The 57,671-nt window shown below is 40.6% G+C and carries 49 protein-coding genes and 1 other annotated feature (2 of these 50 cut by a window edge); of the genes, 12 read left to right on the plus strand and 37 right to left on the minus strand.

The features are described from left to right. The 6 genes from MKY48_RS16235 to MKY48_RS16260 all read right to left on the minus strand — a co-directional run. A protein-coding gene (locus MKY48_RS16235) for a glycosyltransferase family 4 protein (protein WP_339293431.1) crosses the window boundary here: on the minus strand, nucleotides 1-361 show its beginning. The gene continues 1,274 nt to the left of window position 1, outside the view; only the first 361 of its 1,635 coding nucleotides appear in the window; its start codon is at nucleotides 359-361; its stop codon lies off the left edge, out of view. A 424-nt stretch (nucleotides 362-785) separates the two neighbouring features. Further along, nucleotides 786-2,270: a competence protein CoiA family protein gene (locus MKY48_RS16240; protein ID WP_339293432.1), complete on the minus strand. Its 1,485-nt coding sequence runs from the start codon at nucleotides 2,268-2,270 to the stop codon at nucleotides 786-788. A gap of 370 nt (nucleotides 2,271-2,640) precedes the next feature. Then, nucleotides 2,641-3,099, minus strand: coding sequence for a hypothetical protein (locus MKY48_RS16245; protein WP_154959256.1), 459 nt, complete (start codon nucleotides 3,097-3,099; stop codon nucleotides 2,641-2,643). Then, complete coding sequence (locus tag MKY48_RS16250) at nucleotides 3,071-5,158, minus strand: site-specific integrase (RefSeq protein WP_339293433.1); 2,088 nt, start codon at nucleotides 5,156-5,158, stop codon at nucleotides 3,071-3,073. Before MKY48_RS16250 ends, MKY48_RS16245 begins: the two co-directional genes overlap by 29 nt. A gap of 2 nt (nucleotides 5,159-5,160) precedes the next feature. After that, nucleotides 5,161-6,504, minus strand: coding sequence for a site-specific integrase (locus tag MKY48_RS16255; RefSeq protein ID WP_339293434.1), 1,344 nt, complete (start codon nucleotides 6,502-6,504; stop codon nucleotides 5,161-5,163). Nucleotides 6,505-6,637: 133 nt separating this feature from the next. Continuing rightward, nucleotides 6,638-7,627: a DGQHR domain-containing protein gene (locus MKY48_RS16260; protein WP_339293435.1), complete on the minus strand. Its 990-nt coding sequence runs from the start codon at nucleotides 7,625-7,627 to the stop codon at nucleotides 6,638-6,640. Between the two features lie 132 nt (nucleotides 7,628-7,759). Between MKY48_RS16260 and MKY48_RS16265 the strand changes: the two genes are divergently transcribed. Further along, nucleotides 7,760-8,098, plus strand: coding sequence for a helix-turn-helix transcriptional regulator (locus MKY48_RS16265; protein WP_339293436.1), 339 nt, complete (start codon nucleotides 7,760-7,762; stop codon nucleotides 8,096-8,098). Nucleotides 8,099-8,309: 211 nt separating this feature from the next. Here MKY48_RS16265 and MKY48_RS16270 read toward each other — a convergent pair whose 3' ends face one another. The 12 genes from MKY48_RS16270 to MKY48_RS16325 all read right to left on the minus strand — a co-directional run bounded on the left by MKY48_RS16270 (nucleotide 8,310) and on the right by MKY48_RS16325 (nucleotide 24,066). Further along, a complete protein-coding gene (locus tag MKY48_RS16270) occupies nucleotides 8,310-10,064 on the minus strand; it encodes an ATP-dependent helicase (protein WP_339293437.1) in 1,755 nt (584 codons plus the stop codon). Between the two features lies 1 nt (nucleotide 10,065). After that, the gene (locus tag MKY48_RS16275; protein ID WP_339293438.1) at nucleotides 10,066-12,165 is read right to left on the minus strand and encodes an AAA family ATPase; all 2,100 of its coding nucleotides are present in this window, start codon (nucleotides 12,163-12,165) and stop codon (nucleotides 10,066-10,068) included. Between the two features lie 393 nt (nucleotides 12,166-12,558). After that, on the minus strand, nucleotides 12,559-13,830 hold the full coding sequence (locus MKY48_RS16280; RefSeq protein WP_339273305.1) for a HAMP domain-containing sensor histidine kinase: 1,272 nt from the start codon (nucleotides 13,828-13,830) through the stop codon (nucleotides 12,559-12,561). A gap of 19 nt (nucleotides 13,831-13,849) precedes the next feature. Continuing rightward, nucleotides 13,850-15,595 (minus strand): DUF885 domain-containing protein, encoded by a 1,746-nt coding sequence (locus MKY48_RS16285; protein WP_339293439.1) that lies wholly within the window; start codon nucleotides 15,593-15,595, stop codon nucleotides 13,850-13,852. 69 nt (nucleotides 15,596-15,664) lie between these two features. Continuing rightward, entirely contained in the window at nucleotides 15,665-16,342 is a 678-nt protein-coding gene (locus tag MKY48_RS16290; RefSeq protein WP_339273308.1) for a response regulator transcription factor, read from the minus strand. A 583-nt stretch (nucleotides 16,343-16,925) separates the two neighbouring features. Continuing rightward, nucleotides 16,926-17,246, minus strand: coding sequence for a hypothetical protein (locus MKY48_RS16295; protein WP_339293440.1), 321 nt, complete (start codon nucleotides 17,244-17,246; stop codon nucleotides 16,926-16,928). After that, the gene (locus tag MKY48_RS16300; RefSeq protein WP_339293441.1) at nucleotides 17,243-18,205 is read right to left on the minus strand and encodes an AraC family transcriptional regulator; all 963 of its coding nucleotides are present in this window, start codon (nucleotides 18,203-18,205) and stop codon (nucleotides 17,243-17,245) included. Before MKY48_RS16300 ends, MKY48_RS16295 begins: the two co-directional genes overlap by 4 nt. 776 nt (nucleotides 18,206-18,981) lie before the next feature. Further along, nucleotides 18,982-20,472: an amidase family protein gene (locus tag MKY48_RS16305; protein WP_339293442.1), complete on the minus strand. Its 1,491-nt coding sequence runs from the start codon at nucleotides 20,470-20,472 to the stop codon at nucleotides 18,982-18,984. A gap of 262 nt (nucleotides 20,473-20,734) precedes the next feature. Then, nucleotides 20,735-21,175 (minus strand): hypothetical protein, encoded by a 441-nt coding sequence (locus MKY48_RS16310; RefSeq protein ID WP_339273312.1) that lies wholly within the window; start codon nucleotides 21,173-21,175, stop codon nucleotides 20,735-20,737. 716 nt (nucleotides 21,176-21,891) lie between these two features. Next, the gene (locus tag MKY48_RS16315; protein ID WP_339293443.1) at nucleotides 21,892-22,665 is read right to left on the minus strand and encodes a hypothetical protein; all 774 of its coding nucleotides are present in this window, start codon (nucleotides 22,663-22,665) and stop codon (nucleotides 21,892-21,894) included. Between the two features lie 504 nt (nucleotides 22,666-23,169). After that, complete coding sequence (locus tag MKY48_RS16320; RefSeq protein ID WP_339273314.1) at nucleotides 23,170-23,379, minus strand: DUF6366 family protein; 210 nt, start codon at nucleotides 23,377-23,379, stop codon at nucleotides 23,170-23,172. Nucleotides 23,380-23,574: 195 nt separating this feature from the next. Next, on the minus strand, nucleotides 23,575-24,066 hold the full coding sequence (locus tag MKY48_RS16325) for an NUDIX domain-containing protein (protein ID WP_339273323.1): 492 nt from the start codon (nucleotides 24,064-24,066) through the stop codon (nucleotides 23,575-23,577). Nucleotides 24,067-24,679: 613 nt separating this feature from the next. Here MKY48_RS16325 and MKY48_RS16330 point away from each other — a divergent pair. Then, on the plus strand, nucleotides 24,680-24,979 hold the full coding sequence (locus MKY48_RS16330) for a YmaF family protein (protein ID WP_339293444.1): 300 nt from the start codon (nucleotides 24,680-24,682) through the stop codon (nucleotides 24,977-24,979). Nucleotides 24,980-25,577: 598 nt separating this feature from the next. On the opposite strand, the gene MKY48_RS16335 is transcribed toward MKY48_RS16330, so the two are convergent. The 3 genes from MKY48_RS16335 to MKY48_RS16345 all read right to left on the minus strand — a co-directional run bounded on the left by MKY48_RS16335 (nucleotide 25,578) and on the right by MKY48_RS16345 (nucleotide 29,769). Then, nucleotides 25,578-26,201 carry a hypothetical protein gene (locus tag MKY48_RS16335; protein ID WP_339273326.1) on the minus strand — a complete coding sequence of 208 codons (624 nt, stop codon included), beginning with the start codon at nucleotides 26,199-26,201 and terminating at the stop codon, nucleotides 25,578-25,580. 1,336 nt (nucleotides 26,202-27,537) lie between these two features. Continuing rightward, nucleotides 27,538-28,542 (minus strand): phosphotransferase, encoded by a 1,005-nt coding sequence (locus MKY48_RS16340; RefSeq protein ID WP_339273327.1) that lies wholly within the window; start codon nucleotides 28,540-28,542, stop codon nucleotides 27,538-27,540. A gap of 936 nt (nucleotides 28,543-29,478) precedes the next feature. Beyond that, complete coding sequence (locus MKY48_RS16345) at nucleotides 29,479-29,769, minus strand: hypothetical protein (protein ID WP_339293445.1); 291 nt, start codon at nucleotides 29,767-29,769, stop codon at nucleotides 29,479-29,481. A 168-nt stretch (nucleotides 29,770-29,937) separates the two neighbouring features. Here MKY48_RS16345 and MKY48_RS16350 point away from each other — a divergent pair, with 168 nt between their 5' ends. The 5 genes from MKY48_RS16350 (at nucleotide 29,938) to MKY48_RS16370 (ending at nucleotide 34,976) form a co-directional block, all read left to right on the plus strand. Further along, on the plus strand, nucleotides 29,938-30,489 hold the full coding sequence (locus tag MKY48_RS16350; protein WP_339273330.1) for a hypothetical protein: 552 nt from the start codon (nucleotides 29,938-29,940) through the stop codon (nucleotides 30,487-30,489). Between the two features lie 662 nt (nucleotides 30,490-31,151). Next, the gene (locus MKY48_RS16355; protein ID WP_339273332.1) at nucleotides 31,152-31,922 is read left to right on the plus strand and encodes a nucleotidyltransferase domain-containing protein; all 771 of its coding nucleotides are present in this window, start codon (nucleotides 31,152-31,154) and stop codon (nucleotides 31,920-31,922) included. Between the two features lie 1,038 nt (nucleotides 31,923-32,960). After that, nucleotides 32,961-33,572 (plus strand): DUF2239 family protein, encoded by a 612-nt coding sequence (locus tag MKY48_RS16360; RefSeq protein ID WP_339273334.1) that lies wholly within the window; start codon nucleotides 32,961-32,963, stop codon nucleotides 33,570-33,572. 54 nt (nucleotides 33,573-33,626) lie between these two features. Beyond that, entirely contained in the window at nucleotides 33,627-34,067 is a 441-nt protein-coding gene (locus MKY48_RS16365; protein WP_339273336.1) for a DUF1330 domain-containing protein, read from the plus strand. Nucleotides 34,068-34,085: 18 nt separating this feature from the next. Next, nucleotides 34,086-34,976 carry an alpha/beta hydrolase gene (locus tag MKY48_RS16370; protein WP_339273338.1) on the plus strand — a complete coding sequence of 297 codons (891 nt, stop codon included), beginning with the start codon at nucleotides 34,086-34,088 and terminating at the stop codon, nucleotides 34,974-34,976. A gap of 449 nt (nucleotides 34,977-35,425) precedes the next feature. Here the strand turns inward: MKY48_RS16370 and MKY48_RS16375 are convergent, their stop codons facing one another. Both MKY48_RS16375 and MKY48_RS16380 read right to left on the minus strand, forming a co-directional pair. Beyond that, a complete protein-coding gene (locus MKY48_RS16375) occupies nucleotides 35,426-35,872 on the minus strand; it encodes a hypothetical protein (protein ID WP_339273339.1) in 447 nt (148 codons plus the stop codon). Between the two features lie 89 nt (nucleotides 35,873-35,961). Further along, on the minus strand, nucleotides 35,962-36,408 hold the full coding sequence (locus MKY48_RS16380; protein WP_339273341.1) for a nuclear transport factor 2 family protein: 447 nt from the start codon (nucleotides 36,406-36,408) through the stop codon (nucleotides 35,962-35,964). Nucleotides 36,409-36,600: 192 nt separating this feature from the next. Here MKY48_RS16380 and MKY48_RS16385 point away from each other — a divergent pair, with 192 nt between their 5' ends. Next, on the plus strand, nucleotides 36,601-37,206 hold the full coding sequence (locus MKY48_RS16385) for a TetR/AcrR family transcriptional regulator (protein WP_339264671.1): 606 nt from the start codon (nucleotides 36,601-36,603) through the stop codon (nucleotides 37,204-37,206). 894 nt (nucleotides 37,207-38,100) lie between these two features. On the opposite strand, the gene MKY48_RS16390 is transcribed toward MKY48_RS16385, so the two are convergent. From MKY48_RS16390 to MKY48_RS16400, 3 genes are all read right to left on the minus strand, one after another. Beyond that, nucleotides 38,101-39,324: a cytochrome P450 gene (locus MKY48_RS16390; protein ID WP_339264672.1), complete on the minus strand. Its 1,224-nt coding sequence runs from the start codon at nucleotides 39,322-39,324 to the stop codon at nucleotides 38,101-38,103. A 19-nt stretch (nucleotides 39,325-39,343) separates the two neighbouring features. Beyond that, a complete protein-coding gene (locus tag MKY48_RS16395; RefSeq protein ID WP_339264673.1) occupies nucleotides 39,344-39,961 on the minus strand; it encodes a TetR/AcrR family transcriptional regulator in 618 nt (205 codons plus the stop codon). Between the two features lie 406 nt (nucleotides 39,962-40,367). Next, nucleotides 40,368-41,351 carry a LacI family DNA-binding transcriptional regulator gene (locus MKY48_RS16400; protein ID WP_339264674.1) on the minus strand — a complete coding sequence of 328 codons (984 nt, stop codon included), beginning with the start codon at nucleotides 41,349-41,351 and terminating at the stop codon, nucleotides 40,368-40,370. Between the two features lie 85 nt (nucleotides 41,352-41,436). Here MKY48_RS16400 and MKY48_RS16405 point away from each other — a divergent pair, with 85 nt between their 5' ends. Further along, a complete protein-coding gene (locus tag MKY48_RS16405; protein ID WP_339264675.1) occupies nucleotides 41,437-42,264 on the plus strand; it encodes an HAD-IIB family hydrolase in 828 nt (275 codons plus the stop codon). Between the two features lie 6 nt (nucleotides 42,265-42,270). Here the strand turns inward: MKY48_RS16405 and MKY48_RS16410 are convergent, their stop codons facing one another. The 3 genes from MKY48_RS16410 to MKY48_RS16420 all read right to left on the minus strand — a co-directional run bounded on the left by MKY48_RS16410 (nucleotide 42,271) and on the right by MKY48_RS16420 (nucleotide 45,571). Beyond that, nucleotides 42,271-42,534 (minus strand): hypothetical protein, encoded by a 264-nt coding sequence (locus MKY48_RS16410; protein WP_339264676.1) that lies wholly within the window; start codon nucleotides 42,532-42,534, stop codon nucleotides 42,271-42,273. A gap of 633 nt (nucleotides 42,535-43,167) precedes the next feature. Next, nucleotides 43,168-43,381: a binding site (T-box leader), on the minus strand. Nucleotides 43,382-43,526: 145 nt separating this feature from the next. Continuing rightward, complete coding sequence (locus MKY48_RS16415) at nucleotides 43,527-43,694, minus strand: DUF6886 family protein (RefSeq protein WP_339264677.1); 168 nt, start codon at nucleotides 43,692-43,694, stop codon at nucleotides 43,527-43,529. Between the two features lie 950 nt (nucleotides 43,695-44,644). Then, a complete protein-coding gene (locus MKY48_RS16420; RefSeq protein ID WP_339264678.1) occupies nucleotides 44,645-45,571 on the minus strand; it encodes a 2-dehydropantoate 2-reductase N-terminal domain-containing protein in 927 nt (308 codons plus the stop codon). A 163-nt stretch (nucleotides 45,572-45,734) separates the two neighbouring features. Between MKY48_RS16420 and MKY48_RS16425 the strand changes: the two genes are divergently transcribed. Further along, complete coding sequence (locus MKY48_RS16425; protein ID WP_339264679.1) at nucleotides 45,735-46,286, plus strand: TetR/AcrR family transcriptional regulator; 552 nt, start codon at nucleotides 45,735-45,737, stop codon at nucleotides 46,284-46,286. Nucleotides 46,287-47,158: 872 nt separating this feature from the next. Here the strand turns inward: MKY48_RS16425 and MKY48_RS16430 are convergent. Both MKY48_RS16430 and MKY48_RS16435 read right to left on the minus strand, forming a co-directional pair. After that, the gene (locus MKY48_RS16430) at nucleotides 47,159-47,740 is read right to left on the minus strand and encodes a TetR/AcrR family transcriptional regulator (protein WP_076323511.1); all 582 of its coding nucleotides are present in this window, start codon (nucleotides 47,738-47,740) and stop codon (nucleotides 47,159-47,161) included. Between the two features lie 93 nt (nucleotides 47,741-47,833). Then, entirely contained in the window at nucleotides 47,834-48,844 is a 1,011-nt protein-coding gene (locus MKY48_RS16435) for a fumarylacetoacetate hydrolase family protein (RefSeq protein ID WP_339293446.1), read from the minus strand. A 163-nt stretch (nucleotides 48,845-49,007) separates the two neighbouring features. Between MKY48_RS16435 and MKY48_RS16440 the strand changes: the two genes are divergently transcribed. Continuing rightward, nucleotides 49,008-50,030: an MBL fold metallo-hydrolase gene (locus MKY48_RS16440; RefSeq protein WP_339264681.1), complete on the plus strand. Its 1,023-nt coding sequence runs from the start codon at nucleotides 49,008-49,010 to the stop codon at nucleotides 50,028-50,030. Nucleotides 50,031-50,671: 641 nt separating this feature from the next. Here the strand turns inward: MKY48_RS16440 and MKY48_RS16445 are convergent. From MKY48_RS16445 to MKY48_RS16455, 3 genes are all read right to left on the minus strand, one after another. Beyond that, nucleotides 50,672-51,421: a DUF3600 domain-containing protein gene (locus tag MKY48_RS16445; RefSeq protein WP_339264682.1), complete on the minus strand. Its 750-nt coding sequence runs from the start codon at nucleotides 51,419-51,421 to the stop codon at nucleotides 50,672-50,674. Nucleotide 51,422: 1 nt separating this feature from the next. Further along, a complete protein-coding gene (locus tag MKY48_RS16450) occupies nucleotides 51,423-51,995 on the minus strand; it encodes a sigma-70 family RNA polymerase sigma factor (RefSeq protein WP_339264684.1) in 573 nt (190 codons plus the stop codon). Between the two features lie 541 nt (nucleotides 51,996-52,536). Beyond that, nucleotides 52,537-54,276 (minus strand): ATP-binding cassette domain-containing protein, encoded by a 1,740-nt coding sequence (locus MKY48_RS16455; protein ID WP_339293447.1) that lies wholly within the window; start codon nucleotides 54,274-54,276, stop codon nucleotides 52,537-52,539. Nucleotides 54,277-54,560: 284 nt separating this feature from the next. Between MKY48_RS16455 and MKY48_RS16460 the strand changes: the two genes are divergently transcribed. Next, entirely contained in the window at nucleotides 54,561-54,863 is a 303-nt protein-coding gene (locus MKY48_RS16460) for a hypothetical protein (protein WP_339293448.1), read from the plus strand. 193 nt (nucleotides 54,864-55,056) lie between these two features. Here MKY48_RS16460 and MKY48_RS16465 read toward each other — a convergent pair whose 3' ends face one another. The 3 genes from MKY48_RS16465 to MKY48_RS16475 form a co-directional block, all read right to left on the minus strand. After that, complete coding sequence (locus tag MKY48_RS16465; protein ID WP_339293449.1) at nucleotides 55,057-55,932, minus strand: aldose 1-epimerase family protein; 876 nt, start codon at nucleotides 55,930-55,932, stop codon at nucleotides 55,057-55,059. 146 nt (nucleotides 55,933-56,078) lie between these two features. Continuing rightward, a complete protein-coding gene (locus MKY48_RS16470; RefSeq protein ID WP_339293450.1) occupies nucleotides 56,079-56,582 on the minus strand; it encodes a hypothetical protein in 504 nt (167 codons plus the stop codon). A 248-nt stretch (nucleotides 56,583-56,830) separates the two neighbouring features. After that, nucleotides 56,831-57,671, minus strand: partial view of an HD domain-containing protein gene (locus MKY48_RS16475; protein ID WP_339293451.1) — the 3' portion only. 47 nt of this gene lie beyond the right edge of the window; 841 of the gene's 888 nt are visible here — the last part of the coding sequence; its start codon lies beyond the right edge, outside the window — the gene reads right to left on this strand; it ends in the stop codon at nucleotides 56,831-56,833.

Below are 57,671 nucleotides of genomic sequence, written 5' to 3' on the forward strand. Positions count from 1 at the left end.
GTAGTGACTGCCAAGGAAACAACATTGCCTCTGCTCCTTTGGGCATGGCTCCTCCAGCAAACAAAATCGCTGGACAAGTTATGCCTAATACGTCACGGAGATTAAGTGCATAAGTACTGGATGGATATAAATCTGCCCAGAGGATATCTATGCTTTTAAGAAATGAAGTCATGTTTTCCCGCTGATTAGGTTCACCTTCTGATTGTGCATACGGGATAACCACCATGTTTTCACGCAATGCATGCGAAACATCTCTGGCTACCCTGCCCATACTCCACAATTTCCCCATTTTCTTTGGAGCCGTAGTCCATGGGTAATCCCCCCATAACATACCTATACGGGTTTGCCGGCTGAATACCAAAAAAACACCTCCAGACAATAGTTCACCATATATATTTACATATTAATATTCAAGGGATACTTTAAATTACCTGTTCATATCATTGTCTCGTTGCCTATTATGTTTATCTGCCAATTAGCTTAATGAAATTGCATGGAAACATAATTAGATACTTATCTAATCGGTAATCGGACCATGTTCTTGTCCTTTACGGCAATCGGTACAAGTTCTTGTCCCAAGCCAAGGACAAGAACTTGTACCGATAAAACAAAAAAGCCGCTAAAATAGCGACTTTCAATGGGACAATGTTTCTGTCCTCCGACAACAAACGAATGATTTATTTAGCTCTACTCTTTTATCATTTTAAATAAAAAACTGATCCCACTGATTTATTTAATCAGTGGGTTTTTAGATTTGAATTGATTTCCACAGGCTGCCGAAAATATCAGTCGGCCAACGGGTCTCGGACGTAGAATTTTTCTTTTATTTGAGCGATACAGTTCTCAACTTCATCAATAGATCCAAGATTTCTGTACTCAATTGCATAGTCCATAGCTGTATGTGAACTACCGTAGACAAGCAGCCCTCTGTTAATTTTCGACAGCATCTCGTTTATATAATCCTGATTACGTCTCTCTAACCTATTCAAAGTGTCTCTGTGCTTTGTATACACATATACCGATAACGATATCTTGTCCTTGTACTTTGACGACAGGTACTCCTGCAAGGTCATATCTCCTTGTTCCTTCAAAAACCCAACTAGTCGCAAATCAGAAAGATAAACATACTTGGTTAATACTCGCAACGAGATGTCATCACTGGCTTTAAAGACTCTATATTCCTCCCTATTGGAAACGGCTGCTTCGACGATTCTCTTATACTTGGAGAAAAATTGCTCGATGTTGAGATTGATCACATCTTCTCGCATCAACTCGAGCTCTTTATCGTATGAGTCATCATCTGGAGAAAATAATGTTTGGTAGTAATTAAGCTCACCGTCCGAGTCTGCGATAATATCTTTGAAACGATCTGCGAACTTATCTCCGTAAGTAATTCTAGCGTGGTTACCTTTTTCTAATAGCCTCTCCAAGTAGAGTGCTTCCTTTTTCTCCATAGCCTTTTGCTCGAGAATTCGAAGAACATAGCGTAGCCTGTCCTCCATATAAAACTCTAAACTATCTGTTACTAGCACAAAATAATCAAACGTTCTGCATTTTCTTACTCTAACACTGGATATTGGGATAGAGTTATCTCTTGGTTCATGATAAGTGAAGTATTGCGTTCTATCATACCCACCCACCATGATGGTTCTTGGTGTTTTAATGTAGTTAAATTCAATAGATAACTCGGACTTCTCCAAATCAAGAAAGTACAAAAGACCTGTTTTATCGTAAATATGCTCATCGAATTTAACTGTTCTTCTGGCATCTGTAAAATCCCTAGCTGACGAGAACTTCATAAACTTAGCCTTGTCAAAAATCCAGAAATCCTGTATGTCGACAGACTCATATAAGTTGTGGCGCTCTTCCCACTGTGCAATGGTCATTTGACTGTGTTGAAACTCGAAAGCCCACTTTACTCCTACATACACACCATCTATATGCTCTACATATACATCTGCTATTTGTCCAGTGGTGGGTATATGCATTTCATATTGCACAAATGCAGTAGGAAACATACCCCTTAGCCATTCGTACAGAATGGTCTTTCCTTTTATATGGCTTTTTGTTTCAGGCTCGTGACCAACATATTTACACTCTGCCACACGATGTGCAAAATGGGATATGTTAACGTTACCATTCTTGAATATTACATCTCCCCCACAGTTAGGGCAAAATATTTGATGATCCTTTACCAACTTAGCGACAGCTTCCGCATTACAGTTTGTTGAAATCAAGGTCTCTTTACCAGCTGTTATACATCTTAACAAATTAACTCCCCCATATCTTTATACCCATCGTAAGCACTTATTCCTCGTTGGTGTACTATTATGGGTATGTATCGATTAGTTCCAGCTCACGGCATTTCGCTTAGCCCCAATGCAATACTGTGGTGTTCTTAATTACATTTATAACATAATAAACCTGCAGATTAAATCTGCTACACTGAGATTTATATTGTGTCAAAAAGAGGAGTTTTGCTTGTTCTTCCGTTGTGTATTCTTCCTTATGCTAATAATAAAAAAGCCGCTCGAGCGAGCGACTTAACCTTGATTACAGTCCTATAAGTACAGATACGTAACTACAATTCTTGGAGATTGTTTTCTTTAGAGTCTCTGAGGTTTTTCCCATGTATAAGATTTATTTGAATGATTCAAACTGTGTTTTTATCCATATCTTATTCTGTTCAGCTATATACTGTTCAGCTTGAATTAGCAATTCTACTAGTTCCAGTTTTGACATCTTCATATATCTTCCCTTTACTCTTTGAACATCACGATCAATTTTGATATGAGTGTAATCAGTTTCACTAATTCGTATTTTTTTAGTTTTACTCTTTGCTGCCTTGAAATTTGAATATTTTTGATAATAAGCATAGAGTTTATCATTGTTTTTGACGCTATTAGGATGTATACCTTGGCCGGAAATATCTAATTGCTTGGATCTTGCGGCTATATTTCTGTATGAAATCGGCATGGAATCTTTTATGAGTGAATCGACTGCTTTCTTTCCTAGCCTATATATTCTTTCCTTAGCTTCTTTATTGTTATTTTCTAGCCAAGGTTTTTTATTAGTGTTTGATTCGAACTCTGGGTTCATAATGTTCATCCCTTTGATAACGTTCCATTAACTCAATTTCTTTGAGTTCATTCTTCGCTCTGTTTTTGGATATCTTCATTTTTTTAGCTTCTAGAAGCATGCCATTCTTGTTAAACATCGCTTCACTTTCTTCTGCCCATTGTAAGTAAGCTTTTATCTCTTGTTTGAACTCAGGTTGTGGGACTTTTGCTGCACATCCAACACAAGCTAACTTAGTGGGACAGACAGAGTCAGTGGTACATATCCCTCCCACAACCTTTGACAATGTTCCGACCTTCTCTTTGTAATCATCATAAATTTCTTGTAATTCATCTGGACCTCTAAGGATACCTTTTTGAATATCTACAAATGAAACCCAATTGTCGTGTAAAGAATCAATTGTGTCTGATATTTGTTGATGTGTAGGCGCTGAATAATACTCTGTAACCGAGAGATCCTTTTGATGTAAAAGGGATTTAACAATATCGATTGGAACTTTTTCAGTCTGAACAGCATGAGTAGCAAATGCATGTCTCAGTAAGTGGGATTTTAAGACAACTTGGTTTCCTTCACTCGTTTGAATAATAAGGCCATGAAGTATAAATCGAATAATTGCGTTAATCGTGGACTCATTTAAATGGCGATTCTGATATTGAAAGACATAACGTTTGTTAATCATGAGATGCTTACGAGTCGCTAGTGAATATTCTACTTCTGGAATAGAATCTGACTTATATGAATCCTTTAAGAACTTGATGATTTCATTCATATATTGGAACACTTGTTCAGGCATGTAGTAGTTCTCTTCTTCTTCTCGTCCCTTTGGTATCAATCTGAAAATGTAGTTTCTTCTTGAAGTATCATTATGATTATCCACCGTTACAATACAACATTTTTTATCATAACTTATTTGTAGAAGTTCATTCATCCGAGCACCTGATGATGTTATGATATCTAGAGCAAATCTTGCAAACATACAGGCTGCATAAATGGGTTCAAGATTTATTAGCTGTTTATCAAATTTTCTTGCGTTTCTGACAATATAGACACCTTGAGTCAATAATCCAGGATTTCTATGGAAGAACGGAGCTTGGCCACTTTCGGCATTCTCATATCCCCATTGTTTTAGATATTTGACAATTTCATCGCGTTCATCTTTACTAACATAATCATTCGACCAAATTCCTATTAAGCGACGCTTTAGTATATCTAAAAACCATAAGCCGTCACCTGGAGAACCATCTTCTAATTTTTCTGCTTTGATGAACTCCAAAAAAACTTCATTTTCAGTTGATGTTCCAACATCATGATATTCTCCAAAGCTGATTTTATCCCACAAGATGAAGTGCCAACGTTCATTCGTATATTCTGACTCTTCATAATTAAACTCTATGGGTAAAGTTTTATTACTTTGTTTTGCCTCTTCTAAGACGTCTTGTACAGCTTCTCGAAGTCTCTTGACCTGATTCCACCTAAAATGCGCTTCAGCTCTTATTTCGGGTAATAAAGGCGTCACAGCCGATGTTTCAATTTTTCTGTTTTCTTTGGCACTAACTATAGCTTTAGTACGTGCAGTAAAATCACGATTATCGAAAGGCAATTTTGGAAGAAGAAATTTTTGAAGTGTATTCTGTTGTTCTTTTGTGAACTTTGTTGTTATCCATTTAGACATATTAAAGAAAAAGCTGTTGTATGCAGTTAGAAAAGATTGACGTTGACGCTCAGTATGGTTATTTAAAAGTTCGCCTGTTAAATATTTTTCAATAATAGAATAATTGAATTCAGCCATAGTTGATATTTCAGCTGCTTCAAATAGATTTTTGAATCTTGCATTTAAGTTGCTCAACAAGTTATAAATGGACTGAGGTGTTAATCTCCTATCAGTTACACATAAAAGGCTGAGACCAAGATGATTCTGCCAAGGAGTTCCTAATACGTGCTTAATAAAATATTTCAGAGAAACTTCATCGACTTTGTTCCAATAATATTCTTCCTCATAATCCTGGAGTGCTAATAGCTCTCCGTCTATTTTGCCAAGCAACAAAGGGTACCATTTCTTCGATTCAATCTCAAGTGTCATTATTAGTCCATTCCTTCAAAAAGATCATTTAACCAGTCTTCTTTAAAGTCAACATCTTGAATGGTAGCTGTTTTATTGACTGGTGGTTCTTTTCTTCTTTTTTTATTTTGTAGATACTCTTTTTCTCTTATGGAGTATGTTCGGATTAAGCTCTCATGTAAATCACGATATTTTTCTTCATCATAAATATGCTCATAGACATCAATAGTCTCAGCATCTCTCCACTTCATATAACCAATAAGTTGCTTCTTTTTTTCTTCAATTTCAGCTTGTGAATTCGATGTTTCATAAATCCCCTTTAGTCGTGATGTTACAAACCAATGTCGCGCTTTATGGGGATTTAATTTTATGTCTGCATAACATATGATTTTTGACCAATTATTATAAAATGCCGAATATGTATATTTAGTTCCTCTTGTTGACAGAAATATGGGCTCTTCATCTGCTAATTTGTCAAACTTCAAGGTTGTATCAGCATGTTTTTTTCTATCCATATTCACATATCTGATAAGAAGCTTTAATGTATCTGAAGAAATACGTATGAATTTAATTCTTCTTTTAAAACTACCTTTATTAAAGGTTGAAAGTTCGAGTTTATCTAACCGGTTACGATAATCGCCGATCGTTAAATCGAGTATTTCTGAGATCCGTGCACCAGTTTCAAATAAAAAACGTATAATTACCTCGTCACGTAAAGACCAATTAGCTTTTTCTCCTGCGTTGTATATTCTAAAAGGTAAGTCCTTATCTCCAATAATTTCAGGAATCCATTCTGTATTAATTAACTTAAAGTATGAATCAGTGTGGGCTCTGTACTTAGTTGGTTCTTCAGTACCTGCTATTTGTGGCATACGCCGACGATCCCTTCTCTCTCCCTGCATATCAAATGAATCGCTTAGAAGTTCTACATTTACGAGTGGATTTGAGTGATTATACATTTCTAGACGAATCATAGCTTTATAAAAAGATTTAACTGCTGCTAGAAAATGATTCACCGTTTTCTTACTTTTATTGGTTAGGTACACTTGTTCATATTTATCTTGATCCCTGACTTTACAACCTAATTCCTTCTGGAGATATTGCTTTATAGCAGATTTTATTGCCAAGGGAGAACCATCCCACTTCACACGTTCACCCATGTAGAGACTTTTGAATTTCAGCCAATAAAAAAAAGGCTCCATGACGCACAGGTACGAAAGAGCTGTGCTCTCACTTACTCTGCCTAGTTGATAATGATAATATTCCGTCAAAGGAATGAATGGTTGTTTATCATCATCAAATACCAATAATGAATATTTGCTCTCAACTTCAGGTGGACACAAATAATGGTTGAACTTCTTGATCACCAGTGTTTCCCCCATTCAAATTAATTTTGTTTATATTGATTATAAATATAATTTTGTGAAGATCTTAGCGGTAATTAATACCAGTGCATCAGCAAAGAGGACATTACATTTAGATGTATTGTCCTCTTACTTGTCAGCTCATGAGTTCAGTGATTTCTAGTGATAATGTTTTTGAACCGCTTAAACCTTTTAAATAACGTAAAGGCCCATTTGATGACCAGTCAATTTGTTTAAGCTTGGATACAGATTTTATTAATACAGAGTAATCCACTCGTTTCTTAGATTTGGTGATTTGCTTACTTAATACATTGCATCCAGCAATAGAAAGAGCATCCATACAAACTATATGAGTCAATCGATGTCCCGAATAATCTAGCCATTCTGAAGGGAATGTTTCTTTAACAGTTGTGTAGTAAGTTAATGCAATATTCAACTTTTCTTCTTTTGTTAAAGAAGTTAAATGTGGATCTTTAAAAAACAAATGTAAGGTTCGGTACAAATTTTGCAGTGTAATATGTCTCCCTTTGACTCGTTTTCCAATAATACTGCCAATTAATGCGAAAGGACTTTCTTTTCTCATTAACAATTCTGTAGCAACCCAGCTCAAATCATCAGAATCCCTACGTAAATATTTACTTAACGAAGGGCCAATTCCTTTTGCTTTAGTATTAATTGTATCGAACAATTTGATTTCTTCATCATCATCAAGAGAATGGAAAGCCAAGAAAGGAATAGTAATATCCGAGTTCGTCTCACTAACATACTTTTCTATGCCACCTAATCTATGTTGTCCATCCATGAGAGATGCTTTTCCTTTACATATCAATCTTCCATAATTAGGTCTCTGTCTGTCATAACAAGAAAACTCCCATTTACCGGATGCATTCAATAATACAGGAGTAAATAGTGCATCTTCACCTTTAGACAAATAAACAGCAAAGTCATGACATCGTTTAGGATCAACGGGACGCTGATATCCTTTACCATTTGGATCGTTATAAGGTTTAACAAACGTAAGGTTTAATGCTGTCAAAGCCGGTAGGTAACTTTGATAAACAATTTTGCCTCTCATCTTGCTTTGCAGAACATTTTCAATAACCTGGTTTATTGGTAAATTACTCATTGTGTCAACTCCACTGAATTTTTATATTTCAAATATAGAACTTATAAGTATTTTATTCAATGGTATTTATAGTTAGGTGATCTTTCTATATGCCAATGGCTTACCTAACCTATAAATTAGGTGGTGGTCAATGTGGCAAACCTGGCAATTTTAGTCGGGGAACGAATCAGACAAATTCGAAAAGATAATAAAATAAGCCAAGAAAAACTCGGAGAAATGGCTCAATTACAAAGCTCATATATTGGTGGAGTTGAAAGAGGAGAAAGAAATATTTCGCTTGAAACATTAGAGAAAATTATTAAGGCATTTGATATGCATTACGCGGAGTTTTTTAATTTTAGAGATATTGGAAACCCAGACAAACTTGGTAAACAAGAGCTTCTTGAAGTTTTTGTTGGAGAACTATTAACAAATGATATCGAGCAAATCAGAAAAATATATGATATCTATAATATTGTGAATAATAAATAAGTGATCACCCCGTAGTTCTACACAATGTATAACTCATACAATATAACTAAAATCCTAGCCATTCAAATAGTCATTGGCATGGCTCGATGTATCTATTTAAGTACATTAAACGTCGACTTTACTTCATTGTTGTTTGCAGGAGAGCTTAGAAAAAAGAGGCTAGTAGTCATGATTCCCATGATCTACTGCCTCTTTTAATCTCACCTCTCTCTTACCGAAAGACCTCTATTAAGTGACGATTTGTGTTGTACGGTGTACCTTTACTTGTTTTTCTACCTGTCTCGGCAATCAATATCAGATTGTTTCTAGCTCTCGATGAGAGAACGTAAAGTAGCTTTTTTGATATTTCATTTTCATCTGTTTCACGTGAGAATATGTTATTCCAATGAGGTAGGTATCCCCATAATAAACAGAATCCTATAACCGTATCATATTCAAGCCCTTTACATTTATGAGAAGTGATAAAAGTTACTCCTCCCGTGTTAGTGAATCCATTTTTATACACAGAAATAGAATCTCCAATACCATTTCTTTTCTGCTTTTTGATGCACTTACTCTCGAATTCAGTTAATTCCACTTTGACATTAGAATATAAGTTAATATCGATATTTAACTTATCAAAAAAGTACATAAATCCTTCTTTTAGGTACTCTATGCCTAATACAGATGTAGAAGAAAATGAATTAGTGATTTTCAAGATCTTTTGAAGACTGAGAGTCGAAAGCGAAATGTGAGGTATTTTTTCTGTTAACGATTCGAGTAAATTATTTGCCCATCTTAGACGCAACACTACCTTATCTGGTGCAGGAGAAGATAAGAATAATTTTGCAAGATGATAAAACAAGTTATTATCATCTTTGCAAAGAGGGGAAAGTCCAGCAGCATCCAAAGGTATATTTGGATCTAATTGTTTTATAGATCTTGCTAAATTTATTAATTCCTGCCATCGAGGAGCTATCAAAGCAATTTCTTTATACGGTATACCCTTATTATTGTGTAATTCATAAATTGTATCCCTGATAAACTGCGCTAAATTCTCAACCGAAACATCCCTGATTAAGGAGATGTGTGAAGTCTCAGCTTTGTTCTTTCCTTTTGCCTCAATAGGGTCTCCATAAATTTGAAAATTTTTATATATATCAATAATTTGCTGAGTAGACCTATAATTGCCGTTCAGACTTTTCTCATGAACATTATAACCACCAATACAATCCATAATTTCTTGTCTAGTCTTTGAGATTCCTCCTAAGGTTTGATAGATACCTTGATTCGGATCTCCTACAATCAATAGTTTTGTTTTATTATCACGAACTTTTATAATTTCTCCTACTATCAAGTACTGTAATTCCTGTGTATCTTGATACTCATCAATAAGAATCCATTTAAAAATGGTTGATAAGTTTTTCGCTATCGAAGGATTATCAATTAATATTTTATAGGAGTAATACAATATCAAGTCATAATCCACTAGTCGTTCTGTTTTTAATTTGCGATCATATTCTATAAGAATTAACTCATTTTCATCGTTAAGATTAATCAAATCTCCATTTTGATTACGTCGAGTATTAAATTCTATATTTCTCAAGCCTGATATATCTAATATATTATTTTTGATTTCTTCGACATCGTCTTCATCCAAGAAAGTATAACCATATTTAAGTTCTTCTAGAACATGAGAAAAAGGCCTAATTATCCAATTTGTACAGAAGGAATGTATAGTCCCCCCCCAATAAAAATGGTCATCAGCACAATTAGCCTCTAGTCTTAACGCTATCTCTTCTGCAGCTAAATTTGTATATGTAATCGCTGCGACTTTCTCATTCTTCTTTAGCTTCATCCCCTCATAAATCAACTTGGCTACAAGTGTTCTTGTCTTTCCACTACCGGGACAAGCAATAACAAGCAAATTGTCATTATATTCTACAATTTCTTTTTGTTCTGTGCTTAAATTATTCAGGAGAAACAAACTATTCCCTCCTCATAGCAATAAACTTAGTTATAATACTATCTTTATACAGTGAACTAAATGAATCTATAATTTCATTTTTAGCTGGGTTCTCACCGTAAAGTAATTTAACTGTCTCATAAAAGCTTATATACTCATCACCCAAATGATAGTTTATAATTGAAATTAAATGATCTGTATTTAAGGAGGCAACAAACGCTAATGCCTCAAGTAAATAATCAGGAATTATTACCTTCTTATCTAATCGTGCAGCAATGGCTAAGGCTAACCACCCTTTACCTTCCTTATTTGCTAAACGCAAAATTTCTTTTCCGTAAATACTGATATCTAAGCTATTTATTTTTTCAACAGAGCTGTCTTGATCGGTCTTACGTTTGTAAATATCCTTTCGTATTACTGCTTCTAGTATGTTTTTATTTCCTTGCTTGATAAATTCCACTTCAAAGGTGTTAGTTGCATAAAAAACTGAGATGTAACTATTATCTTGACAAAACTCATCTAGTTTTTGTTTGCGATCTATCCCCGACTCTTGCGATTGTTTGCATTTTTTTTGAAATTCTTTATCCACATACACTTCGTCATCTAATGGTACGATTGATAAATCATTATCTGTGACAATTGCGCATTTTCTTCTGATACGTTCATCCGAAAAAAGAACCGCTATATTAGTAAATTGTGTGCTTCCGACGTTAATTAGACTAACTCCTATTTCATCGAGCGTTATCCCAAATACCTTCTTTACCATTTCAGGGATAAGTATTAATTCAGCATCCCCCTCAACCAAAATCACCGACTTTGCGAACAGCAATGTCGATCTCGTGGCATCTAAATAACGTTCAATCCTTTTTACATCATTTATATGCAATCCACTACTTGGTTGAGAAACCTCACAACAATTATTTTCAATATAAACTATATTTACTGAAGCAAGTGAACACGATGATGAAATATGGCTTGAATGAGTAGTTAATATGATTTGTGTATTTTCATGGCTATGATATTTTTGAAATAAGGTTTTTTGAATATGATTGTGTAAGTGAGCCTCTGGCTCTTCTATAAGTAAAAAATGAGCTGCTTTATTTTGTTCGTGATCGAGCCGATTATACTCCTCAAGTTTCAAAGCTAGATAAAGCAAATTAGCTCCACCCAGACTCATCTCATACAAATCTCCAATGTATTCTTCACCCGCAAGTTCTCCTGCTTTAATATTCAAGGCTTTTAGAGTGTGTTTAAAATCATCTGATAAGTTTGAGTTAATTTCAATTCGAGGCGCATATGTATGGCCAACTGTTTTATGTAATGATTGAGAAACTCCAGTTGCCAGTTCTCTAATCTCAGGTAAATTTGTTATATGCCAATTCAAATCTTTTATCGTAGTACTGACAGTTTCAGTGCTTGATTCATTAATGTTTAAGTTGCTTAACAGTCTAAGTAGCGGTGAAGTTCTTGGATTTTTCAAATCCCCGATAACATCTCTAAGAGCTTTAGCGTATGTACATGCAAAATCGTTTTTAAAAACGTACTGGTTCGCCGGTGTGCCTAGAAGGCTACTATCTTCTTCATCTGGATTAGGAAATATGTATCTAGAGAAATCCCCAACTAGAGTTGTATATACTTCATCTTGGCTGAAATCTGCTAATCCTCTTCCATACAAAACCGACTCATACTGATTAATTTTTAAAGATGATAGGTAATCTGAAAACTGCTCTTCTTCTGCTAATTCTTGACTCATTTCAAATAACTTTTTACGAACTTCATATTTAGGTCTAAAATAAAGATTTAATGAACCACTATTATTAATAGTATGAGTTCCCTGAAAAACAAGGGCTTGTGATGAATCGTCATTAGTGAGGTTATCGAAATGTATACTGATGACGATCCAATGTCCCCGCCAATTCAAAAGAGAACGATTAAAATCCGTATCGAGCAGGTTAGTTGATGATCTTGGCAAACTATCATCAATAATGAGTCTGAGTGCAAACAGGGCATTTGTTTTTCCTGATCCATTAGCACCAATTATTGTATTAACACCTTCATTAAAAATAAAATTAGCTTTCTGAAAGTTCCTGAAGTTCCTTATTCTCAGACTGGATATATGCATAATAGACCCTCCTCTTGTTGTATATGCACTATTACTTTTCAAAACCAATACATAATACCTACACAATACGTACTTCTATTAGGAAATTCTACCATAATCCTTAGTTACTATATATATCCATTATACGACAAAGAGGACAGCAAGTGCTGCCCTTAAAATATGAATGTATTTATTATTGTGTCACAATCCAAAGAGACTGTAGAATAATTATTGTTTTCAGTTGTTTTAGTATATGTACATTACATAGTATTTTGTACATATGTAGATAAAGTTATTTAACTACACTCAATCGATTTATCACTACCTACCCGACAGCATTACCCCAGATACTCCCCTTTAGCTTAATGAAAACGGAAGCCGATTATCTGGTCGGCTCCTATTCAACTCTATTATTTAACTAATCTCTGGAAAACGAATCATAACGGTCGTACCACACCCTACCCCGCTGCTAATGTGGACAGAACCTTGATGTTGATCAACGATCCAACGCGCAATCGATAGCCCTAGACCCGCTCCATGATCCCCTCTATTTCTAGAGGAATCTCCTTTGTAAAAGCGATTAAAGATGAGTGGCAATTCGTGTTCCGAAATACCCACTCCGTTATCCTTGATGGTTACGAGAACTGATTTCCCCTGCCTAATACACTCAAGATCGATTTGCCCATCCGACTGTGTAAATTTAATAGCATTGTCCAACAAAATCATGAACAATTGTATGAGACGATCCTCATCTCCATTTATGAGAAATTCCGGGCCTTCGACATGAAGCTGTAACCGCAACTGCTTGTAATCCATTATCGGTTCCATATTTTTTGCAATCTCTTTAATAATCCCGTCAACTCGCACAGGGTTGTATAAGATGACTTCCTCATGAGAATCGCCTCTTGTCAGAAGAAGCAGCCCGTCTACCATGTTGCTCATTCTTTTGGTTTCTTTCAGAATGGCTGAAATTGGAGCGCTTTCTTCCTCAATCGTATGATCGGGATGGCGTAACAAGATTTGCGTTTGCCCTCGGACGACCGAAAGCGGACTCCTCAACTCGTGAGAGGCATCTGCAACGAATTGCTGCTGCTTGTCCCAAGCCTTCTGAATCGGAATGAGCGCCCGTCTAGCCAATGCGTAACCTGAGATGATAGATAATAACGCGCCGATGCCGATTCCGATACTAATACTCCATAATAACCGATTCAAATAATACATCTCGGCAGAAATTTCCGTAAATATCTGAACTGTTTTTAAAGGTGTGTTAGACAGCTCCTCGACTACTGGCAAATTGCCTTGATAGGGTCTGCTCACGAATCGATAGGTTTTCTTACCCACGCGTATCGACTCGGGTCCCATGTGGTTTTGTTTTTCCCGAAGCATTGAACTCAATAGAATATATGGCCATTTATAATATACGCTTTGAATCAAGGTACCGTTGGAATCCCAATAAAATGCCATCATAAAACGTTCCGGATCCTTCGAATCAATGCTAGTGACTTTCTCCCCGTTATTTAGAGAAGTTTGATACATGTTGTCAATATTAAACACCAGCTGACGGTCAATGTCGGAATAGATCCGATAGCGAGCCAGCCCGTATAACGCTCCCCCCAGCATGATGAGCAAGCAAAATACGACCGTGCTGTTCCATATCGTCATTCGTACTAGCGTGCGTTTAATCATACCGGGGTCTGCTCTCCTTTTATTTGGCGGATTTGATGTATTGATTCACTTGCTGCTCCAATATCGGAAATGGCATATTACCGTTTCGAAGAAGAACGGAATGAAATGCCTTGATATCGAAGCTATCCCCGAGTTCGCTTTCCGCCTTCTCTCGAAGGGATTGAAATTGCTCCGATCCGATTGCATAGTTTCCTTTTTGTCCCGGATAGGCAATGACACTGTCGATAAAAGCATCGTCCCCCATTCCGATGACACTCACCAGATACTCATTAGCTTGTTCTCTTGTCCACTTCAGCCCATGGATACCCGTATCTATCACGGTACCTATGGAAAGATTTGCCAAACGGATTAGTACCTTGTTCCGATCAAGCAAGCCCTTCTCCGCGCATAAGCTTTCCATATAGACCGCCCATCCCTCTACGTATCCATGCGTCATCGTTATTTTGCGGATTAATGGAATGGTTGGTTGATCATATTGAATCGAAAATTGAAAGTGATGTCCTGGAATACCCTCATGCAACGCAAGCATTTTAACCATTTCTTCGGAGGTCGGGTTTTCGAGCGGAATGACAAATCTCCCGCTCCTATCACCATCTATAGATAAGGGGATATACATTCCACCTGCCGACGCGAAAAGAGCCGAATACGGTCGCACATCTACTGGATGGTTCGGGATAAGCTCCTCTTCAAACCAATCGGACAAGTAGGGCGTGGCATCCGACAGACTGCTATTTAACGCTTGCAGTAATTCATCTCCGGTTAGGAATCTGGCTGCAGATGTGGTCTGTGCTTGACCCGAAGCCCCACTTCTTAGCTCCTTCACGATCTCTTCTACCTTGCGTTTAGCGATCTCGTGCATTTCCTGAGGACTGAGGTCCGTACCCGTAGTAAGTTTGAGCCTTGCAGAATAATACTCGCTGCCGCCCGGCTGACTCCAGATTCCTTGGCTCACGGGTGCTTGTTTCATAAGATCGTTCTCGATCATATCGGCAAGTTTGCCGTAAGAAGCCAGTACATGATCGGTTAGGGTTTGCGCTAACGCTTTTTTTAGCTTCTCCTCTTCGGAGAGATCGAGTTTTAACTCGGTTAATTTCTCTGCATATAAACTGTACAGAATCGTTTCTTCCGGTTCCGTATCTCGCAAATTGCTGTAACTCGTAAGCATTTCCTTAAGAAATTCAGAAGCAGGGACAATACCTTTCGCCCGTCTGTCTTGGATTCTATCTATGACATGCGCGACTTTATCCGAAAATCCGTTTAGCGCAACGATATAATTTTTTGCATCTGCTTGATTGCGAATCGGATAGTTGTTCGCGAAAAACGGCGGAAAAGTGGATAGGGAAAGGTAGTCATTCGTGTCCAAATCCCAATATTTATATACTTGCAGCTCCGCGCTCAGGTTCCATTTGAGGATATCGTAGGTGAGTTTGTCTTCCGGGGAAAGCTTGGTAGAATCATAGTCATTCAATTTTTTAAGAAAACCATTTCTCTCTTCGTTTAATTGTTCGTAATCGGCATCCGACAGGTCCGTAAGCTTAGTGGGATCCCATCGGATTCCCTCCACATTTTTCACGTCAAAATAAAGCTGTTTCTCAGGGTCATGCTTAAGCGTATCAATCGCCATCTTCTGAATCATGGTGCCGAAGTCCTCTGATTTATGTTGATCCGGCCATAACAAACCACCTACAGTCAGCAAGACAAGTAGTCCTGCTATCAATAAAATAGTCAATCTGGTGTTCTTAAACATCTGTCTTACAAGGTTCATGCATTAATCTCCCCTCTATAGAGTATAAGAAGAATATATAAGATGAACCTTTGATTTCCCTTTGAAAAACTACTCGTTTATTCTAAGTATGTAGCCCAAACCTCTTACGGTTTGAATATATTGATCGGCATGCCATGAAGACAGCTTCTTCCGAAGATAATGGACATAGAGCTCAACGATGCCAATTCCCGCTTCCGAATCGAGTCCCCAAATTCGGTTATAGATTTGCTCCTTCGTCACGATCTGCTCTTTATTCATGAGCAGGTACTCAAGCAGCTCATATTCCTTTTCTGTTAAAGTCAGCTCTTCTCCTGTGACCGTTATTGCTCGATTTCTAACTTGAATAGCAATCGGCCCGTAGCTAATCTGCTCTTCTTGATTAACCTTGCCATAACGGCGCATCAGCACTTTAGCTCTGACGATCAGCTCTGGAATCTCGAATGGCTTCACCACATAATCGTCCGCTCCGATCGTTAACCCCTTTACCCTGTCGTTTAATCCGTCTTTTGCCGTCAGACAAAGAATCGGGGTATCAACTCTTTGCTGCCTCAGCTCTTGGATGAACGTAAATCCATCAACCTTAGGCAGCATAATATCCAAAATAATTAAATCGAACTCGCCGTACAATGCGTGATGCAGGCCCTCTTCTCCGTTATGACACTCCGTAACTTTATGCCCTTCATCCTGCATAACTCTTGCAACTGTATACGATATTCCAATATCATCCTCTACGATCAACAGCTTCATAAGTTCCTCCATGGATGAACAAATATGGGATAGTGTAACATATTTTAATAGGTCTGTGAGTCTGTTACTAATAATATTTCCACTTACTCTTACCGGTCTAGCAATTCCTTGCCAGTATTTTTTTAAATACAACTAGATAATACCAATAATTATTTCGAATACACCATTAAAAGCAAACAAAACATCACAAGCCCTTCAAATTATCCTACCGGTTAGCTGATTGCATTAGCTGTAAACTTCAGTTAGATACTTATCTAATCGGGAATCGGCACATGTTCTTGTCCTTGGCTCGGGACAAGAACATGTACCGATAAAATAAAAAAGCCGCTAAATTAGCGACTTTCAATGGGAGCATGTTCTTGTCCCTCGACAATAACGTTCTTTAATCAGAGGACAAGTCCCCCGACAATTCTGTTAGCTGAACAATGGCAGCCGATCACGTTGGTTAGCTGCCTCCATTGTTTTATTGAGCTATCGTTTCCCGTTAGTCCAGTTCAGTAACCAACAATCTCTTCGCTTCGAAATGTATCCTGATAAGTGTGTCCAAAGTGATTTTTTTGCCATGAATTAAGAATTCTTCGAATCAATTACCCGTCATCTTATATTTCTCCTGCTGGTCAAACCATTTGAAAAATGCTTCTCCTGTCGGCTCCAACATACGATGAAGTGTGGGAGTGACGACAAACAATCCGCCTTCAAAATCTATCAGGCTGACAAGTGAATCCTCTGTTATCGAGACATCTATCCCTGTAACGTCCACATAAACCTCGTAATAGAAATCTTCCTCCGGAGCACCTCCGTTGTTATGCGCTCGAATTCGCAGATTAGATTGATCAATACCTTGCGATAATGTCCAAGCGATCATGACGTCAAATGCTTCTTTCTTTACTTGGTGCCAGTTCATCCCTTCGTGCCGACAGCCTTGTAATATGCTGCTCGGTAAGGTTGAAGTTCAATAATTTCTTTTGTTTCTGTTTTGACGGGTTCGATTGGGATGTAAATATCCATTTCATGCTTTTCAGGTGGTATACCGAGATGGGTAGCACAACGCATATCATAGTGTTCCATGATTGGACCGGGAGCTGTTTGAAACGACGAGCTTGGAAACCATTCCTTGAAAATATGGTCATACGTTCGTCCTATCGACTCCCCAACTGGTCCAATCGCTGTGAACCTGGCATATTTCGTTTTAGGGATGAGACGTGCTATGGTCCCTGACGGTACATGGTCTACGCTTGTCACTTCGATCCCGATAAAATAAGTGTACCCGCTTTCGTCTCGATCTACAGTCAGTGCATAATCAATTTCTTTTTCTGGCTCAACCCGCAAATGTGCGATATTGCCGAAAGTTTGTTGCCATTCATAGAAATACTGTTTCCACAGATCGGGCGAAGATACACCATCTTCAAATCGGCATTCTATCCCAATTAGTTTCATCGCTGGTTTTGTTACGATCATCGTATGTGGCTTGGTTTTTATCAAGGCTTCAGCTCCCTGTTGCTGCAGTGCGAGATTAACAGCGTGGAATGTAGGCAAAAGAAACCGTCCCCTCCGATAGTTTTCTGGTGTTATTCCATACACGCGTTTGAAAGCTCTTCCGAATACATCATGGGATTCGAAGCCGTAGTCATATGCGATCTCCGTTATTTTATCATTGCTATTCCTTAATCGTTCGGCAGCAAGATCTAATTTGCGACCGCGTACATATGACATGACGGTGAAGCCGGTGTACGCCTCAAACACACGCAAAAAATGTGACTTAGAGAAGCCGGCTAACGCTACAAGCGACTCACTCGGAATGTCTTCCTGCACATGCGATTCGATATAATTAAGTACGGATTGAATTCTTTGCTTATAGTCCATGGATGTGCACCTCCATGGCGTTCATTGTAGCATGGAGAACAATTGGTTTCTCGATGTTTTTTCTCATATCGGCGGAGAAACACGGTTAGTACGTAATCCTGCCCGTTAACTTAATGAAATTGCATGGAAACCCAGTTAGATACATATCTAATCGGTAATCGGCTCATGTCCTTGTCCATTTCGGCAATCGGTACAAGTTCTTGTCCTCGACTCGGGACAAGAACTTGTACCGATAAAACAAAAAAGCCGCTAAATTAGCGACTTTCTATGGGACTAGTTCTTGTCCCCCGACAGGATGACAAGAACTTGATACATTAATGACAAGAACTTGATAACATTCCCCACCCACCTCCGTATTACTCCAGGCGTACATAGTTCGTGTTACTGTGTAGCGATGCAAGAATATGATTGTAGTTAAGTTATTCGTTATAAAAAGAAACGGCCATCCGGGGAAGGATGGCCTTAAAACTTGCCGTTGATATCGCGGTGACTCTTATCATAAATATAATGCATTGTTACACTATCCTACCTGTTCGTATAATGAGGTCACCAGAACTTACTGGTCGACCTCCTTTTTGTGTGGTCATAAGATTGAGATGGCCGGAGATCGAACGTTTCTGCCCATGGGATTTGATCCCGAGAGCGATACCCAGGTGCAGTTCACTGTTGGGTGGCTGCCTTCGGCTATCGTGTCCAGTTAGCGTAATCACGATGGTTAAGTCCCTGCAGAGACATGGTCAATACGTAGCTGTTAAGACTAATGGTATCATTACGAATCAGTGACTAATCAATTCACCCAGATCTGGCGGACGACGAAAAAGTGTTGCCTGCTCGAAACTATAGGCGATGCTTATTAACGTGGGCTCACTGAAAGCCCTCCCGGAAAAGACAACACCAAATGGACCCTGCGTCGAATCTCCATCCGCATCAATTGTTCCTTTGGCTGAATAACCGGCGGGCACCGTTATAAGGGGATACCCTAATCTGGCAGCAATGTACATACCATCAATATCACCGGGTAGCATTAATGCATCTAAGCCGTGTTGATCGAGTGCATAGTCAATTCCTTGCGATACTGTCGGATGGTTATATTCTTGACGTTTAAGTTGATAGGTTGTCTCGTTTAGTGCATTTTGTTCCGAGCGAATCAGATTATCTTGGCCAAACTTCAATGAGGAAGCAGCGTGCTTCTGATTATAAGAAATCAATTCTTGAAGAGAATGCACGGGCATATCCGAGCTCAACTTCGATAAATAGTGATTCAGGCCTGTTTTGAATTCGTAGCAGATAACATCATTGTTCCATGGATGCTGTTCCAAATAGAGGTCCACAGGATCGATAACTGTAGCACCTTGCTCACGTAGAACATTAATGGCGGATTCCATGATTGAAAGTCTTTCTTCATCCAATGAATCATAGTAATGTCGGGGAATCCCAATGCGAGCTTTACGCAGAAAGTCTCGGTCGAGATAAGTTGTATAGTCTTGAGAAGTACGTTGCGGGCTAGTCCATGTTGCCTCATCGTTTTCGTCAAAACCGACGATTGCTCCAAGTAGAATCGCTGCATCAGTGACTGTCTTGGAAATTGGTCCTGGTGTATCCTGACTTATGGAGATTGGGATTATGCCGCTGCGGCTCGTAAGCCCTATAGTAGGCTTTATTCCAACGAGAAGATGTTGGCTGGCCGGCCCAATAATCGAACCTGCGGTTTCTGTTCCTATCGCTGCTGCTGCCAGGTCCGCAGCTAGTGCTGCAGCAGATCCTGAACTTGACCCGCTGACGAAGAGCTTGCCAGGTCCATATGGATTCAACACATATCCACCCCTAGAACTGAATCCAGCAGGCATACGGCTGGACATAAAATTCGACCCCTCGGTCATATTTGCCTTACCTAGAAGAACTGCGCCAGCAGCGCGGAGTTTTGCGGCAATAAACGAATCTTCAGGAGCAAACGACTCAGCCAATGCGATTGAACCAGCGCTCGTATGCATTCGGTCGTGTGTATCGATGTTATCCTTGAGCAGGATTGGTATTCCGTGAAGAGGCCCCCGACTACCTGTTGTTTTTAGCTCAAAATCGAGACTCCTTGCGATTTCAACCGCATCTGGATTAATCTCTAATACAGCATTGATCAAAGGATTATACCTATGAATTCTTTCGATATATGCTAGAACGAGGGCTTCGGAGGTACATTCACCCGTAGCCATTGCCTTTTGAATGCTGACCAAATCAGCGTCCTGAATCCAATCTTGCAAGTTGATGCTCATATATTAAGATACCCCCCAGTGATGGTAAATTATAGGACAATAATAATACGGTAACATTCTGTCTTACTACGTGTATAGGTAAAGTTTCGATATAATAAAAAAGTATCTTTGGGCATTGCAGGAGAGCTTATACATATCCGAACATCAATATTGTATCTAAAGAAAACTGCCCGTAAGCACAACGAGGCTACCGATCATGACGGCAGCCTCGTTTAAGTTAATTATTAAGTTATAGTTTCCCGTTAGCGTAATGATATTAATCTCAGTTATTCTTTGCGTTAAGGAAATCATCAATTAGTTCAATTAGATGGGGATTCTTTGTATGTCGACGATAAAAAAGAATTGATTTGGACCATATGGTCCTGTTTTCCTTTTGGATCGCTGTACGTTCTCTATCTTTTTCAAGACAAGTTATTTGTTCTGAAGACATAATATGTACTTCCATTCCGTCAACAAAGAAGTTGAATTGCCAAAACCCGCCTTTATTTATTGGACTAGGATTATATTTTTGAAATAACTTGTGGGCAATCTCAAAGTAATCCCACTGAATCATAATATCTAGATCATCCATTTCAAAATCTTCAATACCATGTACAAAAAGTGAAGTTGAAGCATCGAAGCTATACGGAACATTTCCATCATCAAGGTCTTTAACGACTCTAAAAACTAATTCCCACCACTTATTTGACAATGCATGATCCATTTCAACTCCCCTATTCGTTAAATTAAGCCAATCAATGAAGGCCTCCTCAGTTACCTGTATTCTCGAACTTTGTTGCGTAATCCTGCCCGTTAGCTGAACAAAAGCAGCCAATCCACGTTGAACGGCTGCCTTCTAGGTTTTTATTGAGCTATCGTTTCCCGTTAGTTCAATGAATGATTAACAACATGAAAACCAGTCACTTTGTATCCGTCAAAATTAGCTTTAAAAGTAATTTGAACTATACCCGAGTAAGAATTTGTAATAACTCGTCCCACTAGTATGAACTCATGTTGAGGATAAGAGTTCGATTTCCTCAAAGGTAAGATATGCTGTCTATCGATGAGAAAGTTACTAGCATACTCTTTCCTAAGTACGTCCATGATCTTTGGACGAAGTTCAAAAATAAGAACTTCTTCCAAGCTCTTATGTTGAAAGTCGACATTATTCATAGTTGGCGACTCATCGCTGTATGCATCAACACCATCCAATATTGTAAAGTTGATTACCCCTATGGCCCAAATCAAAATAATACATCTCCACCACATGAGAAATATCCTCCATTATTTTTGGCTATTTTGCCCATACAGTTTCAAACTATACTGCCCGTTAGTTGAACAAAAGCAGCCGATCCACGTTGATCGGCTGCCTTCTTATTTTTATTGAGCTATCGTTTCCCGTTAGTTTACACTAATGCGATTTTGTTTTCACTATTCGTATTACCATCTACATTGCTTTAGGCTTTCCCTTTCTGGTACATTGCTTTTTTTTCTAACTTTAATGATTTTTATTCCGTTCTCAGGTGTATCGATTAATGTGAAAGTGATTCTTTCATATGAAGGAGCGTGATGTCCTGAATAGTTTAATGCACTTGCAATAACTAAATGTCTTCGTGTATTGCGGTTAATTCGCTCAACGCTATCTATCCTTGGACACATTATAAAATCCGGAAAGTCCTTCTCGATTACAGAAAAGTATCTTGTATACAATGTTTCCTCCAGAAGTTCTTCTTTAGTTGGTCCAACAGGTTCATACTTCCAGCCTACAATGATCCAATCATAAAGCTCTTGCGAAGTTAATCGGATTTTATTTTTGTTCTTTGTAAGTACAATTTCACCATCAACGGCAGTGCATCTCTTGATAAGATGACCCTTACATTTATACGCTGGCTCTAAAGTTATTAGATCACCGTTGATCATGTTTATTTTTAAAAGTAATGGAACTTTATCAGCTTCTAACTCAGTTGCCTGTTCGCTTGGACTTGAAGTATTAATCCAATTAATAACCCTTCGAATAATCCTTTCATCATATCCATCTGTCATTCTGAAAATCCTTGAATTATCTGTTCCCTTTAAACGAATTACTTGTATTGACGAAACTTCACTATCAGTTAGTTTTATTAAATTTGTTCCGTCACTAGCTTCTGCTAATAAATGTGTTGAGGAAATTATTCCAATAAGCAAAAGGAACACAGTTAGTTTCGTTTTCTTCAATTTTCATCACCTATGGATAACCTCACCATTTTTTTGGAAAAGTATGTACCCATAATTCAAACGTTTCATTGAACTATCCTGCCCGTTAGCTTAATGAAATTGCATGGGAACATAGTAAGTACTTATCTAATCGGGAATCGGCTCATGTTCTTGTCCATTACGGCAATCGGTACAAGTTCTTGTCCTCGACTCGGGACAAGAACTTGTACCGATAAAACAAAAAAGCCGCTAAAATAGCGACTCTCAATGGGAACAAGATCTTGTCCCGCGACATTTTTAGAGTCTTCCCTATTGCGGATCTGCCATAATCTATTAAATTCTTCTATAACAGCTTGAGCTGAGATTCCAGATCAATAATGCAGTTGAACTATCTTTCGCATTAGTCATATCGATCCGGCACATATATCGGTGAATACCAACCGCCTGTTCAATCAACCGCAGGGTATTCCGCAGCTCGTCTATAATGACGTCGGCATCGAAAAACATTTATAAAAATTCTCTTCCTTAAAAATATTGGGCAACTATAAGACCAACAATAATAACAATGATTAATACTAAAGTGCCTTTCCAACCTAAACTACCTACTAAATCGACTAAACTACCATACTGAGCCCTATCAATTCCGTCTTTCATATGACCAAATGGATTATTTTTCAATTCTTCTTGTCTTAGTCTTTCTCTTGTTCTTTCAGGAGTTTCATTATCTTTGCTCATTATTTACCCCCTAGGTAAATAATTTTAATTAGATATCCAATACTACTATATTGATGAAGTAATATAATTATAACATTATTATGTTATTTAATAGGAATTAATTGTGAAATTGCATGGAAACATGATTAGATATTCATCTAATCGGTAATCGGCTCATGTTCTTGTCCTTTCAGCGACTTTCTATGGGACCAAAATCTACTTCGAAATAAATGTTTGGTGTTTGATTATGAACTCAGGTTTCGTTAAATACGCCATGTAATTTACCGCTCCATTAAAGCCCAAATATGCCTGATAGCGGGTGCGAATAGCGGGGTGTTCAATGAAATCAAGAACTTTATCCTTCGCCACCCAGCGACTATCGGTTGTTTCCTCAGTAACAGCTAATAACTCCCCACCAACAGGTTTACATACGAAATCAAACCCAACTTGCGTAGGAACATCAGTCACACCATCATACCATTTAAAAATCCCTGTATTTGAATAGACACCAATTAAGTAGCTAACCGTAGTGTCAATTCCACTTTCCTCTTTGATTTCGCGAATCAAACCATCTATCAGATTTTCTCCAACTTCCACTTGTCCACCAGGGTATACCCAACCACCGTCACGAGTTTTTACTAAAAGTATATTTCCTTGCCCATCTTCTACAAATCCACCTGTGGCAATGATATGCGTTGGAAATGGCATATTACGACCTCCTTATGCAGTAATGTTTGTATATTTATTCCACAGCCTTCTCGCACTACCCTGCCCGTTAGCTTAATGAAATTGCATGGAAACATAGTTAGATACTTATCTAATCGGTAATCGGCTCATGTTCTTGTCCATTACGGCAATCGGTACAAGTTCTTGTCCTTGGCTCGGGACAAGAACTTGTACCGATAAAATAAAAAAGCCGCTATTATAGCGACTTTCAATGGGACCATGTTTTTGTCCCTCGACAGTTTGTGTTGTGGCATATAGCTTTTACATTCCGACAACATCGGTCGCCCATTCCATCGCATAATGCTGAGACCTTGATTAGGGTAACAATTGTCAACTGCTGCTGCTCCTGCCTCGTGAGCAAAAACTGCTATTCCGACTTACCACTTTAGCCTCTGCTACTTGTGATTGAGCCAATGTCTCAACGTGAAACATATCATTGTCGATCTTCATGGGACCTCCCTTTTCAGCAATTATGTTAGAAACCGGCTCGCAAATAGCCTCACAACTTAATGTCACCCATTTTGGCAATCGCCGTTCCCCCACATATGACTTCTTCATAAATTATGATTAATTTTATTTCTGAGGAGATGTGAAGATGAAAAAAGGAAAGCACTCACTCAAGAAAGCACACCTTTCACAAACCACCGATCGTTTTCAGCATCGGATGTCTGGCAACACTTCCATTAATGTTGGACATCGACATCGCTATTCGGGTATAACTGGAGCAGCAATCAATGGTCAAGGACCTCGTCACTTCCATCGGTTCCGTCAAATGACTCAATTCGCGGATGGTCATAGACATCTTCTTTCTGGCAGAACGAGTGTGCCGATTCGAGTAAGCGGTTCTACACTTCATCGTCACGGGATTATTATTGAAAACATTAAGCGCATGTAAATATCCTGCCCTTTAGCTATTGAGATTGCATGGAAACATAGTTAGATACTTATCTAATCGGTAATCGGACTATGTTCTTGTCCATTACGGCAATGGGTACACGTTCTTGTCCCGAGCCAAGGACAAGAACGTGTACCGATAAAATAAAAAAGCCGCATTTTTAGCGACATTCAATGGGACTATGTTTTTATCCACCGACATCTATATATCCTCTGACGGATGACAAGAACTTGATAACATTCCCCACCCTTCTTGACTTTCATAGGATACTGTTGGTACAAGCCTGAGTAATTGAGTTAATCTATCCTACCGGTTAGCTTAAAAAGGGAACTGATCACTCTGATCAGCTGCCTACTTTACTTTATTTAACTATCGTTCCCCGTTAGTTGATCCAGTACCTTATCTGGCATCGATAAAAATATAGCTTGTTCACCATGAACATTCAATATCATGATATACACTCGAAGATATTTCAATATAAATTACGAGACAAAGAACAAAATTCAAACCATAAAAAATCCGCGTAAAACGCGGACTTAAATGGATATGTATGATCTTTCCTCTAACAAAAATACTATGCAAGTGGCAATAAACTTTCCTATCTATTATTGAGCCCGCTATCGTCCTTAGTCGTGCGATTGTAGACGACGGTTTCTTTGGTGCCGTCCGCGTATTCCAGGTCAACTTCGTCGATACGTATTGAATCCAAAGCACCTTGATACGTGAAGAGCTCAAACACACCGAGTTCTAACCCCGGTATGACCGGACCGACATATTGAAGATTGAATGAGTTCTTTCCGGAGTGCTCATCATACGAAGGGTCTCCTACGGGATTAAATGTGCTGACCTTCACGGTATAGTAGTTGATCGTTTTGCCGGTCAAATTATCGACGAGCCACGTCAGCGTGATACCGTTCGCTGAATTGACACTGTATCTGAACTCTCTTGGGTCGCTGAAACGATTCTCCGCTGTCACTCGGGTAGCTTCGGGTTCGTCGTTGGCCGTTTCGTTACCTCCTTGATTCTGAGCCGTGGAAATCGTTGCGCCTTTTTCGCCATCTCCGTTGGAAGGTTCGTTTTCGGCATCCACTGTTTGCCCAGCTTTAACTATAGTTGGTTCACTCCGACTATAACCCAAGTCTTCCGCGAAATACACACCGCAGCTGAACGCGATGATAATAGATATTAGAAAAGATAAAAAGATATTCAATTTTTTAGCCATGCTGATGTCCTCGCCTTTTCCGTTATTTGTTTTATAATAACAGATCTAGGTCCAATAGGACAGACAGAAAGTAGTAATATCGAACTATGATTATATAGTAAGACCTAACTCGCAACTCCTTGTTCCTTCTTCTTACATGGAATTCCTGCGAATCGTGAATTGTCCTCTTCCATATCTCCATAATGCCCATGTGTATAAAGAAGCATGGCATTTGCAGGGCTCTCTACTTGTAGGGTTGGTTTATCCTGCTATTTTCCGCCTACACTTCGAATTTCCAGCACTCTAGTGATTTGATTAAAGTTCAAAACAAACCTCCTGCCGGATGTGAAGCCAAAAAATGCGGCAGTTCTACGACTCGTTTCAAATCCATCACTAAATTCCGCTTCACCCTCTGTGAAAAGTCGAGCCTTCATTTTCTTTTCTAGGCCGGCCCTTCTTACCGTTAGTACAGTATTGTCTGCAGGCAAATTGAGTGCGTTGCTAATGAGCCCAGCAGCCAAAAATACATTGTCTCTATTAACATCGACTTGTTCAATGCTGAACGGCGCGGTGGTCTGAGTTCTTCTAAGACTTATGGTTAAAACATTCGTATTTGGGTCAAATTCCAATGTATACAAAAATCAGCGATTAACCAGTCCAAACATTCTTGCGGTTGACGGACTGACATCCAAAAAATTGTTAAACTGTTCTCCTGGACAATTTTGTCCGGCTTCGGCATTTATGGTGACACGTTTTCTTACTGATCTTCTTTGGAATATCGCAGAGATTCCATTAGGAATTTGAAGTAGTGAACTACCGCCTTGAGCACATCCGTCTACAAAAACTACGTTATTCGGAACCGATCTGTTAATCCTTACGATAACTGTTCCCCTGACCAATATAATCATCCTTTCCCGTTGATCCTTTTGAATGAAAATTGGTTGGATAACCACCATGGCATATTATGCAAATCAAACAGCGTGTGTTCTAGTTGACAAGAGCTTGATATCATAAATGACAAGAACTTGAAATCCATTCCCTCCATCCCTCGAATCCGGGATTAAGTAATTGTCATCGGCGCTGACGTCAGCAACTCCCGAGAACCGGAATGTTTGTAACACAAAACTACCTTAACTGCCCGTTAGCGCAACGCGGCTGCCGAACTAAGCTTGGCAGCCGCGTTTTAGTTATTTATTAAACTATAGTTTCCCGTTAGTTCAATGGAAAAAGGTCACCCTACCCCACTGTAGACAGTATCTGTAGCAAAGTTCCGTAGTCTTGTTCGATTCGTGGCATCTACTTGTAAATCGTATATGGTTCACTACGGACGGACTCCCCAGTGTAAATTAATTGTTAATCACTCATCAAATGTCTGGAATAATAACGGCTCTCCGTTTATGTATGCTCTCAATATGGACTGAGCATACGACTGCTCTTCGATCAGACCTTCCGTCTCCAACTCGTTCTCCGCATGGAAACTGTAGGCTTCGATGATTGCCATGATGAAGAAGCACTCCAGCATCGAAATCGTATTTTCGCTCAATTGTCTGACCTTCACATAGCCTTCGATAAAAAGTTTTCTTTGATGTGGCCGAAGTCCCATGACCGCTTGCGCTATATCATAAATATGGTAGCCAAAGCCGCATCTACCGAAATCAATAGCAAACGGTCGATCGTCACAAAACACGATATTCCCATTATGCAGGTCTGCATGAATAATCCCGTAATTTTGTGCATGAGGTGTGAAGGTGTGGATTTGATCTGCAACTTTAGCAGAAGCTTCTGTATACAACTGGAAAGCTTCTTCTGTTATGAAATGATTATGATGCTGCTGTAAATGCACCCAATCCCGGTTAAAGCTCTCTCTTCCCCAAGTTGTACGAGTAAAAGTGTTACTGGGAACAAAATCAACGCTCGCTCCGTGAAGGTCCGCCATCAATTTCCCCATCGCTCGAATATTATCCTCGGTAAGTACTTTTTTATCTAAACGATCCCCTTCGATCCATCTCATCAAGGTCGCATAATACTCCGCATTCCCATCCGTTGTAGCAACGGTAATAAACTCACCATTTCGATTTAGTACACCATCAGGTACAATAAGCCCCTTACTTCTTAAATGGGCTAACCACTCCAGTTCTGAAATCACTTCAGCATAAGATTTATTCCATGTATGAATTCGCAGTAAATAGGATTCTCCCTCACTACTCTGAATACGAAAAGTCACATGTTCAGAAACTTGGATGAAATGGATTAAACTCCAGTCAACATCATAGTTTTGCAAAGCATATAGCGCTGCTTGTTTCGTTTGATTAAGCGTAAGTCGGCGATTGATATCTGTATCCATCTGAAAACCGCTGTTCATGTCGTTTCCCCTTAATAGTTAAATGAGTTTTAGTTATTACATCGATATGGCATTGTTCTTTCTTGTTCTGGTGAATAAATTTCGTAAGTACCTTTATTCATTTCGTCCTTCGTCCAGTCTGTAGTGATTTTTGATAAGCTTTATATCACAGCGCTCTTTTTCAAGGCTTAGTTATCCAAAGAGATTTCATTTTTTTATAACTATCCACATGTTACCACATATTGGAACTATCCTGCCCGTTAGCTTAATGAACTTGAGCAGTCAAATATAGTTAAATGCTTATCTAATCGGTAATCGGAACATGTTCTTGTTCACCGACAATTGAAGATCAAAGCTTGCAATACCCCTTCTCCTGAATTCAGGAAAAACGCTTAAATCATTAATCTCGGGGATGTTCTTATCTCTGAAGAATGGATAACTAGAATTAAGCAGTAGATGACAACAACCCGCTAATACCCATCAAAGAAAACCATCAAGGTTATTCGGTCTCCTGCTTTATTCTCTGCCAATCAGTTAAAAAAATAATCGCTGGAGGTATACCATGGATAATTACGCGCAAATTCTGTATCTAATAATATAGCTTTTTTATCATCTGAGAGTTGTTTTATGGTAATCTGATTAGTCATCTTGATACCTCTTTCGTGTGATTTCAGCTAACGACTTACAGGTTTTAAACTTGAATTACGCTTTACAACTAAGCCTTAGCAATGAAATATTCGTGAAACAGATGAAAATTCCTTTTTTATCCTGCCGTAAGCGCAACGCTTATAGCCAGTCTACAACTTTATTTTCACGGTGCGTCCCCCTAAACCGGTTAAGATATCATTTTTAACCTGCTCTATAAATTCACGGCCACATAAATTTTCAATTGTGCTTGAAGCCACTTCTAGAAGGAGAGTTAGACTAGCATCGTCTATTGGACTTTGAAAAAACGATCTAGCTGTTTGCAGATTGGTCAACATCTGAATCGCCACACTCTTTTTCATCATCTTTTTGCTCAAGCGAAGCTAAGTATTCTTGGTAAGCTTTCTCAGCATTCTTTTTTCCCTGAACATGTTCGCCGTTAGGGAGCCGATATACGCTTTTTGATACAAGTTCGATACCTTCGATAATTTCCGCATTCTCATTTTCTGCGTGGATGAGCGCGGCTATCCCGGACGATGCATCGCTTTCCGTTCCATTCGTTAATAAGATGATTGGGTCAGATGGCAGCGTGATGGACGCCAATACCTTGTAATCGCTGCAGATTCTGGTCCGGGCGCTGACGCAGGCCATTCCGGAGAAATACTGAGCCTTGTCGATCTCAACATTGTTCAATCGACGGTTGAATTAGTATTGGCAGATGCATATATATTATGGTAATATCTAGTAAATACGAGATTGGGGGGGAAATGATTGAGATTAGGGCGCCAGCTTTTTATCTTATTTACCATTCTCATTTTATGCGGATGCAGCAGCGGACAGGATTTGGTGAAAATAGCGAAGGAGGATCTTGGAATTGTAAGCATCGCTGACGGTCGGAAGGTTTACTACGGAATGAAACGCGCCGACGTGGAAAGCGTACTAGGGCAAGGGAAAGAAGCTGAAAGAGGCGTGATCAAATACGATTCCGGTGTGGAACTGTTTTATCGGGATGACGAGGTAGCGGCCATCATCATGGAGGAAGAAGCGAAAGGAATTTATAAAACGGCCCAAAATGCAGAGATCGGGATGTCGAAAGACGAAATCGAGCAAATCTATGGAACCATTCATATGCCGTCAAAGAAGGAACTACCTCTGACTTATGTCTATAATATGAAAAAGGGCGTTTTTCTGGAAGAGATCTCCCACAGCACCGAAGAAGAGGCGAAAAATTTGCTACTGATCATTGCATCCGTCGATAAAAACAGCTTACGCACTGATATGTTCTTCATATACGACAGTTATTATCTGGGATATGCTAAGTGAGGAAATAGTGAAATACGAGGGGACATTCCTCATGATCAATGATAATGATTTTGACCAAGGACGATACACCACATAGTTAAGCAGGCTGCAAAGGCCTGCTTACTTTTATTACATGAATTGATGACGCAGCTGAAGGAGCAGCCACCAGTAGGGAAATGTGGCGCCCGCGCGCCGAACGTCTGCTGTCCAGTGAAAATAAAGTATTTTCTTAGTGTTTAGGTTAAAGTAAGTCCCCTGGTTAAGAACTACATGCTACCCGCGTAGGTTCTTTAATTAGTAATTGGAAATGGAATATAATGAGGAGGACGTAGCCCAAGCGAAGGCGCGGGAGCGTCCTTTTTATTGAACTAACGGGCAGTTTTCTTGAGCAAGTTGTTGACTAAGGTGACGGGAAAGAGTAATATTTAACCAATATCCGTAAATCAATGATGGAACAAAAGTAAATCATTAAACTCTTCACAGGAAAGGGTTTCATGACTGAGAAAACCCTAGAGTACTGATTGAAAATGCCAGTTCCAGAGTATGACTAATACCCATCGTTTTGACCCGTTATAGTCAATTAAGGTGGCTGTGTGAAAATACAGCAACCTGGGTGGTACCGCGATTAATATCGTCCCAGAGCATTTTGCTTTGGGGCGTTTTTTATTTTGGGAGGAGTCTATATGATATTAGAAAAAGTTATAAATAGAATTGTAATACAAAGTGAATATAAGGATTTTGTTGATAAGTATATAGATAATATACTTACCGAATTTAAAGGTAAGATTCATAGCATTTATATGTGTGGCTCGATTCCAAAAGGAACTGCTAAACCTTTTAAGTCAGATGCAGACTTTACTATTGTATGTGTAAATCCCAAAGATATTGATTACGAAAGATTGTCAAATATTAAAGACAGGCTTTTGGAAGAATATCCAGTAGTAACTAAGATTGATACGACAATTTGCTCGATTGACGATGTATTAAGTAAACCAAATGATTGGGGTTTTTGGGTAAAGATCATTTGTGTTTGTATATATGGTGATGACGTTGGTGAAAAAGTACCACCGATAATTATTTCTCCAGAGTTCATTTTAGACTTAAATGCAGAGACCAAGAAGGAAGTAGATCGTAGACATCGTTTACTTTCTAATGCTAGTGATAACACAATGAAAACTAGATTAATTAAAGGTTACTCTAAGAGATTAATTCGTGCATTATACTCTTTGGTTTTAGAAGATACAGGTGTATGGCAAGATGACATTATTAAGATGAAGAATGACATATTAAACTATTGTGAGATTGACACCGCTTTAGTTGATTATCTGTATGCTTGTTACTTGGATAGTAATGTACTTGTTGAAGAGTTTCTGGGAATTGCAGATGAAGTATATAGCTATTTTGAGAACTCCTTAAATGCAATGGCTGTCCGGGTCACTCAGAGAAGCGAGTGACCACATCCAGCCCCCTAAGCCCGTCGGGACGTCACTGGTAGCATGTTTTGAAACAAGAGACAGCTTCGAGGTTTCGTCAAGTATTTTTATTAGTACACTATGTCGCATTAACTCAACTGCTTGTAATCCCATATTAATCGCCTTGCTTTCAATGCTTAAAACTTCTGCTTTAGGATCTATAAATTTCTTCACAGTCTCTTGTACCAATTTTAGGACATTATTATTTATTAACGTCAAGTTACTCACCCACTCATTTAATACTTTACCGAATTATACCGCAGTTCTAAGCTTTAGTGTGAATAAGAGTTCTATACACTTGTTCCACTAACCTGCCCGTTAGCTTAATGAATTGCATGGAAACATAGTTAGATACTTATCTAATCGGTAATCGGCTCATGTTCTTGTCCATTACGGTAATCGGTACAAGTTCTTGTCCTCGACTCGGGACATGAACTTGTACCGATAAAACAAAAAAGCCGTTAAATTAGCGACTTTCAATGGGATTATGTTCTTGTCCCCCGACATTTCGATATCACTAAATAAACACCATTTTTTATCGGAAAAAATATAAGTTAAAAAAACACACAGCCGGCTTGTAGATGCCTTTTACGAGGGTCAAGGTGGTGGTCAATTCGTTGATTTCCTTAAAATGCTGATAGCAAACCGCCCTAACGTGGAGATTCAAGATGAAATTCAAGGTATTGTTGAAACCTTGGATGAACTCGTTCAGTCTCTTCCAGTTAATAAACAAGAATTCCTTACCGGTAAGGAAGCTTAGCAACAATACGGACTAAAGGCTGATCTGCCGTAAAATAAAAGAATGCTCTTGGATCGTTAAGCTAACTGGCAGTTTTGCGACAAAACACAGCATGTACAACTTAAAGCAAACACTAGCCCTCAACAGCGCGGTCCTCTTAGGCCGCGTCTTTTGCATTTATTTCCTCCATAATGAACGACAAAATAAATTATACCCGGGTAATATTGATTTTTTATTTTTACCCGGGTATAATTGGTGATGCAATCAGAGAGGAGGTCAGCATGAGTAATGCCCTAACGCACTTTTACTGCACGGCATTTTTGGGTGTGGGAGTCGTCACCAGTGGTTCATTACAGCACGTTGTTACTACAGTGAAGGAAGCTCTGGATGACAGAGACCTCACACAGCTGCTTATATTTGACGATTCCACAGGGAAGCCAATAGATGTTGATTTTCGTGGGAAGACAGAAGATGTGCTCAAACGATTAGGAGAACAGTTTGGTGACCTACCCGGTACGGAAGTGAATCACCAGCCTATACGGCGGGTCGGTCGACCCAAGCTGGGGGTTGTATCCGGTGAGGTTACGTTATTGCCACGGCATTGGGAATGGCTCAAGAGTCAACCTGGAGGGGCGTCGGTAACATTACGAAAACTCATTGATGAGGCTCGCCGTGCTGGAGAAAAACAGAACAATATCCGAGAGTCACAAGAAGCCACATATAACTTCATGACAGCTATGGCCGGGAACTTCCATCAATACGAAGAAGCTCTACGGGCACTGTATGCTGGTGATTTGGATCGTTTTTACCACTTCATCGATGACTGGGCACCTGATATCAGAAACCATGTCAAAAAATTAGCCGCTAATGCATTCCCTGAAGGGAACTTATAAATGAGAGCATGTGAGGCGTAAATAATTAAAAAAGGAACTACGAAAGGAGCCGCTATGACAGAGTTTGATTCTATTCGTTACATCGAACCATCGCAACGCGCTGGCATGAGATTTATGCAACGAGGCATTGAGGGCAGCATCGTCATGTTGAACCTGCTGCGTTTTCGTGATGTTGCCGATTACACAGCCAATCCTGAACTAACACCGGAGGTCCCAATCAGCGGTGCCGAAGCTTTCAACCGCTACATTGAGCGCACCCTCCCATTTCTCCGTGAAAGCGGAGGTGAAGTGCTGTTTCTTGGCGATGGCGGAGAGTTTCTTATCGGACCCGAAGACGAAAGATGGGATCTTGTTATGCTGATCCGCCAGAGCAGTGCGCAGTCGTTTCTTGCTTTTTCAAGTCATCAAGACTACCTGGCCGGTATCGGGCATCGGACTGCAGCGATCGAAGATTCACGCCTTCTGCCTATGACAGAATTTCCGATATCGAATTAATTGGAGGAGAAGATGATCATGAACATCCTGAAAGTAAACGACGTCGATTTGGCCTATGACAGTTTCGGTAACGAAAATGACGAGGCTATTATCCTAATCGCCGGGCTTGGAACCCAGATGATCCGATGGACGGTTTCGTTTTGTCGGATATTAGCAGCGCGGGGCTTTCGCGTGATTCGCTTTGACAATCGCGACGTAGGTTGCTCGACGCACTTTAGCCATTATCAGACGCTGGATTTTGACGCACTGGCGACTGCTCTCATGTCGGGACAGCGCCCGGACATCCCTTACACTCTCGATGACATGTCCAACGACGCTATCGGACTGCTCGACGCCCTTTCAATTGACCGGGCACATTTCGTTGGCAGGTCGATGGGCGGAATGATCGCCCAGATTGCAGCCAGTGAGTACCCTGAACGGGTTTTATCACTTACTTCCATTATGTCCAGTTCCGGCAATCCCGCCCTTCCGCAATCTTCCCCGGAAGTCATGGCGATGATGACTACACCGGCGCCGAACCCATTTGAGGATGAAGCAGGATTTTTGGCGCACAGTCTCGCTTTTGCCAAACGCATCGCAGGCACCGGCTATCCGTTTGAAGAGGACGCTTATCGGGCGCTCATTCTGGAGGAAGTCCAGCGAGCCTACGATCCAGGCAGTGTCGGACGACAAATTGCTGCGATCGCTGTCTCCGGTGACCGGCGTCCGCGGCTGGCGACCATAAAAGTACCAGCACTTGTCATTCATGGGGTGGACGATCCCCTGTTCGTCCCAGCGTGTGGCGAGGACACGGCTTCTGCCATCCCGGGCGCCGAGCTAATGTTGGTTGACGGCATGGGACACGACCTGCCGCACCAACTGTACAAAGTAACCGCTGATGGCATAGAGCGAACGGCTCGTCGCAATTGACACGCGCTTCCTGAATAGCAACCAGCCGGAGTCCCGCTATGTCCAATGGGGCTGAGTAGGCCCAGGGGAGCAGCGCTAATCAATTTGCACCCTTGGCGCGTACGACCCGGGTGGAAGCGGCGGTGCTCTTGGAACGGTTGTTAAAACAGCTCCATTTCATCAATTAACGGGGCTTCCTAACAGAGGCTCCATTTGTGGAAACGATCGAATAAGCGTCGGTTTCATGATAACATCGTGAGTCGGCGCTTTTTCTGTGGGGATTTTTCCAAACAGACGATGGTCAGATTCAGAGACGAATTATTCAAGTAACGGAGAACGATACTTGAATGACAGAAAAAAGCAGGCCAAGACTGAATTGTTCCAGTTATGGCCTGCTTTTTATGATGTTCCCACAAGAATACATTGAATACATGTAAACAATGTGCAGAGCCTTATATTTCAAGGGGTTTTCACGTTCGAGTATAGATAACGTTAAAATGTTGGCGGAACCCCTTTAAGCGGATCATGGTCTTATAAAACCCTTTAATGGCGGACAGAAACAGTTGCACCGTTTTGAAACTTTTAATCGTCAAATACACGCCTTCATGGCCCTCTCTGCCGCGGATCTTACAGCGCATCAGTTCTATCAAATACTGCCTTACGGCTTCCTTACCAGCTTCTGATTCGTCATCCCACCAGACCTTTCTGGCCTTGTAGTGACTTTTGTACTTTAACCAATAAAAGAACGGTTCCAGGACGTTTAAATAAGCGATCACGGAGCTCTCACTGATCCTGTTGACCTGATCGTGATAAAACTCAGTCAGAGGAATGAATGCCTCCTTCGAATCGTCAAATACTATGAGGCGATATTTGCTGCTCACTTCTTCCGGACAGTTTACATGGAAAAACGAAGCCATTTCCTTCTCTCCTCCCCACCTTCATCTTCACTGTCGGTCAATATAAATGAAAAAAATCCACCTGCGGAGAGCAGAAGGATTTATTGAGGTTACGGTTCAATGTCCTCAATCTCAATCGGCGAGTGCAGATCTGTCTTGTCGCTATCCTTTATCGTGACAGGTCCGTCAATCATCGTATGGTTGCTCGGTGTTCTTTCTACCATCTCTTGCATATTATCCCAATGTTCAACAATCAATCCATTCTCAAAACGGAAAATATCAATGATGATTTTGGGGCCAAAGAACTCATATACGGAATGAAGTGCCACATAATCTCCATCCACCAAAGCACGCTTAATACTTACCTTCGTACCAATTTCCTTTAAATGGTCAAGCGCACCAAGCATGGCCGCACGACCATCAGATAAGCCTTGATTATGCTGAATATATTGATCTGGATGAACGTAAGCCGTAATTGCTTCAGGGTTGCCGCTCTCAAAACTTTCCAGCACAGCGATTGCCTTAAGGACAAGCCCATTTTGGTTTTTTGATGTCATTTGTATATCCTCCTTGGTGTTTATAGTCATTTGATAAATAATGAACGATTTGTTGTTTATTTATCTATCGCTCATTACAATGGAGGTTAATATCACGCTCAATATTCAATATTTATAGGTTTGAAGGATAACAGACAACTCATCAAACATTGTCGCTTAACTGCTCTAAATAAATTTAGGGGACTGAAAATAATGAACAAGAGAACCGACCTAAGAATACTTCGCACGAAGCAATCGATTCGAAAGGCATTTTATGAGCTTATTCAGGAAAAAGGATATGAAGCCATAACAATCCAGGATATTGCCGATCGGGCTATGATCAATCGAAATACTTTTTATCTGCACTACCAAAATAAACCTGATTTATTGGATAGGTGTATGAATGAATTGTTGAGCGAACTAAAGGATGCCGTTGTTCTTTGTCCCATCAGCATGAATCCCTTCAGTACTTCTATACTTGAGACCGTCATGCAAACTGTACTGGAACATATTTCTCTCAACACTACCTTTTACTACGCCATGTTAATTGAAGAGAATAGAATCTATCAGTTTCGAGCAAAAATGGAGAATATCATTAAAGACAAATTAAATGAGGGGTGGAATCCTACTCAGGGACAATCCCATTTAGCGATATCCAAGGAATTGCTGCTCGAATATCTCGTTTCGGCTTTCATGGGGATTGTTATTTGGTGGATTAAAAACGATCGGCCTCTTCCTGCGGATGAAATTTCATCTCAGTTAAGTAGAATTGTTACCTATGGGCATTTGAAAGCTGCGGGCATCCCCGTCGAGGAATAAAATTAGCGAGGGGCGCTATCGTGCCCATTAGCTTAATGAAATTGCATGGAAACATAGTTAATACTTATCTAATCAGTAATCTGCTCATGTTCTTGTCCTTTTCGGCAATCGGTGCAAGTTCTTGTCCTCGACTCGGGACAAGAACTTGCACCGATAAAACAAAAAAAGCCGCTTAGAGCGACTTTCAATGGGACCATGTTCTTGTCCCTCGACATCCTGATACGTTAACTGATTGTGTAATGTTCTTCTTGTCGTTTTTATCTTGAAACATCAAAAATTTAACTCATTGACACAAAAATTATGTCGGCACGCTTTCGTATGTCCCGTTAGTTTAACCACGACCATTTTTCTAAACTAAACTTAATAACTCTTCACGGAGCTCGAAATAAGAATAATTCCATCCCATCTTTGCATAAAAGCGTAATCCAATCAATCCATTATAATATTTAGCCCCAATTAATCTTTCTTTAAAATATGGTATGGTATTACCCATTTCTTGCTGATAATTTAGGTATCTTTGGACCACATCGAGTTTCAAGTGTGTCTTTATGTGCCAGTCTAAAGTTGCGAGGTCGATAAGAAAATCTCCGTATTTACCATTACTATCAATGACTCCAGTTATTCGTTGTCCATTAGATAATATATTATACTGGTGAAATCACCGTGAATAAAATAACGATATGGTTCATTGTAGGTAGAGTAAGCTAACAATCTGTTATAACATTCGTCAAACACATCGTTCTCTAAACAGGATGACTTGAATAAGCTGTGCCAACCTTCCCAGAAGCTACCCGCTTGGTCTTCAGCATAAGTAGCAATAATATGTTCCATCCAAGAATTATAAGTACCGCAGCATATCGCGGACTTTTCCTCTAATATGAATATGAAACAGCATTATAAACGGACTGGAAGGCTCACCAAAGATCGCAGCGTGCTGTAATGATATGTCAAGTCTTCCGGTTTAACGTCAAGACGCAGGTTGGGAAAACGCCGCAATAGAGAGCTGAACGCGATTTGCCCCTCCATGCGGGCAAGAGGCGCCCCTAGGCAAAGATGGATTCCTCTACCAAAGGCCAAATGATCGATCTCTTGTCTTGTGATGTTCAGCCGCTCAGGCCCGTCAAATCGGCCTGCATCCATATTTGCTCCGGCCAGCGAAACCACGACCATCTCGCCTTTTCGAATTTGTGTGCCATGTATTTCGATATCTTCAACCGCGACCCGGCTCGTTATCATGATCGGACCCGCATACCGCAACAGTTCTTCAACCGCAGCCGGCATAAGGGCCGGTTCCTCCTGAAGGATCCGTATTTGTTCGGGGTGTTGAAGCAGCGCCAGGGTTCCGTTACCGATCAGATTCACGGTCGTTTCATGTCCTGCCGTAATGAGCAGCCATATGGTGGAGAGCAGCTCGTTCTCGTTGAGCTTATCTCCCTCATCGTAAGCCTGGAGTAACCCACTGATGACATCGCTCCCGGGGTGCTCTCTCTTTTCGGAAATCAAAGATTGAATGTAGTCAATAAACTCCTGAAGGGCTCCTTGAACTAAACTTTCTTGGCCGGGGTTTAACGCAGCCCGGGCCAGCTTGTGGGTCCACTCGCGAAAACGTGCCTGATGATGGCCGGGGATCCCCAGCATCTCCGATATCACGATGATAGGCAGCGGATAAGCAAAATCCGAAATGAGTTCCATCTTGCCCCGGGTGGCTACCTTATCCAGCAGCTCGTCGGCAATTTGTTGGATTCGCGGACGAAGCTCTTCAATCATACGGGGCGTAAATGCTTTGGAGACCAAACGCCGCAGCCGGGTATGATCGGGAGGATCCACCGTGAGCATATTGGGCATATTCTTGAACCATTCAAGCAATTCATTGACGGAGCTGTTCTGGGGTGAGGCTTTTTGCTGTGAAGAGTACTTTCGCCGATCCGAGAGGAACCGGGTGTCCTTTAAAATTGCCGAGACATCCTCATACCGAAAGGCTACCCAAGCTTCGCCCATGCCAAAAAAGTCATCAAGCCGATAAAGTCCTTCCTGATGTTGGGTCAGCTTTTGGTAAAACGCATTAAAATCACGCATTGTGTCCGGCGATACAAAATCGTTGCTTGTTATGCCTTTCACGGCTGATCACCTCTTTACTTTAGTTTTCCATACCGAATCGGATCATGTCACAAAAAGCGTCCAGTTCCTTCATGAGGCTGCGGGTATAGGTTTCATCAATATAGTTCATACTGTTCGTCTCCTCGAGAAACTTCGTTTCGAAATGTCTGGTAACGGCCATGACGAGCTCGAATGCATGCTTGCGGTTTATGCCTTCGCGAAGCGGCACCTTGTCGAAAAGCCTTACTAGCATCGCTTGACGGGTTACGCTGACCTGACCGTACTTATCCTCGACTTCCTCCTTCAAGCCATCGGGTGTGGCATAAAATGCTTCAAATACTAACTTCCATTCATCAGAATGCTCTCGAAAATAGTCGAGCTTCGCATGGCTTAACTGAGAAATGGCTGTAAAAAAATCAGTGTCTTCCGTCCACTCATCGTAATGGATGCCGGTTCGGACTTTCTCAAAGCAGTGGTCAACTAAGCTAAGATACAGTTTCTTCTTACTCGTGAAATGATGAAAGATCAAAGCTTTGGAGATACCAGCAGCTTCCGCCAACATTTCCGTTGATGTATTCTTGTAACCGTTGCGGGCAAACACGGATAAGCAGGCTTGCAAAATCTTCTCCCGTTCGTAGAGCTGTATCGGCAGATTCATCACCTCTTTTTGAATTTGCTGACCAATTGGTTAGTAAGATCATACAGGATGCTGACCTGCCGGTCAATATAAATGAAAAAAAATCCACCTGCCGAGAGCAGAAGGATTTATTGAGGTTATGGTTCAATGTCCTCAATCTCAATCGGCTAGTGCAGATGTTGTTCCACATCATCGATGGATTGGCGAAGCAGCTTAAGCATCTCCAGGATCTCGCATCTCCTTTCTCCTTCAGTGTAAAAGAATCACTGAATAACTTCTTGTTTAGAAATGCTCCATTTTGTCTAGACATTCAAGGACCACAACGAGAGATCTAGTAACGCTTCAATTCCTCTTCAGACATGTATCATTCCTGACCGATAGAAGGATTTCGCTATCCTTCTTTTTTTTGTCTTTCACTTCACTTTTTTTAAGTAGAATTACGTATAATCAGCGAAGTCTTGTAGGTTTTCGCGATAGGAGCAGATCGCATCCCCTTCAATCTCTGGGTAAGACATTCTGTAACATCCCTGACCATATCGGGAATACAATTGGTTAATGTGGTCAGTTCCGGATTCGTCATCAATCCCACAGGATGGTTATCAAATCCGATGACGGACATTTCTTGAGGCACGGATATCCCCTTTTGCTCTGCAGCTTTCAATAAACCTGTAGCTACAAAGTCACTACCCGTTATCATTCCATCCGGCAATTGTTCAGAAGTAAATAATTGTTCTCCCAAGGCATAACCATCTTCCATCGTCACCAGACCCGTATAACATTGTGATTTCGTACACTCTAGGCCGAATTGTTGGTGAGCCAGTTGAAACCCGTTCCATCTTTTCTCTTGCAATAGTGTCAGGTGATCCATACAGAAAAACAGATGACGGCGCCCCTTGGACAGCAAATATGCTGTCGCTTGAAAGACCGCATCTTCTTCATCCAATCGAAAGACATCGAGAAACTCTCCGTCCATCGCTTCGTTGCATATGATTCCAATGTAAGAACCTATATATTCTTTAATTTCTCTCTCCGAGAAATGGGAATGAGCAATAACCACTGCATCCATTTCTCGACGTAACAATCGGGCATACACATCAAGTTCATGCTCGCGGGATAATTCGGTCTGATAGATGACAAGTTGATACCCCATTGAGCCTAAAGATCGACTTAATGCACTAACAAGCTGACTGAAATAGGGATGCTCCACATCCGGGACAAGCACACCGATATGATTGCTTGCCTGTAGACGCAACTGAACCCCCTGCGTATTGCGGACATATCCCAGCTCCGTAATGGCTTTCTGTACTTTTTGTCTGCTTTCAACTGATACATGTGGATGGTCGTTTAATACACGTGATACCGTCGACTTGGAGAGACCGCTTACACGTGAAATATCAATTATGGTGGGCAAAATTAACACCTCATCTAAAGTATTGACCTGGGAACGTTCCCTGCAACTATGATATCGTTAACAAACTGTAGGAGGAGTCACACTGATGGAAGTCATCTATACCCCCGCTGTAACCGAATATCTGATATTGTTTGATTTTGACGAAACGTATTATCCGCATGAATGTTTGCCTGAACAACTCAACATGGTGTACGAACTGGAACAATACCTCCAGCAGCTTGCCAGAAATCATCAAGTAAAGATAGCTTGGGTCACCGGAAGCAGTGTTCAGCAAATACAAGCAAAAATGAAAATAGCCGGTATGACGCAGCTCCCCCATTTTATAGCGAGCAATCTGGGCACAGAGATGTGGGAAATCGAGCCTGACGGACAACTGGTCACTGTTCCTTCATGGGCAAAAATTATAAGGGCATCCGGATTCTCTCGAAGAGATGTAGAAGATTTAATTAGCGAATTAAAATCAACATTCAACATCGTCCTTCACGAACAGACTCAATTTGGTCAATCCGGATATAAAATGAACTACTATTATTATCCGGTATCAGCAGCCAGAACCCAATATGATATAAGTATCATCAGGCACCTGGCTGCAAATCACGGGATCGGAATTAATATCAATATCTGCAATCCCAAGGCGGGTGATCCGGAGCACGCATATGATGTCGATTTTATCCCCGCAGGAACTGGAAAGAAAGCGGCTGTGCAATTCCTAATGGATTATAGTCAGGTACTCCTGTCCAAAACATTGGCCTTCGGTGACAGTGGAAACGACATCGAGATGCTTCGGATGGTTGCCCATGGATATCTTCTCCAGAACGCTACGGCAGAGGCAAAGTCATGCCACAACAACGTTGCCCCTTATCCTTACGCCGAGGGAATTTTGCATGTATGCAGAAATTTTTTTGGGGAGTAATTCATATTATGGCGTTTGCTCAGCTATTGTACAATACAAATACCGCCGCTTTCCTCTACGGAGAAGGGCGGTATTGACATATTGACGGCTTAACAAGCCTATCAACAGACCACCCATGGTCCCTTTTAAAGCTCCATGCCCCATATTCAATTGCATGTCTTCCTCCAGACCTCTGTATGCATTGGAGGGGTGCAGTCCGCGCAGGGCGGTAGTGAGAGCGGTGAGATCATCTATAGTTCGCATCTGCCTGTCTAAACGCAAGCTGTCCATAATTCATATGTTCCCCTCCGCTTACGTCATACTATACAATTACAAGATGAACTATAGTACTGTCTCATCCAACAAATCACAGATTAAAATTCGTTGAAGCACTACACTCTTGTACCAGATACGTTATCTGTAGTAAAACAGTGATGATTAACTATCTCAATAAGTTAAGGTCCATATAAGCCGGGGCTTTTACTTAAACGATCCTAATGAATATAGTTATGATGTCGTCCACAGCCAACGATTTCGCATCGGCTCCGACAACGATCTTAGGCCATCCTTTGCAGGATGGCCTTTTCTTTGATCTAACTTTATTCAACTAATCTGCCCGTTAGCTTAATGAAATTGCATGGGAACATAGTTAGGTACTTATCTACCGGGAATCGGCTCATGTTCTTGTCCTTTACGGCTATCGGTACAAGTTCTTGTCCTTGACTCGGGACAAGAACTTGTACCGATAAAACAAAAAAGCCGCTAAATTAGCGACTTTCTATGGGACCATGTTCTTGTCCCCCGACATTTGGCATGGGCAATGCTATTTCTCTCTCAAGAATAAATTTCATTCTGTTTGAAAGAAATCATTATTTTTTAACTGTTCAGAGAAAACAAAAAGAATCCCACCTCCAAGAACAATGTCTTAGGGACGAGATTCGTCATGGTGCCACCCCAGTTCACTAATCCGTCTTCAGATTCTGTAACAGGAGCTCCTGTCACACCACCCCCTGAGCAAGTTCAGGTTCCGATGTGATGCTCAGTGACTTGGTTCAACAAGGTATCCTGTACTCCTTTTCAGCAACCGGAGCTCTCTGTAAAAGTACGCCTTGTTTACTCTTCACATCATTGCATTTGTTTAATATTACCAGTTGGATGTTGTGTTTTGTAAATGTGAAAGCGCTGAAGTATCCTGCCCGTTAGCGTAAAGAAACTGCAGTCGATCAACTGGTCGGCTGCAGTTTTATCATTAGTGAGCTATCGTTTCCCGTTAGCTTAATGAGTTAGAGTTTTTTTGCATTTTTAAATCTATGTATCCCGTATCCTTTGAAGTCGGAAGCAAATATTGCTTCCCTAAGCGGATATAAATTTGGTGTGAATCTTAATTCAATTACTTTTAGGAGTAATCTCTCCAATAAAATCTCATATTTTCCAACTGATTTGGGTTTCACTACTTAGCGAGAGTTGTAGTAGCCAGCTGTTTTATCAAGGCTCTGTTCGTAAAGATTGTTGCTAATGGTAAAAAAGAGACAGCTTTTATGCTGTCTCCGATATTCAACTAACGGACCTGATAGTTTAAGTACATTTCTTCACAAAAATGAAATGCTTCTCTCTAAAACCGTTGTCATAACTCACTAAATTACACCAAAAAACCTCACAACAAGAAAGATACTAGTTATCCCCCAAACTGTGGTCCCCACTATAAACCAAATTATAGCTTTGGAGGATGTAATTTTTTTACTTTTCACATTTCTTCTTATAAAAGCAAGAATAACAAATCCGATGATGATGAAAGCAATAGTAATCCAAAATAATAAATTCACTTTCCACCTCCCCTATATTATTTGTAACACATAATTCCAATCATTGTTATTTTTTTCGGGCAAAGCCAATATAAATATGGGCTACCCGGACGATTTTGCTTTTCTTGCAGCAATTGCATATAACAGTGTATTTACGAACTTCACGAAAATTATCAATTTTGAAGTATTCGCGAAATTATTGAACAATCCTGCCCGTTAGCTTAATGAATTAGAGCAGTGTAAAGTAGTTAACTATTTATATATAACCGGTAATCGGACTATGTTCTTGTCCTTTACGGCAATCGGTACAAGTTCTTGTCCTTGACTCGGGACAAGAACTTGTACCGATAAAACAAAAAAAGCCGCTAATAGCGACTTTCAAAGCGTCCATGTTCTTGTCCCCCGACAACTGACACAAAAAAAAGCCCCGAGAATCAGGCTTTTGTACTTTTCGTAATGGGGTCACAATTGTGTCATTAGACATGAAGCACAGGACAAGAACTTCTACCGGAAAGACAGGCCGTAAGGACGGCCCTGTAAGTGCTTCAACACTTCCCGAAATCACTCTTCACGATATATCACACGGCTTGCAGCAGTGACTATGATTGAATAAGCCAATCTGTTTCTAACGCATTCCAGTTTGGCGTAGGCACATCCGACCTTGCCCTCCATTCGGCAAAGTCCTCATTCAAGGCTCTGAGCTCAACAGCTGTCCCATCAATCAACCCGCTAACCGGAATCATGAAGAAAATCTTCAACGCCCAGCGGATTAAATTTGGATAGCCGGTAATCCAAGACGCTTGCTTCACAGGGGTTAACGGGTACCCCAATGATTCAAGTACACGGAAGCCCTCTCCCATCGCCGCCACTAACTGACGCATTCGCCTGTCGTCACGGACAACCTGTTTCATCTGGAAGCTATGGAACAGAATGACCATGTTCATGGGCACGACCAGCACCATGTGGTTTTTCAGCCAGGCATCGATCTGATCATGGTAACTGAGCTTGTACTTGGTTGGCATGAATGCCTGCTCCAGCAAGGAGCGAAACGGAACGGGACCGTTCAGACCCCCGATGACCATCTCCCCATGGCCGCCACGTATGCAAATGACTCGCCCGTCGGTACGTGTACCTGCGGTAGCTTGGAAGCCAAAAGCAACCTGTTTAGGCGACTTTCCATGTTTACTCAAATGGTCCTGCATGGCGTAGGTATTCATATTGTTGCCGACCAATACGATATGACGGCTAACGTTTTCTGCGAGGATTGGTAGCACAGCCTCGAAATCCGAATATTTCATCATGACGAAGATCAAGTCATACGCGTCACCTGAATCTAGTCTGCGAATTACACGAACCCGATCAACTGTTGTCTTGCGCTGAAGGTAATGCCGAATGACCAGTCCCTCCTTTTCCAGTTCCTCCGCTCGCTTTCCTCTTGCCAACACAGTCACGTCATGACCGCCCTTTACTAGGACATGTGCCAGATAGCTTCCCTGCACACCTGCACCGTACACAAGTATATTCAATATTGTCCCTCCTTTTATAATTAACAGTTGTTGAATATATAACATCTGTGTATTACAATCAAGATATCATTGGAACGGATGCAGGTGCAATGGCTAATTGCTTTCATTTCTGTTGAGAAATGAACAACGAATGCTGGATGTGTTCAGGAAAGAGGGGAAAACCATGGATCGGCGCATCGTGCGATCAAGACAAATGATTATGCAAGCGTTTATTGGGCTGTTGGGAGAGCAGGAATTTGAGAGGGTCACCATTCAAGGGATTGCGGATCGGGCCAATGTCAACCGCGGAACGATCTATTTGCATTTTACAGACAAATATGACCTGCTGGAACAGAGCGTGGAAACGTATCTGATGATGCTTGCTGAGAGTTGTGTTCCGGAGGATGGGCCAACCAATGAACTGTCCCGGGACCTGCTGATTCGTGCGTTCACGTATCTGAAAGAGCATGCAGAAATCTATGGCGTTTTGATTACCAATAAAGGTATTCCGACATTCAGACACCGTATGACACAGATGATTGAAGCGAATATAACCTTGGTGGTGAACCAAATGAAGCTAGAAACCGGTATCCACAAGGATGTATTGGCGCAATTCTTATCCGTTTCCATTACGGGGTTGATTGAGTGGTGGGTCGTCCAATCTATGCCATATACGCCAGAAGAGATGGTTGAACAGATGGCTAGAATTTTGGAAGCAAGGCTGCAGCTATGGTAAACGTATTAAATTTGAAGTGTGATACCTGCATAAAAGTTTTGAAATTAAATTAATATTTACATTTTCAAACGGGTTTACAGCCAGTTGAAATACTTCCGAGGACTGAAGTTTTATTGATCCTAATCCAGTCTAGTTTATCACTCAAAAGAGCCCCACCTTTCCTAGGTAGATATTTATCAAATCGGCAATAGTACCATGTTCTAGTTCTTGTCCATATTTGGCAATCGGTACAAGTTCTTGTCCTTGACTCGGGACAAGAACTTGTACCGATAAAACAAAAAAGACGCTAAAATAGCGACTATCAATGGGACCATGATCTTGTCCCTCGACAATTAGCTGCGGTTTGTTGTCATGGGACAAGAACATAGTCCCTTCTAGGTCAAGAACTTGGTCCCTTAGTTGAGGTCATTTCTGCGCATGGCCACTTCACACTAGCCCCATCGATTCACCCCGTCCTAGCAACATACAGTCGACAGGCAGTTATACAGGACTGATCTCACAAACACACCAAAAAACACCCGCAGAAATCCCTCTACGGATGCTCCATGCACAGCTTGTGTATACGATAATCCGCCTATTTCACATCGTGAAATAAGCAGCCTACCTCCATCAAAAGACTGCAGTCCGCTCGGGAGACTCTATGTTATCAGCAACAAATACTACGAAACCAATCCACTCAGCAAATATCTGTTTACTCATATACAATCGCCTCCTTCAGCGCCAAACGCCGTCAATGGACAGAATAACTATAATGATCTTTTGGATCGGGAGCTAGCTTTTCAGCATATATTCAAGCAAGGAGCCGTGAAGACTTAACCAAGTCAATGATTTTATCATATTTTCTTATCTAAGCATTATTCAATGAGCCAACGTTATGCCTGAGATAACATCCCTTTTACAAACAATGAGACACTGTGCTTGTAGAACTCTTCCTCGGTGACGAGTTGGGACTGATAATCCCGGTGAATCAGCTCGCTCATCTGAAATCCATAGCACATCGAGAGAAAAGACATAGCGGAAAGACGCTCATCTTGTATGGCTATGACTTTTTTCTTCTGCAGTCGTTCAAAATATTCAACCAGCAAGGAGTGCAGCTTTACCGGCGGATCGGCCAGCACTCTGTCCAATTCGGGAAGCATTCCTTTGTCGCGGATCCCAATTAAAATGATGTCCGCATTTTTATGGAAAAACAAACGGTACTGCTGGCTTACATTTAGAAGATCGATTTCCGGATTATCGGTCGCATCCTCTCTTAACAGCTTCTCAAATTGCGGGATATCGGAATGTCTTTCAATGATGGCTTCCAATATGCCTTGTTTGCTTCCAAATTGCCGGAAAATCGTAGATTCATTGACTTTAGCTTCCGTTGCAATGGTTTTGGTACTAACGCCCCGATAGCCCTTCGTTTTGATGAGCCGTGTCGCGGCTTCAATGATTCTGTCTGAAGTTTGCATTGTACTTCTCCTTTTGCATATGTTAAACCTATTCTACTACAAGTTTTGCAATATGCAGCAGGATCGGGGTTCATCATTTTCATAAACGTTTATTTAAAGAAAATCGCTTCTTTGTTCCCAGCGGCTTGGTTCCGTAATCTTGACATAATCAGGCACCAATTGCGTGAGCGTGCCTAATTTATCAAATGTAATCTGGATTCGGTCAGAAGGCAATAGCCATTGTTCAGTCTCGATTGCGCAGCAATCCGGTATCGTCCCCATTCCTATAATCGTGCCTGGGACCGGTGTGAAAACTTTGAGAACTTCCTCCATCACTTTTGCAGGGTGTGCAGAATACTCGGATGTGCTTCCCTTCCAATACAGTCTCTCCCCGATGCGTACATCCACATCCAATGCCAGCGGGTTGTCGATTTCATCCGGCGTAACCAGATAGGGTCCTATTCCTTTGCTACGATCAAAATCTTTGCAGCGCGTCGGTCCGGTCATCGCCTGGAAATCCAGCCACTGCACATCACGGATAGTACTGTCGTTAAAAATAACATAACCTGCAATACAGTTCCCCTTCCCTGTAACAAAGGCCAGCTCCGGCTCGATATCCAGATAGGAAGAGTACGAAGGCCAATGAATCGTATCCCCATCGCCAATTAATGCATTATGGTTACACTTATAATAACTGAAAGTTACTTTATTCGGATCTTGCTGGAATTTTTCGGAGATTTGACTTATAAGCTCTTCTCGTTCCGGCCCTGTATATTCTCTTTGCAGCAGATTTACGCCAGCATTTCTCAGATGTCTTGGCGTCAGCCCGAAATCGATAAGCGCAGCCGGATTCGGAACCGGCGGCAGCAGGTTTACCGCTGCAATCGGGCTGATTTCATTTTCATTGAATTGATGAAACTGTTCGATAGCATATTGCATCATTTCCTTAGCGGCATCATAACTTGCCGGTAAATAATGAAGATAGCTGTCCATACTTTCGAGACTGTCAACGAATGTTCCCTGCTTTTTCATGATTGCGACAAAAGACACGACAAATTTCTCGTTAATTACAAGCCCAAACAAAGGTTCCTGGGATGTATTGGTCTGAAAAGTTACTAGTTTCATGGTTAAGCGCCTCGATCCTTGTAGTGTGATGTTGTTCTGTTACTATCATATAGTATAGAATAAATGCATGCAAGTACATGCTTGCATTTTTCTTTCCATTCTCTATAATAAGACTTAGTCAGTAGGCCTTATCCTAAAAACATATACTCAAAGGAGAATTTTTATGAAGTATGGACGTATTATCCAAAAACCTCGCGTTAAATTTTTTGAAGTTGCAGATGGCGTCTTTGCCGGTATTTCGCCATATCGCGGCATCAGTTGGGCCAATGCCGGGTTCATCAACAAGGGTGAAGGGCTGGTGTATGACACGTTCTTCGATTTGTTCCATGCGAGGGAAATGCGGGAGGCTTTTATGGAAGTAAGCAACGGCGGCTCTCCCGCATATGTGGTGAATTCGCACTATAACAGCGACCATGCCTGGGGCAACAAAGTGTTTGAAGATGCTTGCATTATTATGCACAAGGAAGCCTCCAGAGAGCGTCTCACCGAAAATATCGCCTGGATGGACAGCGTCATCAGAAGAGGAAAGGATTCTCCGGAATCGACTTCGGGCGAGCGGTTCTTTGCAGCGGAATTTGAAGGATTCGACCTGGAAGGCGTAGAATGGGTACTCCCGAATATTGAGATAAAGGACGATATCAACATCCGTCTTGGCGATACGGAAGTTATGATTTACAACGTAGCTCCGGCCCACTCTGACAGTGACTTGCTACTGTGGATGCCAAAAGAAAAAGTACTATTCGCTGGCGATGTCGTGTTTAACGGTTGTACAGCGTACAGTGAAGAGGGAACCCTCAATTGGGTTAAAGTACTTGATCGCATTATTGATGAATTTAAACCCGAAATCGTTGTTCCAGGACATGGCGCCATCTGCGGCCTGGACTTCGTGGAGGAGCAAAGAGAATACCTATTGAACCTGATCAGCGAGTTCAACAAGCATTACAATGACGAAATTGATTCCTTGTCCCTGACTAAGCAAATTGATATTTCCCGCTTCCTTCATTGGATTCAGCCAGAACGCTTGTATGTAACAGTGGATATCCTATTGAAAAGCAAACGAGGATTACCACCCCTTCCAAGTTGGAACGAGGTGCCTGCTAAGCTGGAAGACATGAAAGCTTTTTTGGTCGGGAAATATGGCAATCAGATCAAGCCATGGGACCCTATGAGTGTTTGGCAAGAATAGCAATTTGAGGAGCCTACAAAACAAAAAACGGCCCTGTCGCAAACGATGCGAACAGTGGCCGTTTTTTTGAATGATCCACGGAAATAAAATCGGCGCTTAGAACCATGGAGATGGACTAATGACTTACTAGTAGAACTCTATTTAAACGATATAACTAATATTTGATGTTAAGTGTATTTCTCTTCTTTAAAGGGATTCCAAGACTTTTCGCGGTAGCCACCATCACTAAACTGCGCGTTAGTTTAACAAAAATGGCATCTTCTGCTGATGAGATCATATCGGGAATGTAACAAAGTTCTTGTCATTGATCCCTTAAATTAGAAAAACCGCGCGGGACGCAGTTTCTTAAAGGACTAAGTTCTTCGTTACCCGTTAGTTTAATCCAATGCCCTTTGATCGATCGTTTGTTGCACAGATTGATCAATTAGTACCTGAAGTTGCCCGTTAGCTTAACGCGGCTACCGATCTATGCCGACAGCCGCGTTTTAGTTTATTAAGCTATAGAGTTCCGTTAGTTGAGTGGCTTTACAATTCTAAAATCATGTTTGAAAAGGCTTCAGTTTTTCTTGAGTTAGGTGAACTAAGGTTGCTCCTAACGTTTCGTTAACGTGGAGTTTTACACGTTCTTGTTCCTCGACAGATCAAGCTTCCGGCTTAACTGTTATGCCCAACTTCTTATAAAAAGGTTGTATCTGCTGCAACAATTGCTCTATATTCATTTGATCTTCCTTTGACAGCCGTTCAATATGAACACTACCATCCGGATCATATTTTTTCTCGTCATAAGCCCTCAATTCATTTAATAATTTTTGAAACTCATCAAATTCTTCTTTGCTGAATATTTGCCCTGCTTCATCTAGCACTCCATTCCAAAAAGTAGTGCTATCTATAAGTTTAACTTCTCCCTTCGTTGATTGAACTTCATTTAATTTGCGAAAGAGTGGCTCTAGCTCTGCGGTTAACCTTCTATAGTTTTTTTGCTCTCCTACGCTCAATCTCTCAATATGAAAATCCCCTTTTGTATCGGCAATTTTCAAATTAAGGAGGCCCCATTCTTTTAGTAAGGACATCCATTTTGTAAACTCCTCTTCACTGAGGTTTTGTTTGGCGGTCTGCAGCTTTGCCTCCAGCTCATCATATTGCTTTTGAGTTACTCCGATATTGTCCCGCGAACCATAGATGGAATCAGCTATGTAGCTATAACCGGCAAAAGCACCTGTTGGGATTAACAATGTAGCGGCCAAAATACATGCAACGACCCACTTTTTCATTCGTCTTCCTTCTTGAATGTGTCCGACTTTGTTAAGTATTTTTTCCTTGAGCTCCGTTGGTGCGTTCCATTCTTTAGTCTCTTCCTTAAAAGCGGTTTTCAATCTTTCATCGAAACTCATTTTACCCCTCCACCTTTCCCATAGCCAGAATGCTAATTTTCTGTTTTTTGCGCATCTTTTGCAAAGCAGCATGAATCCGTGATTTTACCGTCCCAAGAGGGATTTCTAATGTGGCTGCAATCTCTTCTTGCGTGTAATCATTCATATAATGCAGAATAACAACTAGCTTTAGCTTATAAGGAAGTCGATCTACGCTTTCAAGTAGCGATTGATTCGATAGTTTGTTGACCACCTCACTTGAGATATCATAGACCACGGCTTGATCAATCTGTTCAGCTTTTTTGATGATCCGCATATGTGTCCAACTCTTTCTGCGGTGAGCCTGAATTTGCCGCATGACCACTCCCATTAACCAAGGCCGAAACGGCCTGCTTACGTCAAACTTTTCAAGAGACCGGTATAATTGAATATAAATCTCCTGAATGACATCCTCTGCATCTGATGGTTCCCGAATAAGGAAATAAACAGTATTGTAAACGTCCTTAATGGTTGCTTCATATAACTCGCCAAACGCATCACGGTTCCCGGCCAACGTAAGCGAAATAAGCCTTGCATATTCAGATGGATGATTCATCTGCTACCTCCTCCCCTTCGGTCTTACAGTATATATTGGTAATAATTATAGATATCGTTCGAATTATTTCAAAATATAGGACAAGAACTTGTACCGATAAAACAAAAAAGCCGCTAAATTAGCGACTTTCAATGGGAACATGTTCTTGTCCCCCGACATTTGTCGGAATGTTTATTTTGATTTCTGTTCTGTCGTGTCCTCCTTCATGTATAGATCTCTCCCCCTCCCCAAAAAAACCTTACCAAGTTTTTTTGGTGGAATCTCTAAAAAAACTTGCCGTTACTTGTGACACGGTTCACCATAACGGTCATAACGGCGAAATTTTTGTTTACAATGAAATAAAATAAAAGTACCCCAGGCAAGAGCTATAAAGAAATCAATGCAGTAAAAAGACACTGATATTCTATTCATCAGTGTCTTTTTTGTTGATATTTTCCACCAACATCATGTTTCATCGTTGAACTCAGACTAATTCACATTAGCCCTATTCGCTGTAACTGACTTCACTTTCTTGTAATCATTTCAATCAGAGAGTTGTAAATTAAAGCAACTTAATTAGCTCTTCTAGCTCATCAACCAATACTTTTGCAAATTCAAAATTAGTATCTTTTAAAGCCATTTCTATTTTCATTTCAACTGCTTTTTTGTTTTGTTCCGCTTCTAAATAGTCTTTATCAAAGTGACTAGCGTAAATCATCTGTTTAAATTTTTTCATAGTCATTTTTCTAATCGTCTTATTGTCAATGATTAATACATAATCCATACCATTTACAACAGAATAGAAATCATGAGATATCATGAGAATTGCACCTTTATAGTCTTCAATGGCTTTTTCCAGTGCAATTTGTGTATATGTGTCTAAATGGCTTGTCGGTTCATCAAGAAGCAATACGTTTGCATTACTAGCAGAAACTTTAGCCAATTGAAGTATGTTTTTTTCTCCACCAGATAGTGATTCAATCTTTTGATTAACGATTTCGCCTTCAAAGCCATAGTTTGAAATATACGATCTAACTTCATCATAAGTTTTAAAACCAGCATCGATGAATTCTTCTAGTATTGTATTGGAATCTTTTAGTATTTCGCCTTGATTCTGAGATAAATAAGCCACCTTAACATCATCATTTATTTCAATGGAATCATGATTATTGTTAAAGATATCTCGGAGTAAAGTCGTTTTCCCTGTACCGTTTGGACCAATAATGGCTACTTTATCCGTAGATTTTATCTCAAAGCTCACATTCTCTAAAAGCAGTTCATCAAAGGCAACACTATAATTATTGACTTTTACAACAATGTTGTCTTCAATTTCATTCTCAATACCGAAACTGATATTCGGTTGCTTAATATCAACAAATGGTGCCTTAATTCTACGCGCTTCCAATCTCTCTTGAAATCTAACTCTAGCTTTTAACGCTCTACCTCTAGATGCATCTGAATTAATAGTTGCGATAGCTCTAAGATTATCAATAATGTTATCGTATCTCTCAATTTCTTCAGCTTCAGCGACTGCGATTTCTTGCAACTCAATTTTTGTCTGAAGTAATGAGAAGTTATACTCAATATATCGCCCATCAAACTCTTGGATCTCTGTGTTTTCAAGGTGAATAATTTTGTTGAAACAATGATTCAATAGATAACGATTGTGCGTAACAACTAGCAGTATGCCTTTGTGAGTATTAATAAGTTTTTTAAGCGCATTTAGGTTCTCAAAATCTAAAAATACATCCGGCTCGTCCATGATCATTAAGTCTGGACTATTAAGCATTTCCTTCATTACTTGAATAAGTTTGAATTCCCCGCCGCTCAGGTCGGATACCCTAACATCTTTTAGCTTCAAGAGGTTTGCTAGATTTAGCTTCTTATTAATGTTACTCTCAAAATTATCTCCGCCCATTGCATCAAATGCGTCTAAAGCGAATTGATACTTTTCGAGTAACGGCTCAATATCCGATGATGTTTCCATTTCATTACAAATAGATGTTATTTCATTTTGTAGCTTAATAAAATCTTCTCCGATATATTCAAAAACAGTTGTTTCTTTAGTTCTGTCTAGTTGGGAGAACTGACTTACATACCCAATTTTGCAGGTTGGATCTATCTCTAACGTGCCTTCGAACAAATATCTTTCTGGATCCATCAGTATATCGATCAGTGTACTTTTACCACTGCCACTAGTTCCAATAAAAGCGCAATGCTGTGCCTCTTCTAACGTAAATGAAATGTCTTTATAAAGTTCTTTTTGTGGAAATGAGAAGGATAAGTTTTCAACTTTTATCATAGTAGTGCCTTTCTTTATAACTAAAATGGTGACTATTATTAAATGTATTGTCGAACACAGACTTTTAGAGTAACACTCTTTACTACCAAGTTCAATCCATTTTCAGCCCTTACCCTCACTTCGAAATTCTAATACTTTCTTTAGAATGGTGGCTTGTTGGACGATTTTCAGAATCAACCATTGCTTACTATAATGAAGATCCATCAAAAACGACGTTTACAGAAGATGACTGGACCAATGAAGACAGGGAAGGCTTGTTCGACCACAATATGGTTTCAAAATCGATGGAAGAAGAAGCAGCCTGGACGTTTATCCAATCCCATGAAAATACATCAAACAAAATCATGACAATGATCCACCCTACGCATATTATGGGACCAAGCTTTGTGCCTTGGCACAATGATATGATTTATGCCAAGCTTCGCGACGATAGAGCTATGGCAGATTCGCAACTATATTGGGTTGATGTGCGCGACGCAGCGGCAATGAACATTGCGTTGATGAAATCTATGGGTCGCGGACATAGAATCGACGAACTCCCCAAGTTACTATGTTTTTGTCACCCGACAAATAGGACCATCCCATAAATTGAATAAAATAGAGCTAAAAAAGAAGACATTCTTCCTAAAAATGGGGTTGAATGTCTACTTTTTTGAAGTTTATACATACTCCTTAAGAAAAACGTAAGTTCTTCAGTGCCCTCTCCTATAGATTGAAGCTTTTTGCATGGTATGGAGCCGAGCTTAAACAGTTGAGAACCCTGCAGCTCCCTTCGGATCGTCAGTTGATTTCTATGGTCAGGGAGCTTGTGAAATTCGCCCCCGGCTCCAGGGTGATTATTCCCTCTTTAGCTTGAAGTTCACCTTCAAAGACGTCCATATCCGCTACTCCTTGCCAAGGCTCGATGCATATGAAGGGAGCGTTCAAAGGCTGCCAGATGCCGAGGTCGGGAAAACCCTTATAGGTGACAACTACGCTTTTGGCGGAGTGCTTGCTTCTAAGCGAAATCTGCCGAGAGCTCACATTTCGGAAAATCAATGCGCCTTCGGCGAACATTTCATGGGATAACGGCAGGATGGTCTCTTGTTTCAGAACGGGCTCCGATTTGCCGCTGATCAACAGGCCGTCCGAATTCAAGAACAACCTTTCAAGGTTTTCCGATTCAGCGAACTCCAGATAGTAATCGCTCAGGCTACCGTTGTCATCAAGCGGACAATTGAACGCCGGGTGGGTCCCGAGCTGGAAAAAGAGATCCTGAACATCGCTATTTTCCACCCGGTAACTAAGTTCCAGTGTGCTTACATTCAGTTTATATGTAATATATAGGTTGAATTTATAAGGATAACTGGCCAGGGTTTTCTCATCATAAGAGAGGCGGTAAACCGCGTGGGTGTCGCTTTCTTGGACCAGCGTAAATTCGCTGCGTCTGGCGAATCCGTGATTGCCGATCTTATAGGCTTTACCGTCCACCTTAATCTCTCCGTTCCGGGCCGCACCAATAATGGGAAACAGCACCGGAGAACGGCCTGTCCAATACGTGGCGTCACCGCTCCAGATGTATTCAGCTTCCGGATCCAGCTTTCTGAAGCTGATCAGTTCCGCCCCAAGGGTATTAATCTCAGCTTCCGCCGAGCTGCTACGCAAAATTTTATTCATTGTTGTACTCCCCTTTCATACTTATAGTCCAGATACCCATATTATATCAAAGTTCTTCTTGAGGGAGTTGAGAAAACGACAGCCAATTCATCAGCTGCCGTTTCTTCGTGCTTATTGAGCTATCGTTCTCCGTTTGTTGAATCCATCTAAACAACTTTTAGGACGAAATAATAAAAAGCATCACCGTGAGACAGGTTCTCTACATGTTCATCCATCCACCATACCCCGTATGAATAGAAATATGTCCCTTTTTGTGTAGGTGCATGAAAGCTATTTTCTTTCACTTCAACTTCTTCAGATATGTCTTCATAGATTTGGTTGACATGGTGTTTGTTCGGTTGCGGCTCATAATTCATCACAAATGTAATAACTTCACCAGGCTGTACAGTAACTGGATTTTCACCTTTTAAAAGCTCAACTGGACCAATTGTATCCACACATCTGCTTTGGTTTTTTGAGTCCCAACAATATGTGCCGAGTTTTGTCTCATACATTTGTTCACCAATCTGAATTTCAGCCTTAGGCGGTTGCTCTTCCTCAAGCACCTTGTCCATTGGCACTAAATCATCACCATTTGGTTGAGCGCTAGAACAACCAACTAAGCCCATGAGAACGAGAGTCATTACAAAAGGCAGTAGAAATTTCTTCAAATTTAACACCCCCAGTTTAAATAACGACGTTTACTGTTCAAACGAAAGAACAGATAGTTATGTTGCGATGAGGAAGTAGTAGGCAATCTTTATGGCGCACCTTTTTCTAAAATCCCGTCTCGTCGTCATTAAACTAAACTGCCAATTAGTTGAACAAAGGCAGCCGATGACAATGACCGGCTGCCTTATTTTCTTTATTCAACTAATGTCCCCTGTTAGCGGAAGTAAATTCAAAGCTAAGTTTCACCCTAGCTACCCCACCATACGTAGTATGTGCCAAGCATCTGTTTGAGTTCATTGATCGTCGCCAGGATGTCTTGCGAAGTTTCGGCAATCGAAACGTCTCCTATAAGCGGCATCGCGAGATAGAGTTTGCTCAAAATTGTTTTTTCCGCTGTAACGTTAGGTTTTTCCCGTGTTACGCGGATTCGCCACGATTCCATAAGAAGCCTTTCATACTCTTCACGTATGCTTCTTCCATCGTTACAAAGCAACTGCTCGATATGCATATCCGTCATGTTAGGCAAGTTAGTTACATCAAGATCACCATTGATTATTAAGCAGCGAACCAGCTTTCGCATCATCGCGTTTATGCCGATATTGGCCGTGGATACTTGCATACGAGCCTCTTCCCATATTAGCTCAGTGACAAGCTTGCCTCCTTCTGGTGTAAACTGAAGGCTACCATTTCTATAATTCATATCGTTTAAAAGTTCACCAGTTGAAATAGGCAAATAACCACCAATATAAGCACTCCGAACCCAAGAGTCCAAATGATCAGCATGGACTGTGCCTTCCTTATTCCTTAAAATGCTGCGTCGTGAACCATCAATATAGTCCATGACTTCGACGGCGTCGATATTCGCCTGGGAAAGAATGTTAACGATCTCATCTGAAAATACGGCCTCTCGTGTCCATTTGTGATGATCAACCCCCTCTAGGGAATCTAACGTTTGACTGAAAGGTGGATGCCCGATGTCATGCAGCAGCGCCGCTACCCGCAGCACACGGTTGTCCGGTTCAAAATGAGCTGTAAGTGCAAATACCCCTAGTGTTTGCTGCAAGCGACTGAATGTATGGTGGGAGTTG

The organism is Paenibacillus sp. FSL W8-0187 (assembly GCF_037969755.1).
GTDB lineage: Bacteria > Bacillota > Bacilli > Paenibacillales > Paenibacillaceae > Paenibacillus_AQ.

Coding starts and splice junctions, on each gene's coding strand:
- MKY48_RS16375 (WP_339273339.1), bottom strand. CDS start 35,872: ATGGCTTCGTTTTTCCATGTAAACTGTCCGGAAGAAGTGAGCAGCAAA.
- MKY48_RS16305 (WP_339293442.1), bottom strand. CDS start 20,472: ATGAGCATCAACTTGCAAGATTGGATTCAGGACGCTGATTTGGTCAGC.
- MKY48_RS16295 (WP_339293440.1), bottom strand. CDS start 17,246: ATGAACTGGCACCAAGTAAAGAAAGAAGCATTTGACGTCATGATCGCT.
- MKY48_RS16290 (WP_339273308.1), bottom strand. CDS start 16,342: ATGAAGCTGTTGATCGTAGAGGATGATATTGGAATATCGTATACAGTT.
- MKY48_RS16380 (WP_339273341.1), bottom strand. CDS start 36,408: ATGACATCAAAAAACCAAAATGGGCTTGTCCTTAAGGCAATCGCTGTG.
- MKY48_RS16435 (WP_339293446.1), bottom strand. CDS start 48,844: ATGAAACTAGTAACTTTTCAGACCAATACATCCCAGGAACCTTTGTTT.
- MKY48_RS16325 (WP_339273323.1), bottom strand. CDS start 24,066: ATGCCATTTCCAACGCATATCATTGCCACAGGTGGATTTGTAGAAGAT.
- MKY48_RS16360 (WP_339273334.1), top strand. CDS start 32,961: ATGAGTAATGCCCTAACGCACTTTTACTGCACGGCATTTTTGGGTGTG.
- MKY48_RS16330 (WP_339293444.1), top strand. CDS start 24,680: ATGAAAAAAGGAAAGCACTCACTCAAGAAAGCACACCTTTCACAAACC.
- MKY48_RS16425 (WP_339264679.1), top strand. CDS start 45,735: ATGGATCGGCGCATCGTGCGATCAAGACAAATGATTATGCAAGCGTTT.
- MKY48_RS16245 (WP_154959256.1), bottom strand. CDS start 3,099: ATGAACCCAGAGTTCGAATCAAACACTAATAAAAAACCTTGGCTAGAA.
- MKY48_RS16275 (WP_339293438.1), bottom strand. CDS start 12,165: ATGCATATATCCAGTCTGAGAATAAGGAACTTCAGGAACTTTCAGAAA.
- MKY48_RS16405 (WP_339264675.1), top strand. CDS start 41,437: ATGGAAGTCATCTATACCCCCGCTGTAACCGAATATCTGATATTGTTT.
- MKY48_RS16370 (WP_339273338.1), top strand. CDS start 34,086: ATGAACATCCTGAAAGTAAACGACGTCGATTTGGCCTATGACAGTTTC.
- MKY48_RS16395 (WP_339264673.1), bottom strand. CDS start 39,961: ATGAATCTGCCGATACAGCTCTACGAACGGGAGAAGATTTTGCAAGCC.
- MKY48_RS16440 (WP_339264681.1), top strand. CDS start 49,008: ATGAAGTATGGACGTATTATCCAAAAACCTCGCGTTAAATTTTTTGAA.
- MKY48_RS16280 (WP_339273305.1), bottom strand. CDS start 13,830: ATGATTAAACGCACGCTAGTACGAATGACGATATGGAACAGCACGGTC.
- MKY48_RS16320 (WP_339273314.1), bottom strand. CDS start 23,379: ATGAGCAAAGATAATGAAACTCCTGAAAGAACAAGAGAAAGACTAAGA.
- MKY48_RS16450 (WP_339264684.1), bottom strand. CDS start 51,995: ATGAATCATCCATCTGAATATGCAAGGCTTATTTCGCTTACGTTGGCC.
- MKY48_RS16365 (WP_339273336.1), top strand. CDS start 33,627: ATGACAGAGTTTGATTCTATTCGTTACATCGAACCATCGCAACGCGCT.
- MKY48_RS16250 (WP_339293433.1), bottom strand. CDS start 5,158: ATGACACTTGAGATTGAATCGAAGAAATGGTACCCTTTGTTGCTTGGC.
- MKY48_RS16340 (WP_339273327.1), bottom strand. CDS start 28,542: ATGAACAGCGGTTTTCAGATGGATACAGATATCAATCGCCGACTTACG.
- MKY48_RS16300 (WP_339293441.1), bottom strand. CDS start 18,205: ATGGACTATAAGCAAAGAATTCAATCCGTACTTAATTATATCGAATCG.
- MKY48_RS16385 (WP_339264671.1), top strand. CDS start 36,601: ATGAACAAGAGAACCGACCTAAGAATACTTCGCACGAAGCAATCGATT.
- MKY48_RS16460 (WP_339293448.1), top strand. CDS start 54,561: ATGGAAGAAGAAGCAGCCTGGACGTTTATCCAATCCCATGAAAATACA.
- MKY48_RS16335 (WP_339273326.1), bottom strand. CDS start 26,201: ATGGCTAAAAAATTGAATATCTTTTTATCTTTTCTAATATCTATTATC.
- MKY48_RS16455 (WP_339293447.1), bottom strand. CDS start 54,276: ATGATAAAAGTTGAAAACTTATCCTTCTCATTTCCACAAAAAGAACTT.
- MKY48_RS16285 (WP_339293439.1), bottom strand. CDS start 15,595: ATGAACCTTGTAAGACAGATGTTTAAGAACACCAGATTGACTATTTTA.
- MKY48_RS16310 (WP_339273312.1), bottom strand. CDS start 21,175: ATGGATCATGCATTGTCAAATAAGTGGTGGGAATTAGTTTTTAGAGTC.
- MKY48_RS16410 (WP_339264676.1), bottom strand. CDS start 42,534: ATGGACAGCTTGCGTTTAGACAGGCAGATGCGAACTATAGATGATCTC.
- MKY48_RS16260 (WP_339293435.1), bottom strand. CDS start 7,627: ATGAGTAATTTACCAATAAACCAGGTTATTGAAAATGTTCTGCAAAGC.
- MKY48_RS16430 (WP_076323511.1), bottom strand. CDS start 47,740: ATGCAAACTTCAGACAGAATCATTGAAGCCGCGACACGGCTCATCAAA.
- MKY48_RS16465 (WP_339293449.1), bottom strand. CDS start 55,932: ATGAATAAAATTTTGCGTAGCAGCTCGGCGGAAGCTGAGATTAATACC.
- MKY48_RS16445 (WP_339264682.1), bottom strand. CDS start 51,421: ATGAGTTTCGATGAAAGATTGAAAACCGCTTTTAAGGAAGAGACTAAA.
- MKY48_RS16355 (WP_339273332.1), top strand. CDS start 31,152: ATGATATTAGAAAAAGTTATAAATAGAATTGTAATACAAAGTGAATAT.